Origin of the sequence: Desulfobotulus sp. (assembly GCF_034006065.1) — a bacterium.
Taxonomy (GTDB): domain Bacteria; phylum Desulfobacterota; class Desulfobacteria; order Desulfobacterales; family ASO4-4; genus Desulfobotulus.
The window spans coordinates 1-42164 of the sequence record NZ_JAVETM010000031.1 but is presented as its reverse complement, the minus strand read 5'-3'; the positions used below and the strand labels follow the sequence as shown (position 1 = coordinate 42164).

The 42164-nt window shown below is 55.2% G+C and carries 46 protein-coding genes, 6 tRNA genes and 1 pseudogene; 24 read left to right on the top strand and 29 right to left on the bottom strand.

The genetic code is table 11. The features are described from left to right. The 5 genes from RBR60_RS11875 to RBR60_RS11855 all read right to left on the bottom strand — a co-directional run. The coding region (locus RBR60_RS11875) for a hypothetical protein (RefSeq protein ID WP_320357021.1) at positions 1-230 on the bottom strand (230 nt) is incomplete at its 3' end. A 3-nt stretch (positions 231-233) separates the two neighbouring features. Next, positions 234-1094, bottom strand: a complete 861-nt coding sequence (locus RBR60_RS11870) for an STAS domain-containing protein (RefSeq protein ID WP_320357020.1) — start codon at positions 1092-1094, stop codon at positions 234-236. Then, the gene (locus RBR60_RS11865) at positions 1091-2149 is read right to left on the bottom strand and encodes a hypothetical protein (RefSeq protein ID WP_320357018.1); all 1059 of its coding nucleotides are present in this window, start codon (positions 2147-2149) and stop codon (positions 1091-1093) included. Before RBR60_RS11865 ends, RBR60_RS11870 begins: the two co-directional genes overlap by 4 nt. 57 nt (positions 2150-2206) lie before the next feature. Next, a complete protein-coding gene (locus tag RBR60_RS11860; RefSeq protein ID WP_320357016.1) occupies positions 2207-3157 on the bottom strand; it encodes a GGDEF domain-containing protein in 951 nt (316 codons plus the stop codon). 249 nt (positions 3158-3406) lie between these two features. Then, a complete protein-coding gene (locus tag RBR60_RS11855) occupies positions 3407-3943 on the bottom strand; it encodes a hypothetical protein (RefSeq protein ID WP_320357014.1) in 537 nt (178 codons plus the stop codon). Between the two features lie 462 nt (positions 3944-4405). Here RBR60_RS11855 and RBR60_RS11850 point away from each other — a divergent pair, with 462 nt between their 5' ends. The 5 genes from RBR60_RS11850 (at position 4406) to RBR60_RS11830 (ending at position 9736) form a co-directional block, all read left to right on the top strand. Further along, a complete protein-coding gene (locus RBR60_RS11850; RefSeq protein ID WP_320357012.1) occupies positions 4406-6076 on the top strand; it encodes a diguanylate cyclase in 1671 nt (556 codons plus the stop codon). 180 nt (positions 6077-6256) lie between these two features. After that, positions 6257-6805, top strand: coding sequence for a nitroreductase family protein (locus tag RBR60_RS11845; RefSeq protein ID WP_320357009.1), 549 nt, complete (start codon positions 6257-6259; stop codon positions 6803-6805). Between the two features lie 231 nt (positions 6806-7036). Continuing rightward, positions 7037-8947, top strand: a complete 1911-nt coding sequence (locus RBR60_RS11840) for a long-chain fatty acid--CoA ligase (RefSeq protein ID WP_320357007.1) — start codon at positions 7037-7039, stop codon at positions 8945-8947. A gap of 30 nt (positions 8948-8977) precedes the next feature. Further along, positions 8978-9460, top strand: coding sequence for a tRNA (N6-threonylcarbamoyladenosine(37)-N6)-methyltransferase TrmO (gene tsaA, locus RBR60_RS11835; protein ID WP_320357005.1), 483 nt, complete (start codon positions 8978-8980; stop codon positions 9458-9460). Positions 9461-9511: 51 nt separating this feature from the next. Continuing rightward, the gene (locus tag RBR60_RS11830) at positions 9512-9736 is read left to right on the top strand and encodes a hypothetical protein (protein WP_320357003.1); all 225 of its coding nucleotides are present in this window, start codon (positions 9512-9514) and stop codon (positions 9734-9736) included. A 69-nt stretch (positions 9737-9805) separates the two neighbouring features. Here the strand turns inward: RBR60_RS11830 and RBR60_RS11825 are convergent, their stop codons facing one another. The 3 genes from RBR60_RS11825 to RBR60_RS11815 all read right to left on the bottom strand — a co-directional run bounded on the left by RBR60_RS11825 (position 9806) and on the right by RBR60_RS11815 (position 12064). After that, on the bottom strand, positions 9806-10366 hold the full coding sequence (locus RBR60_RS11825; RefSeq protein ID WP_320357001.1) for a chalcone isomerase family protein: 561 nt from the start codon (positions 10364-10366) through the stop codon (positions 9806-9808). A 147-nt stretch (positions 10367-10513) separates the two neighbouring features. Continuing rightward, a complete protein-coding gene (locus RBR60_RS11820) occupies positions 10514-11020 on the bottom strand; it encodes a DUF2147 domain-containing protein (protein ID WP_320356999.1) in 507 nt (168 codons plus the stop codon). A gap of 123 nt (positions 11021-11143) precedes the next feature. Continuing rightward, the gene (locus RBR60_RS11815) at positions 11144-12064 is read right to left on the bottom strand and encodes a dihydroorotate dehydrogenase (RefSeq protein WP_320356997.1); all 921 of its coding nucleotides are present in this window, start codon (positions 12062-12064) and stop codon (positions 11144-11146) included. 184 nt (positions 12065-12248) lie between these two features. On the opposite strand from RBR60_RS11815, the gene RBR60_RS11810 reads away from it, so the two are divergent. The 8 genes from RBR60_RS11810 (at position 12249) to thyX (ending at position 18682) form a co-directional block, all read left to right on the top strand. Then, a complete protein-coding gene (locus RBR60_RS11810; protein WP_320356995.1) occupies positions 12249-13550 on the top strand; it encodes a 3-isopropylmalate dehydratase large subunit in 1302 nt (433 codons plus the stop codon). Then, positions 13547-14071: a 3-isopropylmalate dehydratase small subunit gene (gene leuD, locus RBR60_RS11805; protein ID WP_320356993.1), complete on the top strand. Its 525-nt coding sequence runs from the start codon at positions 13547-13549 to the stop codon at positions 14069-14071. Before RBR60_RS11810 ends, leuD begins: the two co-directional genes overlap by 4 nt. Positions 14072-14215: 144 nt before the next feature. After that, positions 14216-14614 carry a hypothetical protein gene (locus RBR60_RS11800; RefSeq protein ID WP_320356991.1) on the top strand — a complete coding sequence of 133 codons (399 nt, stop codon included), beginning with the start codon at positions 14216-14218 and terminating at the stop codon, positions 14612-14614. A 20-nt stretch (positions 14615-14634) separates the two neighbouring features. Then, positions 14635-15279 (top strand): HAD family phosphatase, encoded by a 645-nt coding sequence (locus tag RBR60_RS11795; RefSeq protein ID WP_320356989.1) that lies wholly within the window; start codon positions 14635-14637, stop codon positions 15277-15279. Between the two features lie 18 nt (positions 15280-15297). Beyond that, entirely contained in the window at positions 15298-16122 is an 825-nt protein-coding gene (locus RBR60_RS11790; RefSeq protein ID WP_320356987.1) for a rhodanese-like domain-containing protein, read from the top strand. A gap of 8 nt (positions 16123-16130) precedes the next feature. Continuing rightward, positions 16131-16400, top strand: coding sequence for a phosphoribosyl-ATP diphosphatase (locus RBR60_RS11785; RefSeq protein WP_413815466.1), 270 nt, complete (start codon positions 16131-16133; stop codon positions 16398-16400). Positions 16401-16429: 29 nt separating this feature from the next. Then, positions 16430-17278: an ATP phosphoribosyltransferase gene (gene hisG, locus RBR60_RS11780; RefSeq protein WP_320356982.1), complete on the top strand. Its 849-nt coding sequence runs from the start codon at positions 16430-16432 to the stop codon at positions 17276-17278. Between the two features lie 12 nt (positions 17279-17290). Further along, the gene (gene thyX / locus RBR60_RS11775) at positions 17291-18682 is read left to right on the top strand and encodes an FAD-dependent thymidylate synthase (protein WP_320356980.1); all 1392 of its coding nucleotides are present in this window, start codon (positions 17291-17293) and stop codon (positions 18680-18682) included. Between the two features lie 17 nt (positions 18683-18699). Here thyX and RBR60_RS11770 read toward each other — a convergent pair whose 3' ends face one another. Further along, entirely contained in the window at positions 18700-18966 is a 267-nt protein-coding gene (locus RBR60_RS11770) for a hypothetical protein (RefSeq protein ID WP_320356978.1), read from the bottom strand. 71 nt (positions 18967-19037) lie between these two features. Between RBR60_RS11770 and RBR60_RS11765 the strand changes: the two genes are divergently transcribed. Then, positions 19038-20921, top strand: a complete 1884-nt coding sequence (locus RBR60_RS11765) for a class I adenylate cyclase (protein WP_320356976.1) — start codon at positions 19038-19040, stop codon at positions 20919-20921. A gap of 28 nt (positions 20922-20949) precedes the next feature. Continuing rightward, the gene (locus RBR60_RS11760) at positions 20950-21609 is read left to right on the top strand and encodes a GntR family transcriptional regulator (protein ID WP_320356974.1); all 660 of its coding nucleotides are present in this window, start codon (positions 20950-20952) and stop codon (positions 21607-21609) included. Positions 21610-21754: 145 nt separating this feature from the next. Here RBR60_RS11760 and RBR60_RS11755 read toward each other — a convergent pair. The 20 genes and pseudogenes from RBR60_RS11755 to kdsA all read right to left on the bottom strand — a co-directional run bounded on the left by RBR60_RS11755 (position 21755) and on the right by kdsA (position 32502). Continuing rightward, positions 21755-21832: transfer RNA gene (locus tag RBR60_RS11755), tRNA-Glu, on the bottom strand. A gap of 6 nt (positions 21833-21838) precedes the next feature. Continuing rightward, positions 21839-21923: transfer RNA gene (locus RBR60_RS11750), tRNA-Tyr, on the bottom strand. A gap of 45 nt (positions 21924-21968) precedes the next feature. Then, positions 21969-22053: transfer RNA gene (locus tag RBR60_RS11745), tRNA-Leu, on the bottom strand. An 11-nt stretch (positions 22054-22064) separates the two neighbouring features. Further along, positions 22065-22142 (bottom strand) — tRNA-Glu (locus RBR60_RS11740). 5 nt (positions 22143-22147) lie between these two features. Then, a tRNA-Tyr gene (locus RBR60_RS11735) sits at positions 22148-22232 on the bottom strand. A gap of 37 nt (positions 22233-22269) precedes the next feature. After that, positions 22270-22354: transfer RNA gene (locus tag RBR60_RS11730), tRNA-Leu, on the bottom strand. Positions 22355-22363: 9 nt separating this feature from the next. Further along, a complete protein-coding gene (gene secG, locus RBR60_RS11725) occupies positions 22364-22663 on the bottom strand; it encodes a preprotein translocase subunit SecG (protein WP_320356972.1) in 300 nt (99 codons plus the stop codon). Next, positions 22660-23427: a triose-phosphate isomerase gene (gene tpiA / locus RBR60_RS11720; RefSeq protein ID WP_320356970.1), complete on the bottom strand. Its 768-nt coding sequence runs from the start codon at positions 23425-23427 to the stop codon at positions 22660-22662. Before tpiA ends, secG begins: the two co-directional genes overlap by 4 nt. A gap of 93 nt (positions 23428-23520) precedes the next feature. Further along, positions 23521-24528 carry a type I glyceraldehyde-3-phosphate dehydrogenase gene (gene gap, locus RBR60_RS11715; RefSeq protein WP_320357023.1) on the bottom strand — a complete coding sequence of 336 codons (1008 nt, stop codon included), beginning with the start codon at positions 24526-24528 and terminating at the stop codon, positions 23521-23523. A 27-nt stretch (positions 24529-24555) separates the two neighbouring features. Continuing rightward, a pseudogene (locus RBR60_RS11710) lies at positions 24556-24960 on the bottom strand (GNAT family N-acetyltransferase); the annotation flags it as partial. 16 nt (positions 24961-24976) lie between these two features. Beyond that, a complete protein-coding gene (locus RBR60_RS11705) occupies positions 24977-25402 on the bottom strand; it encodes a PTS fructose transporter subunit IIA (RefSeq protein ID WP_320356967.1) in 426 nt (141 codons plus the stop codon). Positions 25403-25432: 30 nt separating this feature from the next. Beyond that, positions 25433-26317 carry an RNase adapter RapZ gene (rapZ, locus tag RBR60_RS11700; protein ID WP_320356965.1) on the bottom strand — a complete coding sequence of 295 codons (885 nt, stop codon included), beginning with the start codon at positions 26315-26317 and terminating at the stop codon, positions 25433-25435. Between the two features lie 37 nt (positions 26318-26354). Then, positions 26355-26813 carry a PTS sugar transporter subunit IIA gene (locus RBR60_RS11695; protein WP_320356962.1) on the bottom strand — a complete coding sequence of 153 codons (459 nt, stop codon included), beginning with the start codon at positions 26811-26813 and terminating at the stop codon, positions 26355-26357. A gap of 82 nt (positions 26814-26895) precedes the next feature. Then, positions 26896-27456 carry a ribosome hibernation-promoting factor, HPF/YfiA family gene (gene hpf / locus RBR60_RS11690; RefSeq protein ID WP_320356960.1) on the bottom strand — a complete coding sequence of 187 codons (561 nt, stop codon included), beginning with the start codon at positions 27454-27456 and terminating at the stop codon, positions 26896-26898. 16 nt (positions 27457-27472) lie between these two features. Continuing rightward, a complete protein-coding gene (gene rpoN, locus RBR60_RS11685) occupies positions 27473-28903 on the bottom strand; it encodes an RNA polymerase factor sigma-54 (protein ID WP_320356958.1) in 1431 nt (476 codons plus the stop codon). A gap of 1 nt (position 28904) precedes the next feature. After that, the gene (gene lptB / locus RBR60_RS11680; RefSeq protein WP_320356956.1) at positions 28905-29627 is read right to left on the bottom strand and encodes an LPS export ABC transporter ATP-binding protein; all 723 of its coding nucleotides are present in this window, start codon (positions 29625-29627) and stop codon (positions 28905-28907) included. Between the two features lie 20 nt (positions 29628-29647). Beyond that, positions 29648-30481, bottom strand: a complete 834-nt coding sequence (locus RBR60_RS11675) for an LptA/OstA family protein (RefSeq protein WP_320356954.1) — start codon at positions 30479-30481, stop codon at positions 29648-29650. Positions 30482-30599: 118 nt separating this feature from the next. Next, positions 30600-31163, bottom strand: coding sequence for an LPS export ABC transporter periplasmic protein LptC (gene lptC / locus RBR60_RS11670; protein WP_320356952.1), 564 nt, complete (start codon positions 31161-31163; stop codon positions 30600-30602). Continuing rightward, positions 31160-31675 carry an HAD-IIIA family hydrolase gene (locus tag RBR60_RS11665; RefSeq protein ID WP_320356950.1) on the bottom strand — a complete coding sequence of 172 codons (516 nt, stop codon included), beginning with the start codon at positions 31673-31675 and terminating at the stop codon, positions 31160-31162. The genes lptC and RBR60_RS11665 overlap by 4 nt, the downstream gene beginning before the upstream one ends. Beyond that, positions 31672-32502: a 3-deoxy-8-phosphooctulonate synthase gene (gene kdsA, locus RBR60_RS11660; RefSeq protein WP_320356948.1), complete on the bottom strand. Its 831-nt coding sequence runs from the start codon at positions 32500-32502 to the stop codon at positions 31672-31674. The genes RBR60_RS11665 and kdsA overlap by 4 nt, the downstream gene beginning before the upstream one ends. Before the next feature lie 280 nt (positions 32503-32782). Here kdsA and RBR60_RS11655 point away from each other — a divergent pair, with 280 nt between their 5' ends. From RBR60_RS11655 to RBR60_RS11615, 9 genes are all read left to right on the top strand, one after another. Next, complete coding sequence (locus tag RBR60_RS11655) at positions 32783-34159, top strand: M23 family metallopeptidase (protein ID WP_320356946.1); 1377 nt, start codon at positions 32783-32785, stop codon at positions 34157-34159. 15 nt (positions 34160-34174) lie between these two features. Beyond that, positions 34175-35347 carry a homocysteine biosynthesis protein gene (locus tag RBR60_RS11650; RefSeq protein WP_320356944.1) on the top strand — a complete coding sequence of 391 codons (1173 nt, stop codon included), beginning with the start codon at positions 34175-34177 and terminating at the stop codon, positions 35345-35347. A gap of 93 nt (positions 35348-35440) precedes the next feature. Next, complete coding sequence (gene lepB, locus RBR60_RS11645) at positions 35441-36088, top strand: signal peptidase I (protein ID WP_320356942.1); 648 nt, start codon at positions 35441-35443, stop codon at positions 36086-36088. An 86-nt stretch (positions 36089-36174) separates the two neighbouring features. Beyond that, on the top strand, positions 36175-37113 hold the full coding sequence (locus tag RBR60_RS11640; protein ID WP_320356940.1) for an aspartate carbamoyltransferase catalytic subunit: 939 nt from the start codon (positions 36175-36177) through the stop codon (positions 37111-37113). Continuing rightward, complete coding sequence (locus tag RBR60_RS11635; RefSeq protein WP_320356938.1) at positions 37097-38371, top strand: dihydroorotase; 1275 nt, start codon at positions 37097-37099, stop codon at positions 38369-38371. The genes RBR60_RS11640 and RBR60_RS11635 overlap by 17 nt, the downstream gene beginning before the upstream one ends. 13 nt (positions 38372-38384) lie before the next feature. Then, positions 38385-39794: a sigma-54 dependent transcriptional regulator gene (locus RBR60_RS11630; protein WP_320356936.1), complete on the top strand. Its 1410-nt coding sequence runs from the start codon at positions 38385-38387 to the stop codon at positions 39792-39794. A gap of 280 nt (positions 39795-40074) precedes the next feature. Continuing rightward, on the top strand, positions 40075-40839 hold the full coding sequence (locus RBR60_RS11625; RefSeq protein WP_320356934.1) for a DUF4412 domain-containing protein: 765 nt from the start codon (positions 40075-40077) through the stop codon (positions 40837-40839). 118 nt (positions 40840-40957) lie between these two features. Continuing rightward, positions 40958-41668 carry a pseudouridine synthase gene (locus RBR60_RS11620; protein ID WP_320356932.1) on the top strand — a complete coding sequence of 237 codons (711 nt, stop codon included), beginning with the start codon at positions 40958-40960 and terminating at the stop codon, positions 41666-41668. A 40-nt stretch (positions 41669-41708) separates the two neighbouring features. Beyond that, the gene (locus tag RBR60_RS11615; protein ID WP_320356930.1) at positions 41709-42125 is read left to right on the top strand and encodes a rhodanese-like domain-containing protein; all 417 of its coding nucleotides are present in this window, start codon (positions 41709-41711) and stop codon (positions 42123-42125) included. The last annotated feature ends 39 nt before the right edge of the window (positions 42126-42164 follow it).

Here is a 42164-nt window from a genome sequence, read left to right as displayed (position 1 = left end):
ATGGCCGCAGCCGCGCAGGCTCTGGCCAACAGGCAGAGCCAATCATAATACAGGGTGTCGATGATGGGAATACGGCTTAGGTCATAAAAAAGAATCCGGGCGTTTTTCTGTTGCAGCGCATGGAGAATTTCCGGAATGAGGATTTCCGGGCTGGAGGGATCCAGGGCCATGTCCGGCTCCAGAAGCACTCTGCCCGCACCGATGGGGGTGATGTGGATACCCTTTGCCATGGCCTAGTCCGCCTGTACCCTGCGGACCTGAATGCCCAGAAAGAGAAAGGCTTCCTTGAGACCTTCGGACAGGGTGGCGCGGGTCTGGATATCGCCCATATGAATGTTGAGGGTGGCCAGGGAGCGGGCGATGGAAGGCCGTATGCCCGTGAGAATGGCCCTGGCTCCCATGAGACCGGAGGCGCGGATGACCTGGATGAGGTGGTGCATCACCTGGGTGTCAATGGTGGAAACGCCGGTAAGATCCAGGATGATGACCCTGGCCCGGACCTCTTCAATGCGCACAAGGAGCTTTTCCATGAGATCCATGGCCCGGCTGGAGTCCAGAGTGCCGATGATGGGCAGGGAAAGCACCCCATCCCAGATTTCCGTGATGGGTGTGGCCACAGCCATCAGTTCGTCCTGCTGGGCCTGCACGGCGCTTTCCCGTTCCAGCTGATAAAGACGGAAGGTGTCCATGACCAGTTTGTTGAAAAGACGGATGAGGTAGAGAAGCATCTGACGGACCTCTTCCGAGGACGCTACCTGTTCCAGCAGGGATTCGAGAAACTGGGACTGAATGAACTGGATGAGACGGAAAAAGGATTCCGCACTTCCGCCACGCATCTGGATTTTACCGTGTACTTCCATCATGAGGCGGCCCAGGGTCTGGTAGGCGGGGTCTTTGCCGGAAATAAGACCTTTTTTAAGGATGGTTGTGAAGAGGTCAATGAATTCGAAGGTGTAGTCCCGGATTTCATTTTCATTGAGAAAACGGTGATGGGCCAGGGTTTCGTCGGCAAATTCCGCAATTTTATCGGCAATGGTACTCATATCAATGCTGTTTAAGACCGCAGGACCGATGTGGTTGTAGTCCAGTTTCATGGAAAACTCCTTGGGGGTGCAGGGGTGTTATGGTGAAAATGCGCGATGAAAAGACTTTTGTCGTCATGATCCCGCCCCAGAATATTGCCCATGAAGAGGGCGGTGAGCTGGGGATGACAGTTTCTGAGACCGGGAAAATCACCGATATCAGGATTGAGGACAATGCCGTCCGAACTTGAGCAGATCAGGGTATTGTCTTCAAGGTTAAAAAAACCTGCCCCAGGCGTTCCGCCGCCCCGACCGAGAACGCCGCCGGGGAACTGGGGTTTGAGGGGTTTTTCAGAACCGTAGCACCGCAGGGCCAGGTCTCCGAGCCCCGCATACAGAGCTTTGCGAGCCTGGATATCCAGACACACGGCCAGTCCCATGGCGCCCCTTCCCCCTGCCAGACGCAGATTCAGGGTTGCAAGCAGTTCTGCGGGATCGGATCCTGGGGTGGGAATATTGTAAAGGCTTTCCGCAGTTTCCGCTGCATTTTTGCCATGGCCGAGGCCATCTAAGTGAATCCAGTTGAGAAAGCGGGCGCTGCTTGTTTCCCGGATGCTGTCGCCGTTGAAAAGATCATCTTTCAGAGCCCGCAGAAACCGGCCTGTCCGGAGCCCTCTCGGGTGTCGGAAGGAGGCCTGGTCTCCGGGGATGAAACGAGCCCATGCGGCTGTGCCGTACCAGACATTGGGGCCTGGGCCTGGGGTTCGGGTTCGGGTGTAGATGTCAAAGATGTCCGCAGCCCTGCCAATGGATCCCAGACCACGGCCTAAGGTCTGAGCCGTGGAAAAACCGTCTGTGAGGGCCTGGGAAAGGTCGGAAATGCCAGGACCGAAATCCAAGGCAAAAAGATCCAGAGCGGGGATGGGCGACAGATGCTCCCATACCTGGAAAAGCCCTGCGCCTGTGGCGAATTTGATCTGATTGGACATCAGTTCGCTGGCCGCAATCTGGATACGTTCCCGCTGCACCTCATGAAAGCCCATGCGCTGGGTGACAGCCCGCAGGCGCGAGCGTATCACCATGGGGCTGTTTTTATCCATCATGAGCTGCTGGGTGATCAGGCGCATGCAAGAGATCCTTCATGATCCAGAGCCGAAAGGGAGGCTGGGTCCTTGTGGGCCATCTCATCTGCAGATGTGGCAGTGGAGATCGGATGCCGTTTCTGTGAGGGAGGCAAGGGCAATCTGACCCCGTCCGTTTTCCTTGGCATAATAAAGGGCCTGATCCGCCTTGCGGGCAAGGCTTTCCGGGGTGTCGCCCTCCTGATGGGCGGCAATGCCGATGCTCACCTTCTGATCCATGTCCGAAAGAATGATTTTACTGATCCGTTCCGCCTGCTGCATGTCCGCCCCAAGGAGGATGGCAAACTCGTCGCCTCCGATGCGGCAGGCTTTGTCCTGTCCTTCGCGTATGGTGGCGCGCATGGCCATGGCCATGGAGCGCAGCACCTCATCTCCATAGCCATGACCAAAGGTGTCGTTGACTTCCTTGAAATAATCCAGATCCAGAAAAATCAGGGAAAAGGGTTTGGGGTTTCGGGCGAGCTCACGAAGGGTTTCATGCAGGATGCGATCATAGGCTCCCCGGTTCAGAATACCTGTGAGGCTGTCCGTTTCCGCTTTTTTGATGTAAAGGTCCAGCTCTTTTTTCCGGTGTATGAGCTGATGTTCGATATTCCGGATTTCTTCCTGGGCGTCCCTTTGTGCCCGGGTCAGCTTCTGGCGGATGCTTTCATTCTGGAGGCGCAGGAGCTCGGGGTTCTGGGTGCGGATCTGATCTTGAAGTTCTTTGTGGATCTGTTCGAGAAGGAAAGGTTCGGAACGGGTGACGGAGGCCAGGGGGAAGGTCTCGGATGACCACCGGAGGCTCAGCTTTTTTCCTTCCAGAATCAGGCGGACATCCAGGGCGTCCTTGGCATGACAGAGGGCTTCCCGCAGGTGTTGATTCAGGGCGGGAATTCGGGTGGCCGAGGCAAAGACGGGGGCGTCCAGACGGCGAAGGGCCTCCAGGAGAAGACCGGAAAGTCTCTGGATATCGGGCTCCACAAGGATGGAAAAGGAAAAAAGACAGTGCATGGTGTCTTTCGGTAAGGAAAAAACGCAATGAAATTCCGTTGGCCTGCGTGAGGGAGGGAAATCCCTTGTCTGCAATATGATTTTTTTCCCTACGATAACAAAAGCTGCATAAAAGTCAAAAATATTGAAGCCCGGACAAGGAGGAAAGGATTTCTTGCCGGAGTTCTGGGGCAGGCGGGGGTGTCTTTTCCCTGCCTGCCCCAGAGGGGATTTTTGGGCAGAACTGCGGGTTTTTCCGGAAAACCCGGCTCAGGGTGTGAAGGTCAGGGTGTTCACAAAGCAGCTGATATGGGCTGTGGTGTCCGTGTTGTCCTGGGGGGTGCTTTGTTCTGTGTGAAAGAAACTGGCCCCAGCCATGCGCCAGTTTTTCATGTCGCCCTCGGTATCTTCCAGGCCGAGGAAGGAAGTGCGGTTTCTCTGTACGGAAAAACGCAGGCGGCAGAGCAGATAGTCCCGATCCTTTGCAAGGGTGCGGTCCGTATGATCCGCAATGAAACGGATGCGGATGCGATTTTTTCCATCCTTTGCGGAAAGTTCGGTCTGGGTCACCTGCCAGCCCCAGCCAGTGTGTGGGGTCTCCAGAATACGGTCAAAGGACAGAACGGAAGGCTCAAAGGAGAGAACAAAGGAGAAATCCTCAAGGCGGTTGGGGGCGTCCTGGATGACAAGCCAGGTATCCGCTGTGCCTCCGCTTTTACCGTGCAAGGGAGTGAGAAAAAGGTCGTTGGCGCCGGATGGCAGTGTCATGGCGCAGAACAGGAGGAGGAAGAAAAGGGGGTGTCGCATGGTTAAGCATCCTTATTCTGGAGATGAGGGGCAGGACAGAACCATAAACTTAAGATGCCTGCATATCACAAAACGGAGGTGTCCGAAATGGGCAAAAAAAGACATTTTTTGTCCGGATTCGGAAAAATTTCTTCATCCAGGGAGTCCCTTTCTGGGCGTGAGGGGAATGAAATAAAAAAAAATGGGGCAGGGAAAGGGGGGGCTTTGCAGGGAAGGCAAGGGCGGAGTGGGAGGGGATGCATGTTTTTTGCATTCCTCCTCTTAAGGGTGCTATAAAAAGAATCTTCTCCGGTATCGTCTGGCCCTGTGTTCCCATGCTTGCGGGTATTATTTTTTTAAAGTCTGCCCGAAGGCATGGATTGAGGATCCATAAAAAAAACAAAACATTCAATTGGTTGAATTCCGTCATGGCCTGGGGCCAAGGGCAGGATGGCTGGTTTTTTGTTTGCATGGAAAGAAACAATGAAAGAAAAGCCCAGACACAGGATTTTTTTTCGTTTTCTCATGGTTTGTTTTTCCCTTTTTTTTCTGGTGGCCTTTTTCCTCCTTTCGGGATTGGGGCTGATGCGCCTTTGGGAGGCGGGGCATGCCTTTGCCCCTGGCCCTTCGGGGATTCATGCCCAGAGATTCTCCTTTGTGATGGAAAATCCGGAAAGATCCTTTCCCTCGGGTATCCATGGCAAATGGCATGAAAATACAGACTTTTATGCAAGAGAGCCTTTGCATGGAATCCTCTTCCTTCTGGCTGGCGGGACCTTCAGCCTTGCCTGTTTTGGCGGGGTTCTCCTTTTTCTGGGGGTTTCCATGGAAAGACGACGTTTTCTGGAAGCGGCCCAGGTTCTGGCACAGGGTATGCAAAAGGTCCGCAATGGCAATTTTTCCTGTCGGGTTGGGGAGGCGGGGTTGGATGCCCTGGAAGGAGCAGGCCGGGCTTTCAATGAGATGGCAGAGGCCCTGGAACGTTCCGACAGAACGCGAAAAGCCCTGGTGGCCATACAGATCCGCAACAACACCCAATGGATAGGCGAAGCGCGGCGGCGGCAGCGGGTTCTGGCCATGCACAAGGCCAGGCTGGAAGAAAAGGTGAAAACCCGGACTTCTGTTCTGGAGTCTATGAACACGGCCCTGCGCAGCAGTGTACGCTCTTTGGAGAGGCGGACCCTTGAGATCACCCAACTGAACCGCCTGGCGGAATCTCTGCAGAATGCCAGGAATGTGGAGGAGGCGGCGACCTTTGTGCTTCGGACCTGCCAGCAGATTTTTCCTTCGGATGCCGGGGTGCTGGCTTTCCTGAACCCCGCAGGCCGGATGACGGTGATGGATGGCTGGGGCCGGAATCGCCCGGATGTGGCCATCTGCATGGGCGAGCAATGCCCCCGTAAAAAGGCGGGAAATGACCGCATGGAGGTGTGCAGCGCAGGTGTGGACGGATGTGAGGAACTGTGCATCCCCATCCGTCCCAGGGAGGGCGCTCCGGCCATACTGCGGATCCGTCTGCGGCAAATGGCAGACCTTTACGGTCGTAAGCAGGCGGCGCGCAGAGCCCTGGCCGGGAGTGTGGCCGGCCATCTTACGGCCAGTCTCACCACGTTGCACCTGGTGGATCGCCTTCGCAGGGAAGCGGTAACGGATCCTCTGACCGGGCTTTATAACCGCAGATACATGGAAGAAACCTTCCTGCGCGAGCTGGCTCGTGTGCGGAGAGAGGGGTTGCCCCTGTCCGTGGTGCTCATGGATGTGGATCATTTCAAGAACTTTAATGACACCTATGGGCATGAAATCGGCGATGCCGTGCTCAAACAGCTTGCAGACATCCTGAAAATGGATGTGCGGGCTGAGGATGTGGCCTGCCGATTTGGAGGCGAAGAATTTCTGCTTTTAATGCCCGGACTTTCCGCAGATTCGGTTTTTAAGCGGGCTGAGACTCTGCGTAAGGAGGTGGAAAACGCTCCCCTTGTGGGGGCGGGCATGGCCTCTCTGAAGGTGACCATGTCTCTGGGGGTGGCAACCTATCCCGGAGATGGCGATACGCCGCAGTCGCTGATCCTGGAGGCGGACAAAGCCATGTATGCGGCAAAGCTTGCGGGAAGAAACCGGGTTTTTGCGGCAAGAACCCTGCCTTCGGAAGTCTGAAGGCCTGAAGGCGGGGGATTCCGTATGGAATCGGGAAGGGTAGCGAGGGGTGGGGCATGCGCGGAAGGTGTGGTTTTCTTGTTTGACAAAGACAGATGCATGTGGCCTGATAAACACGGTTTCTCGGGGGAGAAAGCCACGCGGGGAATTGTGTATTCCTAATTGACAAAGGAGTAGAACATGTCTGAAGTCCTCAATTTTCTGAAGACCCGCCGCAGTATCCGCAAGTATGAAGACCGCCTTGTACCGGAAGAGGCCCTTGAAAAAATTCTGGAAGCGGTGCAGTGGTCCCAGTCCTGGGCCAATACCCAGTGCTGGGAGGTGATTGTGGTGAAAGATCCGGAAACCCGCCTGCGTCTCCAGGAAACGCTGGGACCCAAGAATCCGGCGACCAAAGCCCTCGTTGCCTCCCCTGTTTTGCTGGTTCTCTGCGGTAAGAAGGCGGCAAGCGGTTATTATGACGGCAAGGCCTCCACCCTCTTTGATGACTGGATGCTCTATGATCTGGGTATTGCGACCCAGAGTCTTTGTCTGGTGGCCCACGATCTCGGACTCGGAACGGTTGTGGTAGGACTTTTTGATCACCAGAAGGCCGCAGAAATTCTGGAAGTTCCGGACACGGTGCAGGTGGTGAGCATGATTCCACTGGGTTACCCGGAAAGGACGCCCAAAGCGCCGGACCGGAAACCTGTTGCCTCCTTCTGTCACAAAGAGCGTTACGGGCAGTAAAATGAGAGACCCCATCACCGGAAACCGCGCGCCGGTGCTGGGGTTTTGCATGAGTTTTCCGTGAAGCCTCCATGGTTGGATAGATCCGCACAAAGCCCGCTTGCCTGATTGCTTCTCTTCTGTTTTTTCCAGTCCGGATTCCTGAGTCCGCTTTTTTTGCAAAACCATCACCATTTGGAGAATCCATACGCTTAAAACCTGGGGGAGCGTGTGGCGTAAGGAGGAATGGATATGCACCGGCAGGCGGAAAAATGGTACCTTACCCGTCAGACCTTTCCGGAGCTTCTGCATCGCAACTGTCTTCGTTTTCCCGATCGCCCCGCCCAGTTGTGGCGGGATGAAAAGGGCGGTATTGCAAGGCTTTCCTATGGGGGTCTTGGGGATGTGGTGCGGGAGATTGCGGGCGGTCTTTTGTCCATGGGTGTGGAAAAGGGGGATCGGGTGGCCATTGCCGCCCCCACAGTTCCCCAATGGATGTGGGCGGATTATGCCATTTTGTGTACCGGAGCCATTACCGTGGCCATCCATCCCTCCCTCGGGGCTTATGATATGGGAGAACAGATCCGGGATTCCGGATCCCGTATCGTTTTTGTCTGCGGGAAGGCAGCCTTGAAAAGCATTCTGGCCTCAGGGACCCATACCCTTAAGGCCATTGTGTGGATGGGATCGCAGAATCTGGACCTGCCTGACCATCCCTGCCTGTGCAGTCTGGAGGCCCTGCGGGAAGATGGACGGCGTTTTTTCAATTCCTCCCCGCTCTTGTATGGCCAGCGCTGGCGTGGCGTGCAGCCCGATGACCCCATGACCCTGATCTATACCTCCGGAACCACTGGACAACCCAAGGGGGTGCTGCACACCCACGGTTCCGTGACATCGGCCTGCATCCGGGATCTTTGTGCGGTTCCTCTGCTGGAAGAAAGGGATTGTCTTTTGTCCTTTCTGCCCCTTTCCCACAGTTTTGAGCGTCAGTGCGGGCACGGCACGGCCATGTTTGCAGCCATTCCCATTGCCTATGGCTCCGCCCAGACCCTGGGGGAAGATCTGCGTCTTTTTCAACCCACCTACCTCATGGGTGTACCATCCACCTATGCCCAGATATACGCCAGGGTCAGGGCAACCCTGAAAGGATCCTGGCAGCATTTTCTTTTTCGCATGGCGGAAAAAAAGGGGCTTTGGCTTTTGGATCGTGTCATGGACTCACAGGGACGGGTGGACGTGAGGGAAGGGCGCGCCTGGACCCAGGGCGCGGGCTGGCGGCACAGATTTTCCTATGGGCTGGTGGATTTTTTTGTTTTCCGTAAGCTGCGCAAGCGCCTTGGCGGGCGGTTGCGTTTTGTTTTTTCCGCTGCCGGGGTGCTTCCGGAAAAACTTTGCCGCCTCTACCTCTGTGCGGGCATACGGATTCTTGAAGGCTATGGCGCGACAGAAACCTGTAACACCGTGGCCCTGAATCCCGTTGAAGCGGTAAGACCCGGATCGGTGGGAGTTTTTTCCAAGGGCGTTGAATACAGGATCGCAGAGGATGGGGAGCTTCTGGTAAAGGGACCTTTTCTTTTTAAAGAATACTGGGGGCGGCCCGAGGAGACCCGCAGGGTTTTCACTCCGGATGGATTTTATTGCACAGGGGATGTGGTGGAGCTGCTGGATGGAGGGTATCTGCGTGTGGTGGACCGTAAAAAGGGGCTTCTCATGCTGAATACGGGGCAGCGCGTGGCTTCCGCAAAACTGGAATCCCTTTTTACCTTGAGTCCTTACATTGAAAGGGTGGTCCCTGTGGGAGATGACAGACCCTTTGCCATGGTGCTGGTCCAGCCGAATTTCAGAGCCTTTATCCGTATTTTTCAGAAGCATGGCGTTCCCTTTGACACCCATGCGGTGAAGGAGACTGCGGACGGAGGTCTTACGGTCTATCCGGATTTTGTTCGGATACCGGAGCTTGTGACCATGGTGGAAATTGAAATTGCTGCGGTGAATGAAAAATTGCAGAATTTTGAAAAAATCAGAAATTTTGTTTTACTTCATGAGCCCCTTTCCATAGAAAGGGGGGAACTGACGCCTACGCTGAAAGCACGCAGGGATGTGGTGATCGCCCGTTACCGGGACAGCATTGAAAAAGCCTATGCCAAGGGGCCCCGCTGCTGAAATCAGAACTTGGGTTTAAACGGAGGAACCATGGAAAATGTGGCATTGTCTCCCATAGGAATCATCCATTCTCCCTTCAAAACATTGGAGAATATGCCCATACAACCCCCCGGCGCTGGGGAAATCCAGGGGCGGGTACGGATTTTTCCTGCCTATGTGGAAGGTCTTCAGGATCTGGATGGGTTCAGCCACATCTACCTTATCTATGCCTTTCATCGGGCGGAGCGTACGGAAATGCGGGTGATTCCCTATATGGACAGCAAAGCGCGGGGAGTTTTCGCTACCCGTTCACCCCTGCGTCCTTCCCATCTGGGCCTTTCCATTGTGGAGCTTTTGTCCGTGGAGGGGGGAGAGTTGCATGTTCGGGGCATTGATGTCCTGGATGGTACGCCCCTTCTGGATATCAAACCCTATATCCCTGCCTTTGATCACAGGGAGAAGGTGCGCTCCGGCTGGATGCAGCAGAACAGAGAGGCGGTGGTGGCTATGCGTTCCGATGACCGTTTTGTATGATGGGAGACCCCGATGCGATATGCGGATTCCGCAGCGGATTTACAGATATGCATGAAAACATGGCCGGATGCCCTTCCTTCGGCCTTTCTCCGGGACGATGGCCCGGCATCCCATTATTATGACGTCTGCACCCTGCGGGAGCTTCGTTCTTTTCTGAACGGGGATCCGGACCTTAAGATCTGCGATCGTTTTGGCCTGGGGCCAGGGGAGTGGCGGGAAGCAGTGGAGATGGCCCTGATGGCTCGCCTGGCTGTGCAGAGGCGGCGGGCGTCCTGAGGGAAGGACGGGTTACTTTGGGTTGGGATTTCGCCCCCTTTGTCCGAAAAGGGCAAGGGGGCGGTGTGTTTAGTTCAGCATGGCTTTTTTCAGCCCACTGTCTGCGGGTTTATCGCCCAGCCAGATGGCAAAGAGGGCTTTTTTGAAATCAAGGCCTTCAATGTTTCCCCGGGATTCGCCGTTTTTACGCATGGTCACGCCCGTCGCAGGGGCATAGGCCAGTTCAATGGTGTCCCCTTCTTTGATTTCATCATGAAAGCAGGCGTTGAGGGCGTCGATCTGAGACTTGATGGAGTCCGTTTTGCCGCCCGTTGCCGCAGTAAAACCTTCATTGATGGCGTCAAGCATTCTTTCGCGGGTGATCATGCCGGAGGTGATGTGCAGGCGGATGGCCATGGGCGCGTCTGCCTGAATGATCGCTCCGGCGTTGTTGTTTTTCTGCTGCACATAGAGAGCACCCACATAGAGGTTCATAAAGGCTCTTTTGCGTATGCCTGCGCCGTTCAGGGCAAGGTCTTCGCCATCCACGGTAATACGCAGGGGAAGGTCCACGCTGCCGACTTTCTGGGTCGCCATGGCCGGGAGGGCGAGAAGGCAGGCTGCGATGAGAAGCATGAGCATTTTTTTCATGGGATACTCCTTCGTGAAATGTATAGGGTTAGGAAAGTTTATGGGATCCGGAAGGTTTGTCCGGAAACTTGTTTTTTTAAGGAATCCTGAAAATATATACAGGGTGTCGGGTTCTGCCGGGATGGGGAGAATCCTCTGTGTATCGCTTCACTGTTTGTTCCCGTTCCAGGAAAGATCCTTGCCCTTTTCCGATGCCACGCTGGGCAGGTGGGAAACCTGGACCCAGGACGTGCTGCGACCTAAGGCCGGGATGCCGATATAGCCTCTGAGTTCCAGTTCTCCGTCTTTCATTCGGGCCTGGGCCTTGTAGGTTTTGCCTGTTTCAGGATCATAGACCTGGCCGTCTTTCCATGCATTGTCCTTGCCGACCTTAAAGCCCCAGGCAATGGTGAGGCCCATGACGGCGTTTTCCCTTTTTTTGGGATCCGGATTGAGGACGTCATAGAGGGGATTGCCCTCTTTGTCTACGGAATCTTTCAGCCATACGATGTGGGCGGCCCAGGTTTTGGTCTCAGGAAGGGAGATGATTTCCACAATGGACTTGCCGCCTTCGGTCTGCCAGAGGCCTGTGGGATCGGGCAGGGACTGGGCCGAAGCGGAAAGGATAAGGCAAAAGAAAACAAGGATCTGAAGCAGGATAATTTTTTTTCCCATGGAAAGCCTCCTTGGCAGGGGAAGACACAAAGGTCTTGGGAATATGTTCCGCATAGGATTCCGATTGATTAGGAAACATTGTTTACAACAGGAATATCCAAATGGCAAGGCTTAATCTTGCACTCACACAGGCGGGAGGAGGCTGCCCCTCAGGGCTTCCAGGGAGAGGAAGGCATTTCGGCGCATGTAGTCCGCAATGCCGTCTGCAATTTTGATTGTGGTTTTCGGATCAATGAAATTGGCCGTTCCCACGGCCACGGCGCTGGCCCCTGCGAGGATGAATTCAATGGCATCTTCTGCGTTCATGATGCCTCCTAAGCCGATGATGGGAATTTTTACGCAGGAGGCCGTCTCCCAGACCATGCGCAGGGCCACGGGCTTGATGGCAGGGCCTGAGAGTCCGCCGGTGATGTTAGCCAGGCGGGGTTTTCGGGTTTTTACGTCAATGCTCATGCCCGTGAGGGTATTGATGAGGCTTAAGGCATCGGCCCCTGCGGCTTCCACGCTGCGGGCGATCACCTTGATATCCGTGACATTGGGAGAAAGTTTCACGATGAGGGGCTTGGTGCTGACCCTGCGCACGGTTTCCGTAAGTTTTGCTGCGGCAGAAGGATCGGTGCCAAAGGCAAGACCTCCGGCTTTCACATTGGGGCAGGAGATGTTAAGCTCCAGAGCTTTGATGTCCGGTTCATTTTCAAGGCGCAGGGCAAGCTTCTGGTAGTCGTCCTCGCTTTTGCCGTAGAGGTTGGCGATGACGGGCGTTCCCCAGGCTTTCAAGCGCGGGAGTTTATGTTCCAGAAAGGCCTCCACGCCGATATTTTCGAGGCCCACGGCATTGAGCAGTCCGGCTGCGGTCTCCACCACCCTGGGTTCGGGGTTGCCCTGGGAGGGCAGAAGGGAAAGACCTTTTACAATGATGGCTCCGATGCGGGAAAGATCGGTGGCTTCGGCGTACTCCAGGCCGTAACCAAAGGTGCCGGATGCGGTGAGTACGGGGTTTTTCAGTTCCAGTCCTGCGATGCGTACACGAAGATCGGGCTGCATGGCTTTATCCTTCAAGGAAACATGGGTTGGGGAAGGGGGAGAATCCGGGCCTTGCCATGGGCAGGCGTCTCGTTTATAGACGGACGGGGGGAGAAATGGCAAGAATGAATGGCGCAGGAAGGAAGCCTCCCCGCACATCCATCAGATTTTTTTGACCCAAATTATTTTGACCCAAGGAGAAACTATGGGCAGAACCATTACGGAAAAGATATTTGATGCCCACCGGGTGGACAATCCCGCAGGAGACATCCAGGTTATCCGCCTGGATGCGGTCTTCTGCCATGAGATCACCACCCCTGTGGCCATCAACGATCTTGTGGCCAGAGGCAAGGATCGGGTCTTTGATCCCTCAAAAATCAAGGCTGTCATTGACCATGTGACACCTGCCAAGGATTCCAAGACCGCAGAGCAGGGCAAGATCATCCGGGACTGGGCAAGACGTCACGGCATCCGGGATTTCTTTGATATCGGCCGCAACGGGGTCTGTCATGCCCTGTTTCCGGAAAAGGGCTTTGTGCGTCCGGGATACACCATTATCATGGGCGACTCCCATACCTGCACCCACGGCGCTTTCGGAGCCTTTGCCGCAGGTGTCGGCACCACGGATCTTGAAGTGGGGATTTTAAAGGGCGTCTGCGCCTTCAAGGCCCCCAAAACCCTGAAGGTGGAAGTAACGGGAAGCCTGCCCGAAGGGGTCTATGCCAAGGATGTGATTCTGGCCCTCATCGGCAGGCTCGGAGTGAACGGGGCCACCAACAAGGTGATTGAGTTCACAGGCCCTGTCGTTGAAGCCATGTCCATGGAATCCCGCATGACCCTTTGCAACATGGCCATTGAGGCGGGTGGCACCTGTGGGGTCTGTTCTCCCGATGCCGTTACGGTGGACTACCTCTGGCCTTTCATTGAGAAGGACTACGCTTCCAAGGAAGCGGCACTTGCGGATTTCTCCCGCTGGATTTCCGATGCGGATGCCGCCTATGACGGGGTGATGACCCTTGATGTGTCCACCCTGACGCCCATGCTCACCTTCGGCTACAAGCCCGATCAGGTGAAGCCCGTTTCCGAGTTGGCAGGAGCGCCCGTGGATCAGGTGTACATCGGTTCCTGTACCAACGGCCGCATCGAAGATCTCCGGGTGGCGGCCTCCGTCCTGAAGGGGCGTCGCATTGCGGACACGGTGCGGGGTGTGGTGTCTCCGGCAACACCTGAGGTCTATCGCATGGCTTTGGCCGAAGGGATTATCCAGATTTTCATGGATGCGGGTTTCTGCGTCACCAACCCCACCTGCGGCGCCTGTCTTGGCATGAGCAACGGGGTGTTGGCCGAAGGCGAGGTCTGTGCGGCCACCACCAACCGGAATTTCAACGGCCGCATGGGCAAGGGCGGCATGGTGCATCTCATGAGCCCGGCCACGGCCGCAGCCACGGCCCTTGCGGGCAGCATTGCCAATTCTGAACTCTTTACGGCCAGGGAGGTGCGTGCATGATATCCTTTGACGGCAAGGTGGCCTTTCTGGATCGCTCCGACATCAATACGGATGAGATCATTCCGGCGCGCTATCTCACGGAAATCACCAAGGAAGCCCTGAAGCCCTACCTCATGGAAGACCTCAAGATGGAGGGCTTTGATCCGAAGACAGGCTTTGCAGGGGCCTCCGTTGTGATCTCAAGGGCCAATTTCGGCTGCGGTTCCTCCAGAGAACATGCACCCTGGGCCTTTGAGGTGAACGGCATCCGGCTCATCATTGCGGAAAGTTTTGCTCGGATTTTCCGGCAGAACATGTTCAACTGCGGCATGATGGCCGTGGAACTGCCCGCTGCCACCCTGGATACCCTCTTTGCCCGTTTTGCGGGAAAGGAAACCCATGTGACCGTGGATCTTGCGAAAAACCTTTTCACCTTCACGGCAGCGGGGGAGAGCCTTGAGGTTCCCTTTGCCATTTCCGATTTTGACCGCAGTCTGGTCATGGCCGGAGGCTGGGTGGATTTTGCGGATCGCAATTACTGATTCCCGGTAAGATCAGGACGCCTGTAGCGCCAGGAAGCCAAAACCTTCCGGAGCTTTAAGTGTCTTTGTCCGGTGACGAGCAGGAGCTCTGGCATTGCGCCATCTCCTGCTTTCTGGTACATGGCTGGTATTTCAGGAGGGTTTATGACAGAAACGAGGCCCCAGGTTCCCGGGACACTGCCCATGGCCGTTGTGGACGGTTTTTTTGTGCTGGGGCTTTTTTCCGCTTTCATGTTCCGTATCCTCATTGTGTTTACCAGCTGGCAGCCCCAGTGGTTCCGGCCGGTCTGGTATGCGGGGGTTCTGGGGTATGTGCTTTTTTTCGGTTTCCGTTTTTACATCTCCCGCAAACGGCGAAAGGTCATCACCACCTTCGGGCTGGCGGAAAAACTTGAAGGCAGGGAGCCTTTGGGAGAAGAAGACCGCAAAGCGCTCCTGTACCTTGTTCATTCCATCCGAAAATCCCGCGAGAACATCAATTATCTTTTTATCTTTGTGCTTTCCTGTCTTGCCATTGTGCTGGATCTCTGGATGCATGGATAAAAAGATCAGGAAAAATGAGGATGCATCCAATGAAGAATCCGGAAAAGGCCTGTCCCGAACTGGTGTTCCTGGACTTTGGCGGCGTGATTGCCCAGGAGGGTTTCAAGACGGCCATGGTGGATCTGGCCCTTGGTGCTGGCAAGGATCCAGAGGGTGTTAAACGCACAGCCTTTGATCTGGTTTATGCCACAGGATTTACCTTAGGTCGTATCCGGGAGGATACTTTCTGGCAGGCCTTCCGCGAGGCCACGGGCATTGGGGGAGAAGACGCTTTTCTCACGGATTTTGTGAAGGCGCGTTTTGTGCTGAGGCCTTCCATGCTGGCCCTTGCCTCAAGGCTTCGGGAAAAGGGAATCCGTACGGCCATCCTCAGTGATCAGACCCACTGGCTGAAGGAGATGGATGCAAAGGAGGGATTTTTCTGTTATTTTGACCGGGTATTCAACTCCTATGATGCGGGTATGACCAAAAAGGAGCCCGCCTTTTTCATCCAGGTGCTGGAGACCATGAAAACCCCTGCTCACAAGGCCCTGTTTGTGGATGATCATAAGCCCCATGTGGATCGGGCGCTGGCCTTGGGCATGGATGCCCTCTGGTATCAGGAGGAAGACGTTTTTCAGAGAGAGATGCAGGCCCGTTTTCCCTTTGCCCTTTTTACACCCTGAGCGAAAGGAGCCCTTTGCATGGGAAAAAAAGCCTTTGAGCGGATGTGGCCGGATGAGGTGGCAGATTATATGAAAACCCACCGGGAGGGCGGGTATCTTCTGGTGGATGTGCGGGAAGAGGAAGAGTATGCCAGAGAGCATATTCCCGGAGCCCTGCATCTTCCCCTGCGGGAGGTTCCGGAAAAGATCGCAGCGCTTCTGCGGGAGCCGGGGCGGGAGCTGATTTTCTACTGTGCGAGGGGGGTGCGCTCCGAGGCGGCGGCCCTCATGGGTCGGGATGTTCTTGGGGAAGAGATCCCCATTATGAGCATGACAGGGGGTATTGCCGCCTGGGAAGCAGGCCTTGCGGTTTCGCCGCCGGATCTTTCCCTTTTTTATGGCCCGAAACGCCATGGCAGCGCCCTGGAGCGGGCCATGGCCCTGGAAAAGGGGGCAGAGCTTTTTTATGGTTTTCTGGCCCGGCGCTGGGAAAAGGGGCCTTTAGGGGGGCTTCTTGGGAAAATGGCAGGGGACGAGGTGGGCCATGCCCGGATTCTCTGGCGTTTCATGGAGAAAAAAGAGACCTTTGAAACCCTCTATGAAAAGCTGGATGCGGAATTTACGGAAAGCGGTGAGGCTCTGGGCGATCTTCTGGGGGAGATGGAAGCCCTTTCGGAAGGTGCCTGTGAAGAGGTTCTGGAACGGGCTTTAGGGCTTGAGCTCATGGCCTATGATCTGTACAGAAATATGGGGGAAGCTTCCGAAGGGGAGGAAAGGAGAGCCTTTTTTGCCCTGGCTCAGGCGGAAAAATCCCATATGGAACGGTTGGCCGAAGCTTTCGGGCTGTGCGGAGCCGTGCAATAAAGGAATTTTTGGATATGAAGCGTTTTGAAGAGCTGTTTGCGGAACTGAAGGAAAAGGCCAAAACGGGAAATCCCGACTCCGGCACGGTGGCGGCCTTAAAGAAGGGAAAACATTTTATCGGCAAAAAAATCCTTGAGGAGGCCGGAGAGGTCTGGATGGCCGCCGAATACGAGGGACGGGAAAAGACCGCAGAGGAGATTTCCCAGCTTCTTTACCATGTGCAGGTCATGATGCTGGCCTGCGACCTCACCCTGGAAGATGTTTACCAATACCTTTGATATCTCCCTATTTTTGATAAGGATACGCCATGTTGCAGATTGCATTGCCCAACAAGGGAACCCTGGCCGAAGACAGCATGCGGCTTGTGCAGGAGGCGGGCTACAAGTGCCGCCGCATGGGTAAGGAGCTGATGATTTCGGATGTGGAAAACGGCATTGATTTTTTCTTTTTAAGACCTAAAGACATCGCCGTTTATGTGCGCAAGGGCATTCTGGCCTTAGGGCTCACGGGCCGGGATCTGGTGATGGATTCAGGTGCTCACCTTGTGGAAATTCTGCCCCTTCATTTCGGAAAATCCCGCTTCTGCTACGCCGTTCCCGAAGACAGCCCCATCACGCCGGAAAGTCTTCAGGGCTGCCGCATTGCCACAAGTTACGCCACCCTGGTGGCGAGGGATCTGGCGGCCAGGGGAGTGGATGCGGAAATTATCCAGCTCGATGGGGCTGTGGAGATTTCCATCCGCCTTGGTGTTTCCGATGTTATTGCCGATGTGGTGCAGACCGGAAAAACCCTTAAAGATGCAGGTCTTAAAATCGTGGGAGGCACCATTCTTGAAAGCGAGGCCGTGCTGGTGGGCCGGGATGAGGCGGTTCTTGAAAATCCCCTGGTGAAGACCTTTGTGGAGCGTCTGCGGGGCATTGTGGTGGCAAGGGATTATGTGATTGTGGAGTATGACGTGGAAGAGCGTCTTCTGGACGAGGCCTGCCGCATTACGCCGGGCATTGAGTCGCCCACCGTATCGCCTTTGAGTAAAAAGGGCTGGGTGGCGGTGAAGGCCATGGCAAAGAAAAAAGAGGTGAACGCCATCATGGATGCCCTCACGGCCATCGGTGCACGGGGCATCATGGTGATGGATATCCGCACCTGCCGGATTTAAAGGAGTATTTTCATGGAAGAAGCCAGGGTTCTGGTTCTCAGCCACACCCCGGAGCCGGAGCGTATCTGCGCGGCTGCGGCCCGGATTTCCACAAAGGAGGGGGCTGCACGGGCTGTTTATGCGGAGACCCGTCGGGAGAACATCGGCGGGCTGATCCGCAATGTCATGGGCCTTGGGCATCAGTCCATTGCGGAACATGCGGTGTTCAACCTTGCCTTTGAAAATGTGTCCGTTTTTTTTGAGCAGTATCTCATTGAGTTCCGACTGGCCGCCTATACGGTTAAATCCAGGCGTTATGTGAATTATGCGGGCATGGGCTGGATGCGGCCTCTTTTTCGTTTTGAAAAAAAAGGTGCGGACACAAAAGCCCTTGAAACCCGCTACGATACCCACATGGCCGCACTCTTTTCTGCTTACGCAAGGCTTACGGAGCTGGGAATTCCCAAGGAAGATGCCCGTTTTCTTCTTCCCTGCAGTTTCAGAAGCCATATCTACTGCACCATGAACGCAAGGGAGCTTCTCCATTTTCTGAGAACAAGCCTCCATGGCCGGGGCCGGAGATATCCGGAAATTGCAGCCCTTGGCGAAAGTCTCCTTGCCCAGGTACAGGAGATTCTGCCCGATGTTTTCGGAGATCTTGAAAAGGGAGGGGGGGCGTATTCGGACAAAAGGGCTGAAATCGTGGCGGGGCTTGGCCTTTGTGGGGCGGAAAACAGGGGGCGCGATGTTTTGCTTCTGTCTGCCACGGAAAAAGGGGAGGAGAAAGTGGCCATGGCAGCCCTCATGGCCGAAGGCCTTGCTCCTGCTTCAGCCTTGCGTCTTTTATCGGAAAATCCCGGTCTCGTGGGAGCGCTTCTTGCCGCCGTACTCAAGGATGCGCGGCCAAGGGAGCTGGAACAGGTGAATTATACCTTCCATATTCCCGCAATCAGTCTTGCGGGGCTCACCCATCTGACCCGACACCGCATCCAGAGCCTCTGCGTGCCGGATCTGAGCCGGTCTGTGCATCAGGGGGGAGTGCTGCCGAAAACGGTGTGTTCCCATCCCGAAGCCCTGGACATTTATGGCAGGGCCGTGGCGGAGAGTGCGCTGCTGCGCATGGATTTTGAAGAGGCGGGTCTTGTGGCCGAAGACGGGGTCTATCTTCTTCTTGCGGGAAATACGGTGGATGTCTTTTCCACCATGAACGCAAGGCAGCTCTTTCATTTTCTGAAGCTGAGAACCTGCTTTAGGGCCCAGTGGGAAATCCGGGATATTGCCTGGAAGATGCGCTCTCTTCTTGTGGCAGAGGCGCCGGGGCTTTTCAGGGCTTCAGGGCCGGGCTGCTTTGTGCAGGGGCGATGTCCCGAGGGAAAGATGTCCTGCGGGCGTATGGCGGAGGTGAAGGCCCTTGCTCATCCATGAAGGGCCTGAAGAGACTCTCAGGCAACCACAAGCGGCTTTTTTTTGGGGGTTTTCGGGCCTGGATCTTTGGGGTTGTAGAAGTGGCAGGGCTCTCCGGAACTGCGCAGAACCACCATCGAGGGGATTTCACGGGTTTTGAAATTCAGGGCGCGGCAGCCATTGGGAAAGCGGGGATCCCAGGTGACATAAAAATGGCGGCAGCGATGGCAGTTGACCGGATTCTGTTTCATGGGGTTATGGGGCAGTGTATCCCTTGGGTTCATACCGGAAGAGTTGTGAAGCATTCAGGCTTTCAACCTGAACACAAGTTAAACGCTTGTTTATCGGATGGCAAGAATTCTGGAGCGTACTTTCCTTGACAGAAAAAAAAATACTGGAAAATCTGGATAAATTTCAGCGCTATAATCGTGAGCGTCAGCGGATGTTTTTTGAAAGCGCGCCCAAGGAAGCCTTTCAGATTCTCTATCTTCTGCCCTGGATGCTCAGCGTGAACCATCCCCGGGTTCCGGGATACATTGAGCATACGGACTCCTCTTTCAGGGTGCATGGCATTGATCGCTGCCCTGAGATCCGCAAGAGGGAAGGGCGCTTCCGGGCCATGTTCGGTCTTGGGGAGACCCGTTTTCTCCTGAGAAAAACCGGCCACTGCATTGATGGCCTGTATTCCATCGGCAGTGTGGGCACCCTGGCCCAGACGCCGGATTCGGATTGTGATGTGTGGATCTGCTGTGACAGCCGACGGATCGGAAGGGAAGGCTGGAAGATCCTGCAGCAGAAGATCAACATCATTAAAGACTGGCTGGATATCCATTGTCGCATCCCTGTGTATTTTTTTCTGTCGGATCTGGAAGCCATTCGCAGGGGAGATTTTGGTCGGGCGCTGGATGAAAGTTCGGGGTCAGCCCAGAAAAACGTGCTGAAAGAGGAATTCTACCGCACCTGCATCGTACTCATGGGTAAGACGCCTTTCTGGTGGGTCTGCTGGGATGGCGAGGAAACCCTGGACTACGAGAAAACCTGGGAAAGAATCTGGAAACTGGGACGGATTGCCGAGGATATGGTGGACCTTGGCAACCTGGAGCGGGTGTCCGTGCAGGAATTTTTTGGTGCAGCCCTCTGGCAGCTGCACAAATCCCTTACCAGCCCTCTGAAATCTGTGATCAAGATGACCCTTTTGCGCATGTACCTCGACAGAACGGAAGAGGCCCTGCCTTGTCATCGTTTTCGGGAAGAGGTGCTGAAAGAGGGCTCTTTTTTTCTGGATCCCCTGAATTTTTCCATGGCCCTGATCCTGCAGGAGTATGGAAAAGAACTTCCCGAAGAGGAGAGACGGCTTCTTGCCCGGTGCTTTTATCTGCGTTGCGGCCTTACAGCCTTTGAACATAAGCGGCCCATACGCAGGGAGCAGACCCTGCGTTTTGTGCGTATGGCGGGACTTTCCCGGGAAGATCAGTTTGAGTTGGGAGCCTTTGAAAGCTGGGATGCGGCCCGGCAGATGCGCCTTGGAAAGGCCATGATGCTGCGTCTGTTCCGTTTTTATGAGGATATTGTGCGTTGTGCTTCCGGTGTGGCTTCCTTTATGGATCGCAGAGACCTTACGGTGCTGGGCCGCAGAATCACAGCCATTTATCAGAAAAAAGAACACAAGGTGGTGCACCTTCCCCGGCCTGGGTATGGTTTTAATCTCCAATCCCTGGAATTTGTGTGGATGGGTGAAGGACGATGGTCGCTTTTTTCGGGTTCGGATCGCTCCCTGCCTCTGCTTGCGGATGCGGATATTCTGGAAGCTGTGGCCTTTGGCGTGTGGAACGGTCTTTATGTCCGGACCCACATGCGGATGGAACCCAATACTTCCAGCGTCACCTTGCAGGAAATCATCAATCTTTCTGAAAAAATCAAAGATCTCTTTGGCACCTGTGATGTCACGGAAAGGGATGCGGATGTTTTTTTAAAGGCGGAACGCTTTACCAAAATGCTGGTGGTGATCAGCTTTGAAAAAAATCCTTATGAAAAAGATATCAACGATCTTGCGGTGATCTATGCCAATGCCTGGGGGGAGCTTTACGTGCGCAGGTTCCATTCGCCCTTTACGCTGAACGCCTTCATGCGGCAGCACAGGCTGGGAAATTCAGGCCTTGAGGTGCATTATTATCTCCAGAGAAATGCTTCCTATTATGAAAAGATCATTGAGCGGACCAAACGGTTCACAGCCCTTTCCCTGGGCTCTGACTCTGCATAGGCCGGGGTTCATGGACGGAGAAAGAAGGATGCAGAAGACCCTTGCGGAGCTGGCCCGCGCAGGCCTTGAAAAAATGATCGTTTTCAATGAGCTGGAGGCCGGACGTTTATATTCAGAAAAGCAGCTGGCCATGTGGCTGGGGCTGGGGCGCACCCCTGTGCGGGAAGCCCTGCAACGTCTGGCCCATGATCGCATGGTCTGTATCCATCCCCGCAGGGGCATCCAGGTGGCTTGCCTGACCATGGAGGATCAGCTGCGTATCCTTGAGGTGCGGCGGGCCATTGAGGGGGCCTGTGTGCATCATGCGGCTATGCGGGCGACGGAAATGCAGAAGCGACGCATGCGGACTCTGGGGGATGGCATTCTGGAGGCAGCAAGGGTGGACGATGATGCAGAAGTCCTGGTTTATCTGCGTGAAATCCACGAAACCCTTGTGGAAGCCACGCAGAACTTTTTTTTTGCCCAGGCCATGACCCCGCTTCTGAGTCTTTCCCGGCGCTTCTGGTTTATGAATAAGGAAGCAGAAGATTCGAGGAACGGAGCGCTTCTCTACCAGAGAATTCTGCTGGCTGTATCCGAAGGGGATTGTCATCAGGCGGCCCAGGCCTCACGGGATCTTATGGACTATCTGAAGTTTTTTGCAGAAAACCGAAACAGGGAAGAGCAGGCCATCATGGAAGAGCTTTAAGGAAAAGGGCCTGGTAAGGTGCGAGCGCCCTGGACGCCGCGTCCGAGGAAAAGGTCTTGGTTTTTTTATCAGATTCGACGATACGGTTTCAGGGGATGTGGATCCGGCAAAACAGGGGCGTGGGCGGATGAGACTGGGTAAGAAGTGGCGTCCCCAAGGGGATTCGAACCCCTGTCGCCGGCGTGAAAGGCCGGTGTCCTGGACCGGGCTAGACGATGGGGACGCAATATGGTGGTGGGGGGAGGATTTGAACCTCCGAAGGCTTGGCCGACAGATTTACAGTCTGTTCCCTTTGACCACTCGGGAACCCCACCGCAGCATGTATTTTTCGGAGGTAAAAACAAAGGGGAGAGATAAGATGGTACCGAAGGCCGGATTTGAACCGGCACGGGTTTTCCCACTGCGCCCTCAACACAGCGTGTCTACCAATTCCACCACTTCGGCACATGATTTTTTGGCGTCCCCAAGGGGATTCGAACCCCTGTCGCCGGCGTGAAAGGCCGGTGTCCTGGACCGGGCTAGACGATGGGGACGCATATGGTGGTGGGGGGAGGATTTGAACCTCCGAAGGCTTGGCCGACAGATTTACAGTCTGTTCCCTTTGACCACTCGGGAACCCCACCAGGTACTGAGGATAGATCTTAAAGAGCGATTCTTATTTGGTACCGAAGGCCGGATTTGAACCGGCACGGGTCTCCCCACTGCGCCCTCAACACAGCGTGTCTACCAATTCCACCACTTCGGCAAACAAAACTTATTCAGAAGCTTTTTCCTGTACCACCGGCTGTACGATCACAGACTCCGGCATAATGGAGCCCACTTTTTTATTTCCGGAAATCCAGGCAAGACTTAAGGACGTCAGCATGAACAAAATGGCAACGCCTGTTGTGATTTTACCGATTAAAGTCTGCCCGCCCGAAGCGCCAAGAAGAGCCTGGCTGGATCCACTGCCAAAGGCAGCACCCATTTCAGCGCCTTTGCCAGCCTGAAGAAGCACGATCACAATCAGGGTAAGGCATACAACAATATGAAGCGTAACGAGCAGTGCCGTCATGAATACAGTCCGTTTCTGATCAGGGATACAAAGGTTTCAGGATCCAGGCTTGCGCCACCCACAAGGGCTCCATCCACATCGGGAAGTTCCATTAACTCCTTGATATTGGATGGTTTGACGCTGCCACCATACAGAATCCGAATGCGCTTGGCAAGGTCTTTTTCAAGACTTTCCGCCAGGGTTTTCCGTAAGAAGGCATGGACTTCCTGAACCTGATCCGTACTGGCGGTTTTCCCGGTTCCAATGGCCCATACGGGCTCATAGGCAAGGACCAGAAAATCTGCGTCCGTTACGGAGAGGCCTTTTACCGCTTCTCTGACTTGTTTGTCAAGCACTTTGAAGGTGAGGTTTGTATTTCTTTCTTCCTCCCGTTCTCCGATGCACAGGATGGGGCACATGTCTTCGCGGAGAATGGCCTGAAGCTTGGCCTGGATCAGGGTATCGGTTTCGCCGCAATACTGGCGACGCTCGGAGTGTCCGGTAATGACAAAACGACAGCCGCAGGCCTTGAGCATGGGAGCCGAGGTTTCGCCTGTAAAGGCCCCTTGAGGCTCGGTATGGGCGTTCTGGGCGGCGAGAAGAAGGGGCGTCCCGGCGAGGCTCTGGTGTGTGCTGACAAGGGCGGGGAAGGGAGGTGCCAGGGCCACGTCCGCGTGGGGAGGCAGGGCTCCCAGGGCCATGGCAATGGCTTTGGCGTCCCTTGTGGCTTCTTCCGGGGTTTTATGCATTTTCCAGTTGGCTACAATGAGTTTTTTCCGATTCATTGTTCTGCCTTTCCTTCACCAGGCTGGTTTGAAAGGTCCCGTCAGGAGCAAAAGGCCATGGCGGGACTGTGACTGTTTTTGTCTGGGGCGGGTTCAGATCCGCTTTCCCATAAAGGCGGCAAGGTCCACCATGCGCTGGGAGTAGCCGGTTTCGTTATCGTACCAGGCCAGCACCTTCACCATGTCTTCTCCTATGGTTTCCGTTGTGGGGGCATCCACAATGGAGGAAAGGGGGCAGCCGTTGAAGTCCATGGAAACCAGCGGTTTTTCCTCAAAGCCCAGGATGCCCTTGAGTGCCCCTTCGCTGGCGGCCTTGAGGGCGGCGTTCACGTCTGCCTTGGTAAGCCCTTTGCGTTCTGTGTTCACCACAAGGTCTATCATGGATACGTTGGGCGTGGGAACGCGGATGGAAAGGCCGTTGAGCCTGCCCTGGAGGCTGGGAAGCACAAGACCCACGGCCTTGGCCGCGCCCGTGGTGGTGGGAACCATGGAAAGTCCTGCGGCTCTGGCCCGGCGCAGATCCTTATGGGGAAAATCCAGAATGCGCTGGTCCCCCGTATAGGAGTGAATGGTGGTCATGAGGCCCTGGCGGATACCGAAATTCTCCATGAGCACCTTGGCCACCGGAGCAAGGCAGTTGGTGGTGCAGGAGGCGTTGGAAACGATGAAGTGTTTTTCAGGATCAAAGGTTTCTTCATTAACACCCATGACAAAGGTGGCGTCGGGGTTTTTACCCGGCGCGGAAATAATCACCCGCTTGGCCCCCGCCTGAAGGTGGGTCTGGGCCTTTTCCCTGTCCACAAAAACGCCGGTGCATTCTGCTGCGATGTCAATGCCAAGATCCTTCCAGGGCAGTTCTGCGGGATCTTTTTTGGCAAAGAAGGGAATGCTGCGGCCATTGACCACAATGGCGTCTGGCTTGGCTTCGATCTGGGCGTTGAGCCTGCCGTGTACGGAATCGTAGCTGAGCAGATGGGCCATGGTTTCCGGGGCTCCGAGGTCGTTGATGGCGGCAATCTCGATTTCCGGATGCTGCAGAGCGCAGCGGAATACCACGCGGCCGATGCGTCCCAGGCCGTTGATGGCGACTTTGATGGTCATGGTTCCTCCTTCAAGGTTTTTCATCATATTAAGCGCATCAATACCGCCAGGATAGTATCGTTTGCGAATGCCTGTGCTTTTAAAGCCCTGATCCCTGTAAAAGCTCAGGGCTGCGGTATTGATGCTGGCAACTTCAAGAAAAAGTCGGGGTGTTGGCGAGGTGCTGGCTTCCGCATACAGATCCGCCATAAGCCGCTTTGCAAAGCCCCTTTGCTGATATTGGGGATGAACGGCGATCTTGAGGATTTCAATGCCGTCCATGACCTTTCTGCAGCAAAGGTAGGCCAGGGGATGGGAATCTGCTGTCTCTGTGAGCACACGGCAGAAGGCCTGGGGATGACGATGCTCGGCCATGAAATCCGCCCAGGTCCAGGGATGGCTGAATACAAGGCTTTCAAGGGCTGTGACTGCGGCAAGGTCTTGGGTCCCCATGGGACGGATGTGGACATTATCCCTTCTGGGCACTGCGGGGCATTCCTTTCAGGACACCACTGGCCAGGGTGATGCTTCTTTTTCCGTGGGCTTCCAGTTGGATGCCGATTTCATGGATGGGTACGCGTTTTCTGAGGCTGATGGCCCGGATGAGAAGGGGCAGATTGACCCCGCTGATCACTTCAATGCGTCCTTCTTCCAGAAAGGAATAGCTGAGGTTGGAGGGGCTGCCGCCGAACATGTCGGTGAGGATGAGGAGACCTTCTCCCTCATCCAATTTTTTAAGGGTTTCTGCTATGGTTTTGCGGATGGTGTCTGCGTTTTCACGGATATTGACAGATACGGCGGCCACATTGCGGGGCGGTTCACCGAGGATGAACTCCGCCGCTTCGATCAGGGCCTGGGCGAGTTGGCAGTGGGTGACAACGGCAATTCCAATCATGAAAATCAAGTCCCCGTTTAAGGGTTTTGGTCAGCTGGAGGAAGACTGGCGGAGAATATCCCTGTGATGGATCCCCAGTTGTCCCACCTGACCCTGCAGATGCTCGAAAATACGGCGCGTGATGGCCACGGATCGGTGGCGGCCGCCGGTGCAGCCTATCCCCAGGGTGAGGTAGGCTTTGCCCTCTCTTTTATACAAAGGGATCAAATAGTCAAGGAGGTCGAGGTACTTTTGCAAAAAGATCTGGGTCTCCTCATGGGAGAAGATGAAGTCCCGCACCGCGGCATCTTCTCCGGTGAGATCCCGCAGCTCCGGCGTAAAATAGGGGTTGGGAAGAAAGCGGACATCCACGAGCATATCCATATTCCGCGGAGGGCCGTATTTGAAGCCAAAACTTAAGACATCCACCCGGAGGGCGTCTGCGAAAATGCAGTGCTGGGCAATTCCCATAATCAGCGCCTTGAGGGCATGTACGGTGGTGTCGGAGGTATCAATGACCTGGTCGGCGCTTTCCCTGAGAGGGGTCATGCGCTGAATTTCCTCACGGATGCTGTCCATGAGGGATTTGCCCGGAGAAAGGGGGTGCTGCCTGCGGGTCTGGCTGAAACGGTTGAGAAGCACCTCTTCCCGCGCTTCAAGAAAGATGAGCTGGAAATTCCAACCCTGGTTGCGGACTTCCGTAAAAATATCCGTATGCTTTTCAAGAAAACCCTTTTCCCGGATATCCATGATAAACCCCAGACCATTGAAATCTGCGGTGTCGCTGTGGATCCGCAGCTCAAGGAATTTGGGAAGGAGGGCCACGGGCAGGTTATCCACACAGTAAAAGCCTGCGTCTTCCAGGGCGGCTGCGGCTGTGCTTTTTCCGGACCCGGAAAGACCCGTGATTACAATGATTTTTTCGTTGGTTTTCATGGGCGTCGTCTTTGCGGCAAAAGGGGAGATTTTGTGCTTAAAAATCCTCGTCCATGGGAGAAAGAAGCTCGCAGACTCTCTCAGGGCTTGCGGCCTTACGCAGTTCCTCCTTCAGGGAGGCATTCCGCAGAAGCCTTGATATCCGGGCAAGAACCTGAAGGTGCAGCCCGGTTTCGGTGAGGGGAGTCAGGATCACAAAAAAAAGGTGGACAGGTTTGTTGTCAAGGGAGTCAAAGGAAACGCCCCTGCGGCTTTTGCCGAAGGCAAGGGCCAGGTGAGGGAGAGTTTCTAGCTTACCATGGGGAATGGCGATGCCATCCCCGATGCCCGTGCTGCCGAGACGCTCCCTTTCCAGAAGTACGCGCATCAGCTCCTCTTTCGGCAGATTCTTTTGCCGGGCAAGGGGGGCGACAAGTTCTTCCAGCGCAGCCATTTTGTCGCGGGCCTGAAGATCGGTGATGATGGTCTCATGGGTCAGAACATCCAGAAGCTTCATGGATCAACCTTGTGAAAGGGCCCAGGGCCCTGACCGTATGCGGCCAGAGCCCTTTGCAGGGCCTGTGGTCCTTTGTGTTGGATCAGGCGGATGGCTGGATCAGGCCGAGATCCCCGTCTTTTCGTCGGTACAGAACATGGACCTGATCGGTTCTGGCGTCGGTGTAGACGATAAAGTCCTTGTCTGAGAGGGCAAGCTGCATGGCCGCCTCTTCCGCATCCATGGGTTTGAAATGCATGGATTCCACAACAAACTGAGGCTTTTCAGGAAAATCCTGGGCCTCGGTTTCCGCATTCTGGGAAATTTCTTCAGCCATTGCCGCTTCGGCACCCTTGATGCCTGCTTTGGATACGGGACGGTTTTCCCGGACCTTTTCCTTGGTTCTGCGGATCTGCTTTTTGAGCTTATCCACCACAAGGTCCAGGGCTGAATACATGTTTTCCGTTTCTTCCGTGGCCTGGAAGCTGAGACGGTCACAGGTGACGCGCACTTCTACGATATGGCGGATCTTTTCCACAGACAGGACAACCTGGGCTTCGGCCGGGCTGTCAAACTGTTTGTCCAGCCTGGAGAGTTTGTTGGCGGCGTAGTCCTTCAGTGCTTCGGAGGGTTCGATGTTCTTGAAGGTCACGGATGTCTTCATGGGCCCTACCTCCTCATCAGTATTGTCTGCGTTTGCTGGACGGAAGAATTTTAAGGATTTCCCTGTACTTGGCAATGGTCCTTCGGGCAATGCGGATGTTTTGCTCCTCCTCGAAAATGGTGGCGATTTTCAGATCGCTGTAGGGGTTCTGGGGATCCTCGCTTTCCACAAGTTGCTTGATTTTTTCAAGTACACTCACCGAGGCCATGGCCTCGCCTTCCACCCGGCTGATGGAGCTGTTGAAAAAGTATTTCAGCTCAAAAAGCCCCTGGGGCGTATAGGCATACTTGTTGGTGGTCACCCGGCTGATGGTGGATTCGTGCATCTGGATGTCCTGGGCCACGTCCCGCAGCACCATGGGTTTTAAGTAGGCCACACCCTTTTCAAAGAAATCCCGCTGAAAGCGTACAATACTTTCCATAACATTGTAGATGGTTTTTTGTCTCTGCTGGATGCTTTTGATGAGCCAGGAGGCGGAACGCATTTTTTCCTGAAGATAATCCTTGGTTTCCCCTGAGATTTTTTCTCCGGTGCGCATGGCTTTTTTGTAATAGGGGTTGATGTGCAGCCTGGGCATACCATCGTCATTGAGGGTGATGATGAAATCATCATTGTGCTTGTATACATAAATATCCGGTGTGATATACACCGGCGCTTCATTGTGGAATTCCCGGCCGGGTTTGGGCTCCAGAGAGCGGATGACGCCTACGGCGGCGATGATGGTCTCAAGGGGTTCTTTGAGGCTTTTGGCAATGGCCTTGAAGTTTTTGTTTTCAAGGTGCTTGAGATGGTGGGCGATGATTTTTTCCACGATGTCTGCCTCAAGGCCCAGGCGCCGAATCTGGAGAAGCAGGCATTCCTTGAGATTCCGTGCGCCCACGCCCGCAGGGTCAAAGGACTGCACCTGTCTGAGTGCTTCTTCTGCGGCGCTCTCCGGATATCCGCTTACCTGGCTGATTTCATCCAGTGTGGCGTCAAGGTACCCATCGGTGTTGATGTTGCCGATGATCAGGCTGGCCAGGGTCTGGATTTCCGGATCCACATCTGCCATGGACAACTGCCAGAGCAGGTGGTCGTGGAGGCTTTCCTTTTCTGAGACAAAGTTTTCATAGCGGGGTGCTTCCCTTTCCTCGGATTCAAAGTGCACCCTGCCTGCGCTGCTGTACTCGTCGAGGTAGGCCTCCCAGTCCGTTTCCGGGCTGACCTTTTCACTGATTTCCACTTCCTGCAGCATTTCTTCCGAGGAAACGGCCTCAGCCATATCCGGGGTTTCCCCCTCCGGTGCGTCCACGCGTTCTTCCAGGGCGGGATTTTGTTCCAGCTCCTGTTGTATGGCATCCACGAGTTCAAGGCGGGACAATTGCAACAGCTTGATAGCCTGCTGCAGTTGAGGCGTCATGACAAGTTGCTGGGTAAGCTTGAGTTGTTGTCGGAGTTCTATGGCCATTTTATAACCGGAATCCGTCTCCTAAATAGGTTTTTCGGGCAATGGGACTTGCGGCGATGTCCGCAGGGGATCCCGAATCCACAACCCTGCCGGAATGCAGTATGTAGGCCATATCGCATACGCCGAGGGTCTCCCGAACATTATGGTCTGAAATCAGAACGCCGATGCCCCGCTGGCTGAGATAGGCGATGATGTTCTGAATATCGCTGACAGCCAGAGGATCCACCCCCGCAAAGGGCTCATCCAGGAGGATGAAGGAAGGATCCGTGGACAGCACCCGCGCAATTTCAAGTCGCCTGCGTTCCCCGCCGGAAAGAACCGTGGCCTTCTGGTCTCCCAGATGGCGGATGCCCAGTTCTTCCAGAAGGGCTTCGGCTTTTTGCCTCTGTTCCGTTCTGCCCATATCCAGGTTTTCAAGGATGATGAGGAGATTGTCCCGGACGGAAAGCTTTCTGAATATGGAGGCTTCCTGAGGCAGGTAGCCGATGCCGTAGCGAGCCCGCATATACATGGGATAGTCTGTCAGGTCTTTATCGTCAAGGAAAACCCTGCCCCCGTCCGGTCGGATGAGGCCTACGGCCATATAAAAAGTGGTGGTTTTTCCGGCCCCGTTGGGTCCGAGGAGCCCGATGACCTGCTGGCTTTCCACCCTCAGGGAAACGCCGTCCACCACCTTTCTGTCTCCGTAGCGTTTTTCCAGTTGTTCCACGTGCAAAACGGGCATGGGGTTTTCTCCAAAAAAAATCAGAAGGGTAGGGGCAGAGGTTTCTTTTTGTCCTGAAGGAGGGTGCCGGAGACGCCTCCTGAAATTTCCATCTCGCCGGTTGTGCGGTTCATGCGGATGGCGGGCCCCTGGAGGACGTGGCCGAGACGCTCCACCCGCGCGGGGCTTCCCGTGAGGGTGATGGTGTCATCCTGGGCAATGAAGATGGCCCGCTCTCCGGAGGCTCTGCCATCCGGATGGGTGATCTCCACCTTGCCTTCGGCCACAACGCTTTCGATGGAAAGAAGGGGATCCTCTCCCTTTTCCGTCTGCAAGGGAAGGTCTTTTCCCTGGTAACGGAGGGTGACGGCATCCGCCCTGAGGGTCATTCCCGCCTGGACGATGTGTACCTCTCCTTTGAACACCAGGGTGCGGGAAGTCATGTTCCAGTCCTGGGAAAGGGCGTGGGCCACAAGGGCAGGGGGGTCCGATCCCTTTTGCCCGTAATGAAGGGTGGAAAGGCGCTCTTTGCGTCCTTCCACCTGCATCTCGTCGAGGCGGTGATCATAGAAAATGCTGTCTCCTGTGATGCGGATATCCGGATTCCGGAATTCCGCAGGACGGCCTTCCAGTCGGAGTCTCTGGGACTGGGTCTCATACCGGGCCTTGTCCGCCCGGCCCTGGAAATCCTGGTGTCGGAGGCGCACCCGACCTTCGGCCTGGAGGCTTTCGAGGTTCTGTTCCGAAAAGGCCTTTTCCATCTCTTGGGAGAGGAAGCGGATCCGGATGAGGTCGGCTTCAATACTTGCTTCTTCCCCGAAAATCCGGGCGCTGCCTTCCATGCGGATTTCTTTTGACTGGGTTTCCCAGTCCATATGTGCGCTTTCAAAACGTATGGGAAGGAGGTCTGCCAAGGCTGAAAAGGAATACATGCAGAAAAACAAGGCGGCTGCGAAAAGGCCTCTTTGCCTGAGGGCGGAGGATCGGCAAACCTTAGGGTGAGGACATGGGCGCATGGAGGACTCCTTTCACCTGTCCGGTAAGGCGCAGTACGCCGGAAGGAAGTTCATAGCTTGCGGCGTCGGCTTCCATCTGAAACTGGGTTCCTGTGACCCGGGTTTTCACGGGGGAGGCCAGCACCTGGGTGTCGGATGCATAGAGCAGGGCTTCGCTTTCCAGCAGGTAGAGGGGGTGGGTCACTTCTACCTTTTCCGTGAGGCGGACATCCTTTGCATTCACATCCGCAAGGCCTTTGTGGGAACGGGCGGTGAGGGGCGTATGGTCCTCGCTGATATAGGTGACCATGACCCCTGTCATTTCCACCATCCCGGCCTGTCTGTCATAATCCGCCCTGTCCGCAGAGAGGGTCCAGAGAATTCTCTCCTTTTCCGTGGCCGTATGGCGGAAGCGGGAAAGGGAGATGTCGGTGCGCTGGAGGGAAGTCGGTGCGGCGGGGGGGGCTGTGAGGTATTCCACAAGAAAAAGAAGCAGGGTGACCAGGATGAGGCCCAGGGCAAAGAGCATGAAAAAAATGCGTTTGCGACGAAAGGGGGTCATTGCAGGCAGCGATCCACAAGGGCATCCCAGAGCCCCTTGGCTTTCAGGATGGCCTCGCACACTTCCCGGACAGCCCCCTGGCCGCCCGGAGCCCTGGTCGTAAATCCCGCCCTTTCCCGGACCTCGAGAGCCGCGTCTGCAACGGTAATGGAAAGCCCCACCCGCTGCATGAGGCCGAGATCCGGAAGATCGTCTCCCATAAAGGCCATGGCCTGGGGGGAAAGGCCTGTGCGGGACTGGATTTCCTCGATCAGCGCGGCCTTGTTTTTCACCCCATCCCAGATAAGGGTGATGCCGAGGTTGGCCAGCCGGTGCCGCAGGGCAGGCGCGGCCCGTCCGGTGACAATGCCCACACGGATACCTGCGTCCATGAGAAGCCGGAGGCCAAGACCGTCTTTTACATGGAAAACCTTGGTTTCCTCGCCTGCATCATTATAGATGATGGTTCCTGGGGTGAGAACCCCATCCACATCCAGAAGGAGAAGCGCTATGTCGCAAAAGGATGTTTTCACGGTATCTCTTCCCCGATAATGGCTTTGATGGCGATAAGCTGGTCCAGAAGGCGGGGGACGTCCTGAAGATGCAGAGAATTGGCCCCATCGCAGAGAGCTTTTTCCGGCTGGGGGTGAGCCTCAATGAAAAGGCCGTCTGCGCCTGCGGCCACGGCGCTCCGGGCGAGGATGGGCGCAAACTCGCGTTGTCCTGAAGAGTGGGTGCCGGAGCCGCCGGGCAGTTGGACACTGTGGGTGGCGTCAAAGATGACCGGATGGCCGAAGCCGCTGAGGATGGGAAAGCTGCGGAAATCCACCACCAGGTTGTTGTAGCCGAAACTGGCTCCCCGTTCCGTGAGAAGGATTTCCCGGCATCCGGATTCTTCCAGCTTGGAAACCACATTCTGCATATCCCAGGGGGCAAGGAACTGGCCCTTTTTGACGTTTACGGGTTTCCCCGTACGGGCCGCCGCAGAGAGGAGGTCGGTCTGTCTGCACAGGAAGGCGGGAATCTGGAGCATGTCCAGCACCTCTGCCGCAGGCTTGGCCTGTTCGGGTAGATGGATGTCGGAAATGACGGGAACGCCGATGGAGGTCTGCACCCTTTCCAGGGTTCGCAGCCCCTCTTCAAGACCTGGTCCCCGGAAAGAGGTGATGCTGCTGCGGTTGGCCTTGTCAAAGGAGGCTTTGAAGATGTAGGGAATCTTTCTTTTTTCCGTCTCTTTGTGCAGAAAGTCTGCGATGTTCAGGCAGAGATCGGCATCTTCAATGGCGCAGGGACCCGCAATGAGCAGGAGAGGATGTCTGGGGCCTAAGGGGATGGCTGTGTTTTTCAGATGAATTTTCATTCAGTATCTTTCGTATTTTTTAACCCAATACCCATCTGATGATCTTAAACGTCTATTCCTAGCCCGCGCCTATGCAAAAGTCAAGCCGATGGTCATGGGTTGGGGCCTTCAGCAGGGATATCTTTGTACATGTCGGAATTTTCGGCTTTAAAATCCGGGGGTGCGGGTTTTTTCCAAGAGGGGGTTCAGAGGCTCCGGGCTTGATTCCCCTGGAGTGAACTGTTATGAATGCGGCCGGAATAGATGGTGAAAAAAACTGTGGCGGAAGGACAGAGAAACGATGAAGAAAAAGGAAAACAGCAGCAGGACCTGGTTGTTTGTACCCCTTGCAGGCCTTTTGCTTTGCGCCATTGTGTGGCTGGTGTTCACCTGTTTTGAAGGGCGCAGGCCGGAAATCCGGATGCTTGTGGAAGGCAGCAGTCTGGGAAAGGATGGGGAGATCGCCCTGGAAGTGATGGACGTGGGCCGGGGGGTGAAAGAGGTTCAGGTTCTTTTTTTCAAGGACGGCAAAGAGCATGTTCTGGAACAGAGGCTGTTTCCTGGGAGCGGTTTCCTGGGAGCCACGGGTGTGGCCCATACCTCCCTGCGTTTTGCCTTCAAACCTGCGGAAGCGGGGATCACCGATGGCATGGGCACCTTGCGGGTACGGGCGCGGGATGCGTCCTTGCGCGGAGGTTTCAAGGGAAATCTTGGCACCTATGAGCGGGAGATGCGGGTGGACACCCGGCCGCCGGAAATCAGTGTGGTCACCCGGCAGCATTATCTCAGCCACGGAGGAGCAGGCCTTGTGGGGTATCGCCTTTCCGAGCCGGTCCTGCGCAGCGGTGTGAAGGTGGATGGCAGATTTTTTCCTGGATATGGGGGGTTTGGCCCGAATAAGGATATCCATGTGGCTTTTTTCGGATTGGGGCATGAGCCAGGATCAGGCGCTGAGATCTTCATTGTGGCGGAGGACTTTGCCGGAAATATCGGCAGAGGAGGATTTCCCCATCACGTGAATGCCAGACGTTTTCCTGAGGATAAGATCAACATCAGCGATCGTTTTTTAAACTGGAAGATGCCCGAATTCCAGATTCCCAGCGGAGATCCGGAATCCCCCCTGGAAAAATTCCTGAAGGTGAACAACAAGCTGAGGGAACAGAACGAGGCGCAGATTTTTGCGGCAACGGAGAAATCCGAGCCGCGTCCATTCTGGGAAAGACACTTTCTGCCTCTTCCTGCGGCGGCAAACCGGGGGGGATTTGCAGACCGGAGAATTTATTATTACAATGGCCGGGAAATTGACCGGCAGTTTCATATGGGCGTGGATCTGGCTTCCATTGCCCAGTCTCCCGTTCCTGCGGCAGAGGCGGGAAAGGTCGTTCTGGTGGATACCATAGGAATCTATGGCAGGAATGTGATCATTGACCATGGATGCGGGCTTTTTTCCCACTATGCCCACCTCAGTCAGATCCAGGTTTCTCTGGGGGACATGGTGGCCCGGGGGGACATCATCGGCCGGACAGGGGTAACGGGTATGGCCGGGGGGGATCATCTGCATTTTGGCGTGATTGTGCATAATATTTTTGTGAACCCCATTGAGTGGCTGGATCCCAATTGGGTGGAGAACAACATCTTATCAAAACTTCGTGATATCGCGGCCGGGATTTACGGCTAGCGTGGGGGAGAAGGCATGGCTGCGTTTGAGGTGAATAAAACCTACCAGGAGATCAACGCAAAGATTGCTGCGGGTAAAGCCGTTGTGGTGACAGCGGAAGAAATGATCGACATTGTGGAAAACGAGGGACCTGTGGCTGCGGCGCGGCATGTGGATGTGGTGACCACGGGCACCTTTGCTCCCATGTGTTCCTCCGGCGCTTTCATCAATTTTGGTCACTCCGTTCCCACCACCAAGGCGTCCCACACCTGGCTCAACGGTGTGGCGGCCTACGGCGGACTGGCTGCGGTGGATTGTTACATCGGTGCAACGGAAGCCGCAGCGGAAGATCCCCTCAACAAGGTGTATCCCGGATCCTTCAACTACGGGGGGGGGCATGTGATTGAGGACCTGGTGGCCGGGAAAAAAGTGCATATGCGCTCCGAGGGCTATGGCACCACCTGTTATCCCAATCGCCTTTTTGAAAAGGATGTGACCCTGGCCGATCTTCCCCAGGCCCTGCTCTGCAATCCGAGAAATGCCTATCAGAATTACAACTGCGCCATCAACACCACCAAGAAAACCATTTATACCTATATGGGTACCCTGAAACCCCGTATGGGCAATGCCAATTATTGCAGCGCCGGGGCCTTGAGTCCTTTAATGAATGACCCCTGTTACAGAACCATTGGCCTTGGCACCCGGATCTTTCTTGGCGGCGGCGTGGGGTATGTCACCTGGTGGGGAACCCAGCACAAGCCCCAGGCCCAGCGAACGGAAAAGGGGATTCCTGTGACCCCGGCGGGCACTCTTTTTGTGATGGGAGACTTAAAGCAGATGAAGCCCGAGTGGTTGCGGGGGGTGAGCATACGGGGGTACGGATGTTCCCTGTCCCTTGGCCTTGGTATTCCCATCCCCATCCTGAACGAGGACATGGCCCGGTATACCGGGGTCCGGGATTCGGATATCTTCACCCAGGTGGTGGATTACGGCATGGATTATCCCAACGGGGTTTCCCGCAGTTATGGTCAGGTCAGTTATGCGGAATTGAAGTCCGGCAGCATTGTGGTGGAGGGGAAAACCATTCCCACGGTGCCCCTTTCCAGTATGGTGAAGGCAAGGGAAGTGGCTTTGATTCTCAAGGAATGGATTGAAAGGGGTAAATTTTTCCTGGGAGAACCCCAGTTTTTACTTCCCGGTCCGGTGTAGATGCGGGCCTTCTCCCCCCTTTTCTTCCATGGGAAAGGGGGATTTTTATGGGCTTTTTTATCTCTCCAACCCTATCTTGAATAAGGCAGACGTGTGAAAACTCAGGCAGCATCGGAACTGGCAAAGGCGGGTCCCAAACCTTCGGCCTGGCGGGAGAATGTGGAGGCCATCGTCATCGCCGTGGTCCTGGCCCTTCTCATCCGGACCTTCGGGGTCCAGGCGTTCAAGATTCCATCGGGATCCATGTTGGAAACCTTGCAGATCGGTGACCATATCCTGGTGAATAAATTATCCTACGGATTGAAAATGCCCTTTTTCGGCGAACCCCTTGTGGGCGGGAAAAATCCCAGGCATGGAGACATTGTGGTGTTTGCCTATCCGGAAGATCCCCGTAAGGATTTCATCAAACGCGTGGTGGGGGTAGCGGGAGATCGGCTGGAAATCCGCGACAAGCAGCTTTACCGGAACGGAAAACCCGTTCCCCATGAGCCCTATGCGGTTTTTAAGGATCCTGTTTTTTACCGCAAGGAGCTAAGCCCAAGGGACAACATGGGGCCCATCACAGTGCCCGAAGGCATGCTTTTTACCATGGGAGACAATCGGGATCACAGCAGTGACAGTCGATACTGGGGGTATGTGGATGTGCGTTCCGTAAAAGGCAAGGCCTTCATGATTTACTGGTCCTGGGATCAGGACCGTTTCCGGCCGCGCTGGGGCAGGCTTGGCAATTTTCTTTCCTGATTTGAAACGGCTTTGGGACCATGATCTTTAAGGCGGATCCGGGGGTCTGATCTTTTTTCAGGCGACTCAGGATTTCCTGGAGGGGTATGCAGTTCACCAAAAAAGATATTCTGGACATCGCCTCCCTTTCTGCGGAGGAAATCACCCATATTCTGGATACAGCCCAGGGAATGAAGGAAATTTCCTTAAGGCCTGTGAAAAAAGTTCCCACGCTCCGGGGAAAAACTCTGGTGCTTTTTTTTCATGAAGACAGCACAAGGACCAAAGTTTCCTTTGATATTGCGGGAAAACGCCTGAGTGCGGACGTGATTGCCCTTGGCAAGAGCGGCTCCAGCATGGCCAAGGGGGAAACCCTGCTGGATACGGTAAAAACCCTGGAAGCCATGCAGCCCGATGTGCTGGTCATGCGGCACGGCACTTCGGGAGCCGCCCACTTCATTGCCAGGCGTCTGTCCTGCGGTGTGATCAATGCGGGCGATGGCAAACATGCCCATCCCACCCAGGCTCTGCTGGATATGATGACCATACGGGAAAAAAAAGGTTGTATCCGGGGACTTGAGGTGGCCATCATCGGGGATATCGCCCACAGCCGGGTAGCCCGGTCCAATATGGAGGGGCTTGTGAAGATGGGGGCTTCCGTGCGGGTCTGCGGTCCACCCACTATGATTCCCAAAGGCATAGAAGGGTATGGGGTTCGGGTGGCACCTTCCGTGGATGCCGCCCTGGAAGGCGCGGATGTGGTCATGATGCTTCGTATCCAGAAAGAACGCATGGGAAAGGTTCTTTTTTCCACGGAAAGGGAGTATGCCCGGCAGTTTGGCCTGAATGCGGGCCGCCTGGCCCTGGCCAGGCCCGACGCCCTGGTGCTGCACCCAGGTCCCATGAACCGAGGTGTAGAAATTTCAGACAGCGTGGCCGATGGCAGCCAGTCCGTGATTCTGGAGCAGGTGGAAAACGGAGTGGCTGTGCGGATGGCCCTTTTTTATCTTTTGGCAGGAGGCGTGCGGCATGCGGATGAAGATTGAAAACGGGCATGTTCTGGATCCGGGCCGCGTGGACGGGATCCGGGATATCTGGATCCGGGAAGGGCGCATTGAAGCCATCACAGAACCCGGAGAAATCAAGGATGCTGCGGACGAAGTGCTGGACGCAAAGGGGCTTGTCATCACTCCTGGGCTCATTGACATGCATGTGCATCTGCGAGAGCCGGGGCAAGAATACAAGGAAACCATTGAAACGGGCTGCCGGGCTGCGGTGAGGGGCGGTTTCACGGCGGTCTGCTGCATGCCCAACACCCGTCCTGTGAATGACAATGCGGGGATTACAGCCTTTATCGTTTCCCGGGCCAGGGAAGTGAATCTTGCAAGGGTTTATCCCGTGGCAGCCATCACAGCGGGGCTCAGTGGAACGCAGCTCAACGAGTATGCGGATCTCAAGGCGGCTGGAGCCATTGCCCTCAGTGATGACGGTATGCCCGTGGCCAACGCTCAGGTGATGCGCAGGGCCATGGAGTACGCCAAGGCTTTCGGCCTTTTGCTCATTTCTCACTGTGAGGACCATACCCTTGCGGGGGATGGGGTCATGAACGAGGGAGAAACGGCGACAAGGCTGGGGCTTTCCGGAATTTCCAACCTTTCCGAATCCATCGTGGTGGAGCGGGAAATCGGCCTTGCCGAGTGGACGGGAAGCCGCATTCACATCGCCCATGTGAGTACCCGGGAATCGGTCCGGGCCATCCGGGAGGCCAAGAAAAGGGGCGTGCAGGTCACCGCGGAGACAGCCCCCCATTACTTCACCCTTACGGATGTGGCGGTGGGAATGTATGACACCGCAGCCAAGATGAATCCCCCCTTGCGCAGTGAGGCGGACCGGGAGGCCATACGCGAAGGCCTCCGGGATGGAACCCTCGACTGCATTGCCACGGATCATGCCCCCCATGCGCCCATGGAAAAGGACGCGCCCTTTGATGATGCGCCCAATGGCATTCTGGGCCTTGAAACCTCTTTGGGACTTTCCCTGGCCCTGGTGCATGAAGGGCTTTTGTCCCTTGGGGATCTCGTGCGCCTGATGAGCAAAAACCCGGCGCGTATCCTGGGGCTTTCCAATGATCTGGTTCCTGGCGCTCCGGCGGATCTCACCGTGATGGATACGGAGGCTGTGTGGACGGTGGACCCTTCGGATTTTGCCTCCTTGAGCCGGAATACGCCCTTTGGGGGATGGAAGCTGAAGGGCAGGGCTGTGGCCACATTGGTGGGTGGCCGGGTTGTTTTCAGGGATTGTTGAAAGGGGTTTTGCAATGGGTGGAGAAAAGGGCAGGGGAAAACACATTCTGGTGGTGGACGATGAACTCAGCATGCGCGAGTTTCTGGAGGTCATGCTGGGTCGTGAGGGTTATACCATCACAACGGCGGAAAGCGGCGCCGTTGCCCTGAAATACCTGGAAAGCACCCCCTATGATCTGCTGTTGTGCGATATCCGCCTGGGAGACATGACAGGCCTTGATGTACTGAGGGCGGCCAAAGCGAAAAAACCGGATGCGCCCGTGATTCTCATTTCCGCTTACGCCACAACGGAGACAGCGGTTCAGGCCATGAATGCCGGGGCCTATGACTATCTGCCCAAGCCTTTTGCCAACAAGGAGCTTTTGCTGACCATCGGCAATGCCATGACCTTAAGAACCCTTGAGGAAGAGCGCAGGGCCATGAGCGACGCCATGAAGAAAACCCTGCGTTTTGGGCGGATCATTGGCGAGAGCCCGGAGATGGAAAGGATTTTTGAGCGGATCAGTCAGGTGGCCGGGACCCGTACCAGCGTACTCATCACCGGAGAATCAGGAACGGGTAAGGAGCTCATTGCCCGGGCTATCCACGAGGCCTCGCCCAGGGCGGCCAAGGCCTTTGTGGTGGTGAACTGCGGCAGCATTCCGGAAAGTCTCATGGAAAGTTCTTTTTTTGGCCATAAACGGGGTTCCTTTACCGGCGCTACCACAGATCAGAAGGGCTTTTTTGAGGCTGCGGATGGGGGGACGGTTTTCCTGGATGAGATTTCGGAGCTGCCTCTGCCGCTTCAGGTGAAACTCCTCCGAGCCTTACAGGAGCGCAAGATCATGCCCGTGGGCGGCACTCAGGAGATTCCCGTGGATTTCAGGATCATTTCCGCCACTAACCGCAGCCTTGAACAGGCTGTGATCATGGGGAAATTCCGGGAAGACCTTTTTTATCGTCTCAACGTGGTGGAGATCCGTGTGCCGTCCTTAAGGGAAAGGAAAGAAGATCTGCGCATGCTGGCCCAGCATTTTCTGGATAAATACGCAAAGGAGATGGGCAAGGGCGTGATCAAGCTTTCCTCTTACGCCATCGATCTCCTGCAGCGCTACGATTTTCCGGGAAACGTGCGGGAGCTTGAAAATCTCATTGAACGTTCCGTGGCCCTTTCATCCACGAATATCATTCTTCCGGAAAGCCTTTCCCTTTCCTTTCACAAACGCAGAAACGTGATGAAAGCCGAGGGGCAGGCCGCTGAGCTGGACGCCATGGAGGACGTGGCTTCAGGTGTGAATCTGGATGAGATCCTGGAGAGCATCGAAAGGCGTTACCTTGAAAAAGCCATGGACATCACAAGGGGCAGCAAGCAGCGCGCTGCAGATCTTCTGGGAATCACCTTCCGTTCCCTGCGCTACAGGCTGAATAAATACCACATGGATTAGTCCCTGCCTGACTCTGTTTCCCCCTATTCGTATTTCTCAGTCGCTTCCGGAAAGCCTGGACTCCTCGGAAATTTTCTCCCTTTTTTTGTGCAAACAAAGGGCCGGGAGAAGATTTTTTTTGGGGGGCTGAGAGAACACTGGCATCTTTTGATAAAAACGCGTAAAATCCTGCCTGTTTTTCCACATGTCTTGGCTTTGGATTTTCCTTCATCTTGTGTCGCAGCCAGTGCTGGGACGTTGGCGAAGGGAGTCCATTGGGAATATCAAAAAGGAGAGCTGTATGAAGAAATTGGCCATGGTCCTGATGTTCTGGGGGCTCGCCTCGCTGGCTTCCGCTGACCTGATGATGCAGATGCTGCTGGAAGATTACGAGGAAGAGGGCCGGGAAACCACCACACTGTACATGACAAAGGATCGGATCCGAACGGAGGCTCAGGAGGGGGGACAGGGCTTTGTGAGCATTGGTCGGATGGACAGGGATGTGATCTGGATGGTGCGCATGGATCGCAAGATTTACGCGGAGATTTCCATGACGGAAATGCGGCGTATGCACGAAGAAGCCCTTGCCCATGAAGCTGCGGGAAAAGCCATGATGGAAGAGCAGCTGGCGGGTATGGATCCTGAGGAAAGGGAAGGCTACCTTGCCTACCTGGGGATGGATCATGAGGAAGACACTCCTTTGCAGTATGTGAAAAAAGGGCAGGATCGTGTGGGAAAATGGACCTGCACCCTGTATGAGGGCATGCGTAATCAACAAAAAGTTGAGGAAATCTGTACCGTACCTTTAAAAACCCTGGGCATTGAGGAAAAGGATTTCCATGTGCTTCAGAAGATGGCCATGGAAGAGGATAAGCGGGTGGGGGGAAAGGAATGGAAAGAGATGGAAACACGGGGCTTTCCCGTGCGCACCGTTCTTTTTGACGGAGAACGGGCCATCAGCAGTGAAAAGCTTTTGAACATTGAAAGAAAAAACCTTCCAGCGAGTCTCTTTGATCTGCCTGCGGATTTTCGCAAAGTACCCATGATGGCTTTGTATGGGGAATAAGGGCTGAGGGTTTCTAAAGTAGAAAAATTCAGAGGTTTTTGAAAAACGCCCCCTGTTTTCTTGGCAGGCGGCGTTTTTTGTCAGAGGTTGCCAGAGAATAAAGGAGAAAGGATGGGGGATGGAGAAAGAACCGCTGGTTCTGTATGAGGATGAAGCCCTGGTTGCAGTGCATAAGCCTTCGGGCATGCCCGTGCACCGGGGAGGCCGGGAATCCGGCGGATGCAGGGCCTTGCTCCAGGTTCTGCGGGACAGCCTGGGACGGTATGTGTATCCGGTTCATCGTCTGGACAGACCCACATCCGGTATTCTGATTCTGGCCCTTTCTGCGGATATGGCAAGCCATCTGGCAGGTCAGTTCCGACGGCATGAGGTGGATAAGGCCTATCTCGCTCTGGTGCGGGGGCGAACGCCTTCCAGGGGAGTGATTTCCCGATTTCTGAAACCTGAGGATGCCGGGCCTGGGGCTGTGGCGCGCTTCTCCGTGACCCGGTACCACACAAGGGAGTGCGTGGAGATTCCCGTTCCCATGGGAAAAACTCCGAGCCGTTGCTACAGTCTCGTGGAACTGCATCCGGAAACGGGACGGTCTCGGCAGATCCGCAGGCACCTCAATGGCCTCTCCCATCCCATCATCGGCGATACCACCTATGGGGATGGCAGGCATAACCGTTTTTTTCGGGAGGCGTTCGGGTGTAACCGTCTCATGCTGGCCGCTATCCGCATATCCTTTCTCCATCCTGTGACAGGGCATCGCCTTGATCTGAAAAGCCCCCTTGCCAGGGATTTCTGTGAGGTGCTTTTGAAGTTGGGGATGGACAGGGAGGTCTAGCCCCCTGGCTGCTGTGAGGTTCGCCACAAAAGGAGGAGAAATGGCTTGTTTTTTCAAACGGTTTTGGCGTGTTCTTGTGCTGGCCTTCGGGCTGATGTCATCGGCCTCCTGCTCCCAGGCGACCGGGGATTTCTGGGTTTCCCAGGAAAAGCTGGCCGAGCTTGTGCAAAGCTCAGGTTCGGGTTTGCTGCTCATGGATGTCCGGGAAGCTTGGGAATTCAGGCGCGGGCATATTCCGGGATCGATGAATGTGCCTTTAAGCCGCCTTGCAGGGCATACCGCCGAGGTGGTGGCGTTTTTAAGCACAAGGCCGGATCTGGAGGAAATTCTTTTGATCTGCAACACCCATAACCGCAGCCGCAGGGCAAAGGAGATTCTCGCGGCGGAGGGCCTGGAACTGCGGATGCGTGTGCTGGAGATGGGAGTCACGGGATATGAAAGAAAAAAAGGAGGGTGAGGGTCTTTCAGTGTTTTTAAGGCCTGCGTTTGGGTTAAC

Bases quoted from the DNA above. Each gene is read 5' to 3' on its own strand.
- RBR60_RS11870 (WP_320357020.1), bottom strand. From the start codon at position 1,094: ATGAAACTGGACTACAACCACATCGGTCCTGCGGTCTTAAACAGCATT.
- RBR60_RS11865 (WP_320357018.1), bottom strand. From the start codon at position 2,149: ATGCGCCTGATCACCCAGCAGCTCATGATGGATAAAAACAGCCCCATG.
- RBR60_RS11860 (WP_320357016.1), bottom strand. From the start codon at position 3,157: ATGCACTGTCTTTTTTCCTTTTCCATCCTTGTGGAGCCCGATATCCAG.
- RBR60_RS11855 (WP_320357014.1), bottom strand. From the start codon at position 3,943: ATGCGACACCCCCTTTTCTTCCTCCTCCTGTTCTGCGCCATGACACTG.
- RBR60_RS11850 (WP_320357012.1), top strand. From the start codon at position 4,406: ATGAAAGAAAAGCCCAGACACAGGATTTTTTTTCGTTTTCTCATGGTT.
- RBR60_RS11845 (WP_320357009.1), top strand. From the start codon at position 6,257: ATGTCTGAAGTCCTCAATTTTCTGAAGACCCGCCGCAGTATCCGCAAG.
- RBR60_RS11840 (WP_320357007.1), top strand. From the start codon at position 7,037: ATGCACCGGCAGGCGGAAAAATGGTACCTTACCCGTCAGACCTTTCCG.
- tsaA (WP_320357005.1), top strand. From the start codon at position 8,978: ATGGAAAATGTGGCATTGTCTCCCATAGGAATCATCCATTCTCCCTTC.
- RBR60_RS11830 (WP_320357003.1), top strand. From the start codon at position 9,512: ATGAAAACATGGCCGGATGCCCTTCCTTCGGCCTTTCTCCGGGACGAT.
- RBR60_RS11825 (WP_320357001.1), bottom strand. From the start codon at position 10,366: ATGAAAAAAATGCTCATGCTTCTCATCGCAGCCTGCCTTCTCGCCCTC.
- RBR60_RS11820 (WP_320356999.1), bottom strand. From the start codon at position 11,020: ATGGGAAAAAAAATTATCCTGCTTCAGATCCTTGTTTTCTTTTGCCTT.
- RBR60_RS11815 (WP_320356997.1), bottom strand. From the start codon at position 12,064: ATGCAGCCCGATCTTCGTGTACGCATCGCAGGACTGGAACTGAAAAAC.
- RBR60_RS11810 (WP_320356995.1), top strand. From the start codon at position 12,249: ATGGGCAGAACCATTACGGAAAAGATATTTGATGCCCACCGGGTGGAC.
- leuD (WP_320356993.1), top strand. From the start codon at position 13,547: ATGATATCCTTTGACGGCAAGGTGGCCTTTCTGGATCGCTCCGACATC.
- RBR60_RS11800 (WP_320356991.1), top strand. From the start codon at position 14,216: ATGACAGAAACGAGGCCCCAGGTTCCCGGGACACTGCCCATGGCCGTT.
- RBR60_RS11795 (WP_320356989.1), top strand. From the start codon at position 14,635: ATGCATCCAATGAAGAATCCGGAAAAGGCCTGTCCCGAACTGGTGTTC.
- RBR60_RS11790 (WP_320356987.1), top strand. From the start codon at position 15,298: ATGGGAAAAAAAGCCTTTGAGCGGATGTGGCCGGATGAGGTGGCAGAT.
- hisG (WP_320356982.1), top strand. From the start codon at position 16,430: ATGTTGCAGATTGCATTGCCCAACAAGGGAACCCTGGCCGAAGACAGC.
- thyX (WP_320356980.1), top strand. From the start codon at position 17,291: ATGGAAGAAGCCAGGGTTCTGGTTCTCAGCCACACCCCGGAGCCGGAG.
- RBR60_RS11770 (WP_320356978.1), bottom strand. From the start codon at position 18,966: ATGCTTCACAACTCTTCCGGTATGAACCCAAGGGATACACTGCCCCAT.
- RBR60_RS11760 (WP_320356974.1), top strand. From the start codon at position 20,950: ATGCAGAAGACCCTTGCGGAGCTGGCCCGCGCAGGCCTTGAAAAAATG.
- secG (WP_320356972.1), bottom strand. From the start codon at position 22,663: ATGACGGCACTGCTCGTTACGCTTCATATTGTTGTATGCCTTACCCTG.
- tpiA (WP_320356970.1), bottom strand. From the start codon at position 23,427: ATGAATCGGAAAAAACTCATTGTAGCCAACTGGAAAATGCATAAAACC.
- gap (WP_320357023.1), bottom strand. From the start codon at position 24,528: ATGACCATCAAAGTCGCCATCAACGGCCTGGGACGCATCGGCCGCGTG.
- RBR60_RS11705 (WP_320356967.1), bottom strand. From the start codon at position 25,402: ATGATTGGAATTGCCGTTGTCACCCACTGCCAACTCGCCCAGGCCCTG.
- rapZ (WP_320356965.1), bottom strand. From the start codon at position 26,317: ATGAAAACCAACGAAAAAATCATTGTAATCACGGGTCTTTCCGGGTCC.
- RBR60_RS11695 (WP_320356962.1), bottom strand. From the start codon at position 26,813: ATGAAGCTTCTGGATGTTCTGACCCATGAGACCATCATCACCGATCTT.
- hpf (WP_320356960.1), bottom strand. From the start codon at position 27,456: ATGAAGACATCCGTGACCTTCAAGAACATCGAACCCTCCGAAGCACTG.
- rpoN (WP_320356958.1), bottom strand. From the start codon at position 28,903: ATGGCCATAGAACTCCGACAACAACTCAAGCTTACCCAGCAACTTGTC.
- lptB (WP_320356956.1), bottom strand. From the start codon at position 29,627: ATGCCCGTTTTGCACGTGGAACAACTGGAAAAACGCTACGGAGACAGA.
- RBR60_RS11675 (WP_320356954.1), bottom strand. From the start codon at position 30,481: ATGGACTGGGAAACCCAGTCAAAAGAAATCCGCATGGAAGGCAGCGCC.
- lptC (WP_320356952.1), bottom strand. From the start codon at position 31,163: ATGACCCCCTTTCGTCGCAAACGCATTTTTTTCATGCTCTTTGCCCTG.
- kdsA (WP_320356948.1), bottom strand. From the start codon at position 32,502: ATGAAAATTCATCTGAAAAACACAGCCATCCCCTTAGGCCCCAGACAT.
- RBR60_RS11655 (WP_320356946.1), top strand. From the start codon at position 32,783: ATGAAGAAAAAGGAAAACAGCAGCAGGACCTGGTTGTTTGTACCCCTT.
- RBR60_RS11650 (WP_320356944.1), top strand. From the start codon at position 34,175: ATGGCTGCGTTTGAGGTGAATAAAACCTACCAGGAGATCAACGCAAAG.
- RBR60_RS11640 (WP_320356940.1), top strand. From the start codon at position 36,175: ATGCAGTTCACCAAAAAAGATATTCTGGACATCGCCTCCCTTTCTGCG.
- RBR60_RS11635 (WP_320356938.1), top strand. From the start codon at position 37,097: ATGCGGATGAAGATTGAAAACGGGCATGTTCTGGATCCGGGCCGCGTG.
- RBR60_RS11630 (WP_320356936.1), top strand. From the start codon at position 38,385: ATGGGTGGAGAAAAGGGCAGGGGAAAACACATTCTGGTGGTGGACGAT.
- RBR60_RS11625 (WP_320356934.1), top strand. From the start codon at position 40,075: ATGAAGAAATTGGCCATGGTCCTGATGTTCTGGGGGCTCGCCTCGCTG.
- RBR60_RS11620 (WP_320356932.1), top strand. From the start codon at position 40,958: ATGGAGAAAGAACCGCTGGTTCTGTATGAGGATGAAGCCCTGGTTGCA.
- RBR60_RS11615 (WP_320356930.1), top strand. From the start codon at position 41,709: ATGGCTTGTTTTTTCAAACGGTTTTGGCGTGTTCTTGTGCTGGCCTTC.